Origin of the sequence: Nostoc sp. DedVER02 (assembly GCF_034530675.2) — a bacterium.
GTDB lineage: Bacteria > Cyanobacteriota > Cyanobacteriia > Cyanobacteriales > Nostocaceae > Nostoc.
The window spans coordinates 859,186-916,856 of the sequence record NZ_JAVRCP020000001.1 but is presented as its reverse complement, the minus strand read 5'-3'; the positions used below and the strand labels follow the sequence as shown (position 1 = coordinate 916,856).

The following is a 57,671-nucleotide window of genomic DNA, read 5'->3' as shown; positions in this document are numbered from 1 at the left end:
TGCGGTTTCTCGAAAATTTCCTTCTTCAACTAAGAGAAAATTATCAAAAAGAATTCCTTCTTCTTCTACTGTGATACTATGGGGAGGCATTGAACCGGGAGTAATTCCACCGATATCTGCTTGGTGTCCGCGAGAAGCGACAAAAAATAGGGGAGTCGGGAATGGGGAATAGGGAATAGGGAATGGAGTATTTTCACGATTTTCTAGAAAAACAGGAGTAATTGCAGTTACGTCGGGAAGGTGGGTTCCGCCGTTATAGGGATTATTAGATAAATAGACATTTCCTGGTTTTAGGGTGTCGCCTTTATCGTTAATTAAACTGCGAACACTTTCACTCATAGAACCTAAATGTACAGGAATATGGGGGGCATTTGCCACTAATAATCCCGATGAGTCAAAAATAGCACAGGAGAAATCTAGCCTTTCTTTAATATTCACAGATGTGGCTGTGTTCTGTAACACAATTCCCATTTGTTCAGCGATAAATTGATAGAGATTCTTGAAGATTTCTAAACGGACTGGATCTGGTTGAGATGTTGTGTACATTTTTTCTTATTTGTTTAACTTTGATAAATATTAGATAGATTTTATCTATAGTCTGTTGATAGACTTTGTAAAATTAGATGATTGCGTTCAGTTAATCTGGCATTCCAGCTAGGTTCAACTACAATTGTGCTAATTTTTTCAACAACGATCGCAGGCCCATTAATACTATCTTCTGGTTGTAAATCTTCCCGTCGGTAAACAGGGGTTTCATGCCATCTATCATTACTAAATATTCTTACTATTTCAACAGATATAGGAGTTTCATCTAAAGGGCGACTCCGAATAATTAAGGGTTCTTCAGGAGTATCCATTTTCTGAATTACTTCTACTGAGACTGATTCGACAATTAAAATTTTTTCTAATTGTATAAAACCATAACGGGATTTATGTTCATTTTCAAATTCTTGTCGCATAACTCCCACATCATCGGCAAAGCTAACGGTCAATGTAGAGTTAGTTCCTTCATATTTCAAGTTAACTTTTTTGACTATTTTTACTTCACTATGTAATTCATCTATTTCATTTATACCTTGAGTTTCTAAATCTTCCATTAACTGGTGTAATTTAGGAATTAATACTTGGGTTAAAGGCTGTTCCACTCCTCCTTCTCTAATGGCTCTAACATCAGCTAATCCCATTCCATAAGCGGAGAGAACACCAGCATAAGGGTGAAGAAATATTTTTTTCATTCCCAAGGTATCGGCAATTAAACAAGCAACTTGTCCGCCTGCGCCGCCAAAACAACAAAGTACATATTGACTGACATCATAACCCCGTTGCAGACTAATTTTTTTAATTGCGTTCGCCATGTTTTCTACTGCGATCGCAATAAATCCAGCCGCTACCTGTTCGGGAGTACAATTATTGAATGTCGCGGCTTGAATATCTTGGGCTAATTGGCTAAATTGTTGAATGACAGTATCTTTATCTAAAGGTAAATTACCATCAATTCCAAAAACCGATGGAAAATATTGTGGGTGAATTTTACCTAACATCACATTGGCATCAGTAACCGCTAATGGCCCACCACGTCGATAACAAGCAGGCCCAGGATTTGAGCCAGCAGATTGAGGCCCGACACGATAACTAGAACCATCAAAAAAGAGAATTGAACCGCCTCCAGCCGCAATGGTATTAATTGCTAATACGGGAACTCGCATCCGCGCCCCAGCAATTTCTGAATCTAGTTGTCGTTCATACTCTCCTTTAAAGTGGGCAATATCTGTACTTGTCCCTCCCATATCGAAGGTGATAACTGATTCAAAACCTGCTCTTTTACTAGTTTGAACTGCGCCGACAATACCACCAGCCGGGCCACTTAAAATACTATCTTTGCCTTGAAATTGTTGGGCTGCAACTAAACCGCCGTCAGATTTCATAAACATTAATTTTACTCCAGGTAGCTGACTCGCTACTTGGTTGACATAGCGACGGAGAATCGGAGTTAAATAAGCATCGACTACTGTTGTATCTCCCCGACTAACTAATTTCATTAACGGACTAACTTGATGAGATACAGATATTTGTGTAAAGCCAATTTCTTGGGCAATTTTAGTTATTTGCTTTTCGTGATTATGATAGCGATCGCTGTGCATAAAAACAATAGCACAACTCCGAATTCCTGTGTTGTACACTTCTTCTAAGTCATTCCTAGCTTGTTGAATATTTACAGCTATTAATTCATTTCCATGAGCATCATAACGTTCGTCAATCTCAATAACCTGCTCATAAAGCATGGTTGGTAAAACAATATGACGAGCAAAGATGTTAGGACGGTTTTGATAGCCAATTCTTAGCGCATCTTTAAACCCTTTAGTGATGAGAAGAACAACGCGATCGCCTTTCCTTTCTAATAGTGCATTTGTTGCTACTGTTGTCCCCATTTTTACTACTTCTATAGCTTCAGTAGGAATGGGTTGATTGCCGGAAATACCCATAATATCCTGTATACCTTGAATCGCTGTATCTTGATATTGTTCGGGATTTTCTGAAAGCAGTTTGTAGACTATAATCCATTGCTTTTTAGGTAGAGCCACAATTAAAAAACGTTCAGGATGTTTTGATAGTCTGTCTATAATTGCCTGATTATCAGTAACGGCAACAATATCTGTGAATGTACCACCGCGATCGGCAAAAACTTTTAACATAATTCTGTTTCCTCAACGCTATATCATTTTCTACAGCCTCTTCTAAAGCATCGATCGCATTTGCTAGAAGATTCATAAATATCTGATTCAGTTGTCCAGCATAACATTCGACTAATGGCAAATCGCCGTACTCTTTGATAACCTGAATTGTCAGAGAGTTAGATTTAGCCTTGAAGCGATGTTCCAGAATCATTAATGTATTATCTATACCCTCATGGATATTCACAGCTTTCATATCTGTTTCATCTAACCGGGAAAAGTTTCGCAGAGATAAAACAATTTCTGTGATTCTTTAAACACTGACTGTCATAGAAGTTAGCAAGTTAGGCAAGTCTGCTATCAGAAAACTCAAGTCGATCGCTTGTATTTCTTCTTTAATTTAAGTTACTGGATTAGGATAGTTTTTCTGGTATAATTCCAGTAGTTTTAGTAAATCTTCAATATACTGATTGGCATAAGTGATATTGCCATAGATAAAGTTGAGTAGCATTCCGAAAATCACCGCAGGTATCCAAACAAAAATAGCTTGGGAACCAAGGGCAGCGTGAATTGCTGGAACCAATGCTACCCAGGAAATATGAGCCGTTAAACCGAAGCCCCAACTTTCAACAGCACTCAGGCTTCTAGTCCAGCGAGGGTAAGAAGATTGGCCCAAAGTAGAATGAGCGGGATGGGGCATGATTGGCAGTGCTGGATGGGATACTGTAATTAAGCTTATTAGCTAGAGTTTCCATCTTCTAAATGTTCTGAACAGAGACTTTTTGCTCAGAACCATAACATATTCACAACGCCAGCATTTATTTAGCTATCTTTACTCCCACTCCATACTTTCAGGAAGCTTCTTATTGAGAAAGCGATCCATACACCGCTCTGCTAAAGCCGCGATGGTTAGGGATGGGTTAGTGCAGGCAGTCGAACCAGGAATCAAAGAACCATCAACAACAAATAAGTTAGAATAGCCGTGGACTTTACCGTAAGTGTTGCATACAGCACCCATCGTTGCACCACCAAGAGGATGCGCTGTAGCACTAAAGTCAAACGGTGCGCCAAAAGTAGTACCATTAGCTTGATTTAGTCGTTGGTAAGTATACTGATTAGCTTGGGTAATTTTCTGATTATTGGCTGAGTCTTTCGGCCAGAACAGATTAGCTGATTGCGTAGAAGTATTGTAAGTCAGATAGCCCTCTGGTTTGGCGATCGCTAGGCTAACAGGAGCTAACACCCCTTGCGGAACTATCGGAAAAGGAAGTTGCTCGCTCACCACTGGAGCAATTGGATTATCAAAGTCTTCAATTACTACCGATGCTGGCCCGCCTAGTGTGGCATTAGTTTGACCAGAGGTAACGATCGCACTCACCGCATCACCGTTAGTTCCCCACAATTTTCCAACTTGATTGTTCAGGCGGCGCAATGTGCCATTATTTTTGGCACGTAAAAGCAATTCAGTAGTGCCAATGGAACCGGCTGCTAAAAATAGATAGCGACAGATAAAGGATTTTTTAGACAGTACAACTCCCCGCTCATCGATTTGATTGCAGGTAACTCGGTAACGCCCAGCATGGTATTCTTCGATCGTGTCTACTACATGTAGGGGTCGAATTTCCACCTTTTTAGTAGCTTCTGCCATGCTGAGATAATTTCGATCTAAGCTGTTTTTCGCACCACTGTTAAGCCCATAGTAAACTTGACCTGCGATCGCCGAAGGAACCTTCTTACCCGCAATTTCTTGGCGAACGATATCCCAATCAACAGCGACATCAAGCTTTTTAGCTTTTAAACCAGCTTTAGCTGCTTGCTCTAATAAAATGCGACTGGCCAAATAGTAGTCTGTCTGTAAAATATCATCCGGTATGGGAGATGGTTTGAGGATGGAACGCACTCTTGGATAGTAAACTTTATCCAGTTCCTCATATTTGATGCTGCGTGGAAAAACTTGATAAAAAAGTTCTTTAGTTGGCTGATAACTGGCAGCATTGTAGACTAGCGAACCGCCTCCCACTCCTGCCCCACGATAAGCAATAATCCCATCGCCTACCTTAACATCAAGGACACCAGTATAAATATCAATTGGAACTTGATTGAATATAACTGTAGTCGGACTTAACCAAGTAGACCGACCATCTGGATTTTGATATGTGGAGAAAGTATTACCTGCGTCGGTTATCGGCCATCGTCGTCCCCGCTCCAATACTATGGTTTGAATTCCAGCTTCACCAAGGCGCAATGCTGCAACTGCTCCACCAAAACCGCTACCAATCACCAGCGCTTCTACACATTCTTCACCACGATAGGTTGCAGAAGCAATGTTAGGCACAGCTATACTTGCGGTTGCTGCCAGTGTTGCCTGAATAAATTGACGACGTTTAATTACGCCTGACATAGTTGATTTCCTGTACGAGTTGATTATGCACTGACATGTTGACATACCAGTTGAAATAACTAGCTGTAATTAATGTCTTTAAGGATTTACTGAAGTAACTTGAAAATCTCGACCACCTGGTTATGGCAACTTCTGTTACATTGGTTGCACAATCCCAAAAATATCAGTATCAAAAATAGTTGATCTGCCAAATTGCCAAAAATTTGTTTTTGTGTATTTGAAACTTCCAAATAAACAAATATTCAACTACTGATTGCAGGATAGATGTCTCGCCTGTAACACTTCACGGTATTCTTGATCAAGCGTCAGCGAACTTTAAAAAGTATGGGTGGCAAACTAATTGTATTTGAAGGGGTGGAAGGCTGCGGCAAAACCAGCCAAATGCAACTTTGTTCTCAGTGGTTGGAAAGTCTGGGTGTTTCTGTAATGGTAACTCGTGAACCAGGGGGAACAGAGTTAGGCTTACATCTTCGCCGCTTGCTACTAGAGAAGGCAGAGGATAAGCCAGTTGCTGAAGTGACAGAACTTTTATTGTATGCTGCTGACCGATCGCAACACGTTGAACAAGAACTTAAACCAAATCTGGCAGCAGGGAAATATATTTTATGCGATCGCTACACTGACTCTACCATTGCCTACCAAGGATATGGTCGCGGTTTGAATATGAGTTTAATCAATCAGCTTAACAATATTGCTACTGCTGGTTTAGAGAGTGACTTAACTATTTGGTTAGATGTCGATGTCGAAGTTGGACTTTCCCGCAAACGGGGAGATGGAATCGGATTAGATCGTATTGAACAAGAAGCGATCGCTTTTCATCGGCGCGTTCAGCAAGGATACGCAGAGTTAGCAGCATCCAATCCCTCAAGAATTGTGCGGGTAGATGGCAGTTTGAGTAAAGAAGCTGTACAACAAGTAATTCAAGAAATTTTGCGCGTACATCTGCACTTGGCGAAGTAGGCAGAAATAAACTTTCACTACTTGCCTTTTTTCTCATCCAGTGCTTTCTGAATAGCTTCTCTACAGAATTCAGGAGGGTCGTCTTGTTGCTGCACTTCCTCTTTCATTGTCTTAGTGATGCGTAAATTTAATCTTTCGGTTAATGGTTCTTCTCTGTCTGTAGTGAACGGTTTTAGATTCTCTGGCTTGCCCTTATTCTTGGTCATTTGTATAGAAATATAAATAATAGCGTTTTCCACATGCCTACCAGTGGAAAATGTTTAGTTGGTGGATGTTCACCCTGGTAAAGTTTGCATCCACCGATACCACTTTTACAAATGGGTAATTCTATTTTATGTTCACAAGGTCAGAACTCGAAATCAAAACCACTGCTGAGTTAAGAGACTTATGCAGGCGTTACGGATTAAAACCTACCGGGAATGGAGGGTATAAGACTAGTTGGATTGTCACGTTGATGGCATTCCCACAGATAGCACTCTCTCAATTAAGGCAAGGACGAGGGTTAAAATCACCAGGCTTCAGTGTTATTCAATTTCTCGAAGGGGTCGTAGATGAGATGAACTCCCCCACTGATGAACAAGCAGCACTAATTCGGATAACTTTAGAGCGCAAGGCTATGACCTACCCTGACCGATATGACCAAGAGAGTTTACTAAACTTGCACAAAGCTAAAATGCACCTTGAGATGGCTATCGGGCTGCTAAATCAGTAAATCAGTTGACGAACCGAAAGTACTTAGTCCCTAGCAACCTAAAGCTGGGGACTTTTTGCGATGTGCTACTTATTCATTGATTGAAATTCCAAAAGCTACACAACTTGTTCAGACTAGTAGTTCGCCAAGGAAACTTGGCGGGGTAAAGGGGAAGGGGGAAGGTGGGGCCCCCTCTGGGGATAAGGGGCGGGGGGAAAGGGTTTAAATCCCTTACCCTTTTCCCTTTCCCCTTTTCCCAGTCCTCACTTAGCATTTTTGGGTTGGCAGACTACTAGCTAGGAGTATGGATGATACCATGTTCGGGGAACTAATGGCGATCGCAGCCACTGCAAAAAATTATTGATTGACTATGCCAAAGATTCAGATTAACGGGATTGATTTGTTCTACGACATTAAGGGAACGGGTGAGCCTTTGCTATTAATAGCTGGCTTCCTTTGCGATCATGCCTATTGGTCACTGCTGATGCCATCGTTAGTTTCGCAATATCAAGTGATTCGCTTAGACAACCGAGGTATGGGGCGAAGTTCTGCCCCCGAAACCCCCTATAATTTGAAACAGATGGCTAATGACGTTGCGGCATTGCTCGATCATCTTGCGATCGATAAAGTGCATCTAGCAGGTCATTCAATGGGTGGTCAGATAGCGCAAGAGTTAGTGTTAGCACATCCTGAAAAGGTACAAAGTCTGATGCTACTTTCATCCTTGGCAAAGGGCGATCAATTATTTAACAGTATCATTGAGACTTGGGGCGATCTCTGCGGTAATATAGACTTGAAACTTTATGAAAAAGTCGTCTTACCCTGGATATTTACAGATACTTTCTACGCGATTCCTGGAATGATTGAAGGACTAATCGAATTTGCAATCAGATATCCTTTCCCGCCAGCAACTCATTCACTCCATCATCATAGTCGAGCCATGCTTGATTTTGATACAACAGACCGCCTCCAACAAATTCATTGTCCTACCCTAGTTTTAGTTGGGAAACAAGACATTCTTACCCCGCTAAAGTTTTCCCAGCAACTTGCTCAAGGCATTCCTAACGCTGAACTTGTAGTCCTCGACCGTGGTGGTCATGGCTTCTTAATTGAGTCGCCGGATATTGTGATTTCAGCTATACTTAACTTCCTGCGAAAATTGAAGCCAGCTTATACCGTTTCTTCGTGAAGCTGCGCTAAATCTCTTAATTTCTTATTTCTTCTCTTCGAGACGCTACGCGAAGGCGTACTTGGCGGTCTTGGCGGTTCGTTCTTTATTTCTTGCACTATTAGGCGCATCTTCATACAGAATTTGTATTACACTATGTAATCAATCAAACTGCCTCTCTAAAAGTCGATGATTCTTACCCATTTTTTATTACGAATTACGAATTACGAATTTAAATATTCAGCGACTTTCTAATTTAGCAACTCGCGCCTCTAATTTATTGACTTGTTGCTTCAATTCAACCACCAAAGTTGCCAACCGATCAAACATCGGATCTTGCTGTGATAAATTCCCTCTGGAACCACTTGACTGTCGTGGGGTAAGTGTTGTTCTTCGGGATGGAGACTGGCGACTTCGACCGAGTTGAGACTCTATCTGGTTTAATCGTGACTCGACACGATTCAAGTCCGCTTCCAGATTGTAGATGCGGGAGTTCACTTGCTGCGATGAAGCAGTATTTCCCAATAACCCACCCCAGATAATTGTTGCTAAAATCCCGGCAAATACTAGCACTTGGATTTTTTTCATAACAGTCTATTTAGACAGTATCTGTTAGTCTGGCTACAGAGTATAAGTCTATAGCCACTTCACTTATTTATCCTTTATCAAATTAGAAAATAGCTTCTGCCAATCGATATAGTTAACAGTATTATCTGCCTGTTTTACCTCAAAGGTGACATTACAAGCTTTTGCTAATTTTAACGCTTGCACACAAAGTTCTGCCACATCCTCACGGCTGACTTTGCCCTTAATATTATCACCTTGCTCGAATATTAATTCCTTGCCACCTGATTCTTCAGTTAAAGCACAAGGTCTAATAATCGTATAAGGAATTCCGCTTTCTCTTAAACTATCTTCTCCCTTCAACTTCCAAGTTAAAATTCCTCCCAATTGGTCATTTAATTTCACTGCTGGCGGTTCTTCATCTAAATTAATACCAGGGCGGCCGGGACGAGTCACGCCTGCTGAACTGACTAAAATAAATTGTGGTAAACTTGTCCCACCATAAGCTTTAATTGATTCCAACTCCAAAGTAAAACCACCGGGAGAAAATTTGGGATTCAAAGCCCCATCGTGTTCAAATTTGCTCAACATCAGTTGGAATGAACAAATTCTATTCTGCTCAAGTGGCGGCGCATCTTTGACAATTTTTGCCCGAAAGACGGGAATCAAATCTACAAAGGGAATATGAACATCGATCCAGGTATTAGCTACGGTATCGAAAGAATAGTTATATCCAATACCATCCCATTTTGTATCTGTCCGTAGGAATATTTTATAACGTTGACCGTCACCTTTGAGGCGCAATTTCACACCTTCATGACCGGATAAGTTGAAGGGTGGATCAAAATTTTTAGTTCTTACAGAAGCAAATCCGCCAGAGTTAGCGGTGGACACATTACCAGCAAACAAAGCTGTATTTTCTATTAATTGGATATTACTAGCACTCACGCCACCCATCACCACATCATCCAGTGCCCCCCAGTTATCTTTTAATTCTGCTGATGGCTTTGTGAAATCAAATATTAGTTTTTCGTTTGCTTGGGGTAAATATTTTGCAGCCGCTTGGACTAAATTTTTAACACCTTGATATTCGACATTTTCTGGAGTGTCGCCAACAATTTCTGGTTGGTAAAATTTAACACCTTGATAATATTTGGCTCTATCTGCTGTGTCTCCTTCAACTGGTTGCACGCGCACTGCTGTGCAACAAACTACAGCTTGAATATCAGCCATAACTAAAGGAGTTAAAGTTTCTGGTTGAGTGATATCCGCAACTACTAAATCTATATCATTACCAAGAATTGACCTAGCTTTGTCAATATCTCGAACTAGGGCGCGAACTTTATAACCCTGTTGGAGCGATCGCTGCACTACTCGTTTACCTACACCACCTGTTGCACCTGCTACTAATATTACACCCACGTTTTTCCCTCCATTGGGTCTATTTTGATTATCCTTGGGACGACCTTGGATTAACTGCTGTACCCAGTTAAGGAAAGGAATTACCTCAAAGTAAGTCAGGGTTTCGATAAACCTGCCTAAATCCCATTGAGAACGATTTTTGTCAGTCATATTTGCGTCCTCATAACTTTCTTTAGTCTAGCCCAATGAGCTAGTTATGTTGTCTTTAAGGCAGTATTGTAGCGTGTGTTAGAACGGAGTTCGTAACGCACTATTATCAGAGGTTTGATGGGTTTGCTTTGCTGTGGGCAAATCCCATACTGTGATAGTTTTATCCCGACTAGCACAAACCAAAGTTTGTCCGTCCAAGCTAATTGCAAGACAATAAATCTGGATCGAATTGAGAAAATGCGATCGCTCCGCGTGTAAGTAGCCATACAAGGTTGGCTCGGTTTTTTCCTGATTGTGCGTAAATTATGTTAAATCTTATTGACTTAAAATAGTACATTTGTTTTGATGTATTAGCGAAAACTCTTACGTATTTATTTGTACTAGTACAACACGGCGTAAATAAACCACCCATTCAAAATCAATGAAACGCTTACGCTGTATTAATTTTGAATTCCGCCTTGCGGTACTAGTGCCAGTGTTAATTGCCGTTGGCTAGAATTTGGTACAACATGATTAAAACCCTAAAAAATTAAAAGACTCTAACTATGGCTGAGTATCAAAAAATTGAGTATCGCATTGGTAAAGATGGGAAAATTACTGAAACAGTAATCAATGCTTCTGGTTCGAGTTGCACAAGTACAACATCGGGAATTGAAAAAGCTTTAGGAGAAGTTGAAAATCAAGAATTATTGCCTGAGTATTATGAAGGCGGTGAGGGCGAGACAGTGGAACAAAATCAGTCTCTCAAACAAATCTAAGAGCGATGCAGATAGGAATGTTTTCTCTTTTAAGCCTTTTGACAATGGCAATAGGGATTTGGACTCTGTTGTTGATTATTCCAGCAATTAGCACTGCGATCGCAACTCAAGCAGACTTGAAAACTAACAAGTTAGAATTGGCGCGATGTCTAACGACAAGCCGCTTCGCGTCTACGCAAATTGAATTGCTAAAAGATGAATTACAAACAACTCATCAAAAATACTTAGAGTTAGAGCAAAAGTTACACCAGCTTGTTTTGGAAAAAGCAGCACTGCATCAGGAAGGCTTGCGACTGCATGAGGAATTGCAGCAGCAACGTCTTGAACTGACAGATGAAATACGTTCTTCGACATTTGAGCAATTGCAGACATTGTTAACAAACTATCCCAGCATCCCTCAAATGGTGCGCGTTAAACCAGAATTGCCTGCGAAAAATCTGCTTTCAATGTTTACCTCTTTAGATAACCTCCTTTATAAATGGGGTTACGAACAGATAGGCAAACCTTGGGAACAAGTACCTTACAATCCGCAAATTCATCAACCAGACACAGCAGATATTGCTGAAGATGAATTAGTTTACATCCGATTTGTCGGTTATCAGCATCAAGGAAAAATTCTTGTCCCTGCGAAAGTTAGTCGCACTTTGCCCGGAGGAGGGAGATGAGGGGGACAAGGGGTACAAGGGAGACAAGGGGATGAAAAAAGAAAGTGTTTTCCCAATGCCCAATGCCCCATGCCCAATGCCCAATGACAAATGACAAATGACAAATGACTACAGTAATAATTGATTTTGGTACGAGCAACACTGTTGTTTGTACTACTGATTTGATTACGCAAAAACCACGGACGTTGAGATTTGATTCGATGTCGCGCCGCTTTGAGGTTGGGACAGAACAAGTTAGCGTTGTACCCAGTTTAGTATTTGTGGAAGGGCGCGATCGCATTTCTTTTGGTGAATCTGTACGCGCTAAACGCTTAGGGTTTGCCCAGCCTGAACGTTGTTTTCGCGCTTTCAAACGCGATTTGGCAGCAGATTTTGTCCCACCTCCCCGACAGTTGGATGGTAATAGTTACAGCGCTGAGGTGGTTTCGGAACTGTTTCTTAAGGAAATTTGGCAACAGGTTGAACAGCAATTACAACCCAGTAGCGTTATTTTCACAGTTCCCGTGGGTGCATTTGAGCGATATCTTGACTGGTTTCGCAACTTGGGCGACAAGTTAAATATTCCCGCAGTGCAAATTGTCGATGAATCTACCGCAGCAGCCCTTGGTTATGCTGTCAAGCATCCTGGTGCTGTAGTTCTGGTAGTTGATTTTGGCGGCGGTACTCTAGATTTAAGTTTAGTACGAACTGTCAGCGCTGAATCTGAACAGCAAGTAGTACGTGCCGAAGTTATCGCCAAATCTGATGCTTTTATTGGCGGCGTAGATATTGATACATGGATTGTCGAACATTATTTGCAAAAAATCGGTTCCTCCCGCGCTGAAGTTGGAGAAATCGGTTTTATGAATCTGCTGGAAGTTGCAGAAAGGGTAAAAATTCAACTTTCGATAATAGATGAAGCGAAAGAAGCTTGGTTTGATGATGAAAATTTTATGTCCCATGAATTGCAATTGCATCGGGACGAATTAGGCGAAATTTTAGAAAATCAACAATTATTAGAACAGCTAAGACAAACGCTAGATGAAATATTAGCGATCGCACTTGCTAAAGGTATCAGCAAATCTACAATTGAACAGGTTTTATTAGTGGGTGGTACTTGTCAAATTCCCGCCGTACAACAACTAGTAATTTCCTATTTTGGACGACAAAAGGTAAAGTTAGACAAACCCTTTGAAGCTGTGGCACATGGCGCATTAGCTTTAAGTGAAATGGCAGCAGTTGATGATTACCTGCGCCACAGTTATGCGATTCGTCTTTGGGAACCTCACAGCAAAACTTATTCTTATTTAACTTTGATTGAAAAAGGGGCAAAGTATCCAGGGGCGCGTTCTGAAGCTTTAACTTTACAAGTCGCCACCGAAGGACAGCGAGAAATTCGCCTTGATATTGGGGAAGTAGCAGAAGTTTCCCAAGCGGAAGTTTATTACGATACTCAAGGAAGGATGACGAGCAGCCAGTTAGTAAAACAAGATAGTTATCGCTCTTTGGAAACTCATCATCAACAAGTATGTGTCGCTCATATCGAACCGCCTGGACAAACAGGAATAGACCGAATACAGGCACAATTTGAAGTGAACGAACAACGGGTATTAGTAGTGACAGTAAAGGATTTATTGACGGGGAAGATATTAGTTGAGAGGGGTGCGATCGCTAAACTCAAATAATCTTACCTTGGCGCTCTTGGCGGTTCGTTTAAAAAATATGGGAATACTACTAATAGTAGACTGGTAAAAATGCAATGGCAGAGAATCAGAATCAACCTAAAGAATATGATGCTGTACTTGGTGGACAAATACCGCCACCTGTTAATGGTTTAGTTTTGGGTGGATTAGAAGGAGCTAAACTTCGTTTAAATAGTAATAATATAAAAGTCAAAATTGCAACTTTAAAAGAATTAATCAGCTATAAAGAGATAGGGTTAGATTTATTGCTAGATTTGTTTCAAAATGAGAAATCAGAAGAAGTCAAAAAATCAGCTTATTTGTTATTGCGTTATCGAACAGAAGCGAAAGTAAAAAATATTTTGCAAAACTATGACCATTGGCAACTGTTTGATGATATCGGTACGTTAGAAGGAGAATCACACTTAGCTCATTGTATGGTTATTAGCCCTGATAGTCAAACTCTTTTTACTGGAGGTCATAACGATACAATAAAAGCTTGGGACTTAAATCTAGGTAAACTAAAGTATACTCAATTAGTCAAGTCTGGTTCTATTATTTCCCTAGATATTAGCCTTGATGGAAAAACTTTAGTTGATGGAAGTAGATTTGTCAAAATAAAAGTTTGGGAAGTCAAGTCAGATAAGATTAAACGCAGACAGTTTCTTAAAAATCAAGGTGGAGTCAGCATAATTTTTGTTGCTTTAAGTGCTGATGGAGAAACTCTATTTAGTGGAACACTATATCATAGCACTAAGATATGGAATTTAAAGACCGGAAGCTGCGGAGGTTTTGAAGGAGATACATGGGCGGCACGATCTTATGCGATTAGTCAAAATAAACAAACTATTGTGACGGGCAAGCATATCATTAATCTTTGGGATGTAGAGACAAGAAGACTAAAAAAGACTTTACAATCTCGTTCGGAAGTTGACAGAATTGCTATTAGTCCTAATGAAAAAAATATTATCGGTGCTTTCATAGATAAAACTATCAAAATATGGAATGTAGATACAGGAAATATTGTACATACCCTCACAGGGCATTTAGACTACATTACATCTTTAGCTATCAGTTCCGATGGAAAAAACTTAGTTAGCGCCAGTCGTGACCAAACTATCAAAATATGGGATTTAAATACTGGGACTCTAAAAAAAACGCTTTATGGAGATTCAGGATGTGTTAACTGTATAGCCATTAGTCCTGATGGACAATTTATTACAAGTGGTAGTAATGATGGAACTATCAATATTTGGGGTGTACCATAAAGTAAAAAATAGATGCGATCGCACTTATATTATTGAAAATAATTACCCCAAATAAAGCGTATTTATCAAATTAGGTGATTATAGCGATCGCACTCAATAATTCCATCATATAAATAAAAAGTAAAAACACGATGTCAAAAAATTCCAATCGCCCAACAGTTTATGATGCTGTCCTTGGTGGTCAAGAAAAAGCGCCTCCTGGTGCTGTAGTTTTAGGAGGACTAGAAGGTGTTAAAAGACGGTTGGCAAATGCGGTAGTTGAACAAAGAATCGCTGCACTAGAAGAAGCACTCAAGTATGGCGAAGCAGGTTTGGAATTGGTAATCTGGGCGTTAGACGATAAATTATGGAAAGTACGCCAAGCAGCTTATTCACTACTAGCTTCTCGACCAGAACCTATAGTACAAGAAATACTTCAGGAGTATAGTCATAAAATCGACAGATATGATGCTTTCGTGGCGATGGCGCGTGCTGGCGGAGTGTCCGATGTCGATACGCTGATGGATAATCTAGAATATGACCGCAATAGCGCCACCTACAAGTTAGTTGACTTTACACTGGGCTTAGTTGATACTTCTCAAGGTCAAGACCGAATTCGACATTATCTTTTCAATGGCACCCAGCTACAACGTAATTATGCAGCACTTTACTTTAAGCGAAAAGGTGCAAAAGATATTTTAATTGAAGCAGTGCAGCAGGGCTGTATTGACAGAGTGCAAGCATTTTCTAAATAAAACAGCAATGTCAGAAAATCCCAATCAACCAAGAGAATATGATGCAGTACTTGGCGGACAAGTACCACCTCCAAAAGATGGTGTGGTTTTAGGAGGTATTGAAGGTGTTAAACGACGGTTGATCGGCGCTACATCCCTAGAACAACAAATTGTCGCCGTTGAAGAAGCCCTAAAGTATGGCCAAGCTGGTACAAAATTGGTGTTTCAGATTGTAAATACTGAATCGGAAAAGTTGGAATTTACAGTATCGTCACTGCTGGGAGAACAAGCATTAGCAAAAGTACAGTCCCATCTATACAGTGATATACCATTAATCTCTGCGGTTGATGTAAACTACAGTCGTTTGCAAAATTTGCTCGCTTCCGGAAAGTGGAAAGATGCAGACCAAGAGACTGCTAGTATAATGCTGCACGTATGCGATCGCCAACCACAAGGATTTTTAAACCCATCAGACGTTGAAAAATTCCCTTGTGAAGATTTAAACACGATTGAAACTCTCTGGCAAAAATATAGTAATGGACGCTTTGGCTTTGTTGTACAGACGCATATCTGGCAAATGGTTGGCTGTACATCCAATCCTGACTGGGAAGCCTGGTGTCGCTTTGGTAAAGGTGTGGGATGGTTTTCTCAAGGTGCTTGGCGGTATTGGAATGACTTGACATTCGATTTGAGTGCTAACGTAGGACACCTACCCCGTGGCGGTGCATTTATAGGTTGGGGGTTAGGTGACTTTTGGACAGGTTGCAGCACCCTGTCTGCGCTTGCAGAGAAATTAGCAAACTGCAAAATAGCCTAAATTTGGGAACACTGGTATTAGCCACAGGTAAAAAGCGATGCCCGATAATCCCAAGCAACCCGGAGAATATGATGCTGTGCTTGGCGGAAAAAATCCTCCGCCAGTCGATGGTGTAGTTTTAGGCGGATTGGAAGGCGCAAAACAACGTTTCGCTAGCAGTGATGAAAATTACCGCTTTTTAGCGCTTTCGCAACTCATTAACTATAGACAGGAAGGCTGGGATTTAATAATTCAGGCTTTAAAAGACCCATCAAAAAGGGTACAGCTAGCAGCATATAAATTATTGCGGGATATCTCAGAATTAAAAGTAAAACAGGCAATATTAGAATTTAATCCCTATCGTTTTTTTGAGTGTGTTTATACAATTGAGCTTAATAGGAATGATGCTGCGATCGCCATTCATCCCGACGGCAAAACCCTAGTATGTTGCGATGCTGGCGGTAGTTCTTTTGAAGAACCTCAAAGAGATGGCAGTATCGTTGGTGGGACTTATATAGACTTTAAAAAGTGGGATTTGAAGACAGGAAAAAGTCTTCGCACCATCACTAAAATATTTGGCACGAGAATAAAAGACCATCCAAAACATTTAACTTTCAGTTCCGATGCTCAAACTTTAGCAATAGGTGGTTCTCAGCATGACAGTACTATTAGAACTGAAATCTGGAATTTCAATACCGAGAAATTAAGTCATGTTATTAGCGGACAACCATTATGGGAGTCTAGACTCCGAAGGAGTAATACTCTTACAGCTATTGCTCTCAGTTCTGATGGTAAAATCTTAGCTAGCGGTAATGAAGCTGGTCATATTCTCGTCTGGGATTTAGAAACAAAACAAAATATTTATACTATCAAAGGACAACACTCAACAAATATCACTTCTCTTGCCATCGATGTAGATGCAAGAATGTTAGCAAGCGCTAGTTTAGATAAGACTGTTAAACTATGGAATCTAAGAAGGGGAAGTGAGATTTATACTTTAGTAGAGCGTAAGTCTATAAATATTGATTCTTGTACCATATCCCTAGCAATTAGTCCTAATGGACGAAAGTTAATCACTGGCGATAATAATTTGCCAACACGTATTAGAATATGGGATTTTTTAACTGGTAATGAAGTTCATACTTTATTTCCTAAAAGTGGTAAATTGAGCCTTTTAACTTTCAGTGCAGATGGAAAAATCTTTGTTAGTTGTGGCGGTGATATTAATATCTGGAATTTACAGACAAAAGAATTACTGGCTAAACTTCCTGATGCCACAAGTGTTGCTATTAGCCCAGATGGACAGACTATTGTCAGTTACATTGGGAAATTAATTCGAGTATGGCGAGTTCCGTAGAATCAAGGATAGGTGCGATTTCAAATAAGTGCGATCGCATTTCCTTAATTTACAAGAGGCTAAATATTTAGGCTGGGAAAGATGCCCAGCCCAGGCACTTATTTACACCCAACGTCCTACAACTACTCGCACAGTTCCATCTGCTAAAACTTCTTCATCCTCGACATTAAAGCCTTGTTCTTGCACTGTTGCCATTAAGGTTTTATGAGCATATTTTTGGCTGATGGAGTTAACAAACTGCTGTTGATTAATTTTTGCTCCCCAAAAGTCTGCAACTATTTCGTAATTTTCACCACTGCGGCGAAAACCTAAATCATAACCATTGTTCTGGCGAATCACATACTCGGCTTGAGTCGTATCGCCTCGATATCCGCGTACATTCGTGTTGCATTCAACTTGATAGTTTAATTCTTGCAAAACTTGATGCAGAATTTCACCGTGTTTGATTTGGACTTTGATAGTTGTGAAATGAGACATAATACCAATTTTTGATTTGAGATTTTGGATTAAAAAACGAATCAGAAACCTTTGCGCGAACTATTCCTATTTTAACCAATTATGAGGGGTGAAGTCCCCTACTTTAAAAAGCAGCAAGTTTTGTTTTGTGGCGGCATCTAAATCCCCGTTGCAAAACTAAATTACGAATTACGAATTACGAATTATTTTAATCGACTTCTAAAGGGCCTATTCCTTGTTCGGTTGAGTATTGTTTTAATTCTTCTACTAACAGCACATCATTGGAGGCGGTTCTTGCACCGGCTTGTGCTGCCCATTGCTTTAATGCTTCAATTTGTTCAGATGCGATCGCAGCTAGTGGCACTGTCTGCGCTACAGCCTGTAAAATATCTTCTGTATTAAAGTCTCGGCGCTGTCCCTCAATTCTTGTGGAAAATGCTTGGTGCATGGCATCAACGATTACCTGCTCAATTTCCGCACCGCTAAAATTGAGACTCTGTTTAGCTAACAAAGCTAAGTTAAATTCTCGCAGCCGATTCGGGCGTAACCGTTGCAAATGAACCTTAAAAATCTCTTGGCGTTCGGTTTCTGTAGGTAAATTCAAAAAGAAAATTTCATCAAATCTTCCTTTTCGCAACAACTCGGCTGGTAATATTTTGACATTATTTGCGGTGGCGACAATAAACACACTCGCGGTTTTCTCCTGCATCCAGGTAATCAAACTGCCGAACACCCGGCGCGATGTCCCCGAATCCCCATCAATGGTACTGGTAATATTGCCAAAGGCTTTATCGATTTCATCAATCCACAAAACGCACGGTGCCATTGCTTCAGTTAGCTGAATCATTTGGCGCACCCGACTTTCGCTTTCGCCGACAATCCCACCAAATAAACGCCCAGAATCTAATCTTAATAAAGGTAAGCGCCATTCATGGGCAATTGTCTTGGCTGAGAGGGATTTACCTGTCCCCTGAATACCCACAAGTAACATTCCTTTGGGGTTAGGAATACCGTAGCGTCTGGCTTCTTCGGTAAAAGCATCTTGGCGCATTAGTACCCATTGTTTGAGTTGATCTAATCCACCAACTCGTTTGAGTGATTCTTGAGGTGTGAAAAATTCTAAAATCCCAGTTTGGCGGATTGCTTGCTTTTTCTCTTCTAATACGCCGTCAATGTCAGACTCATTTACCTGCTGTTTGGCAGCTAAAGCTTTTGCCAACACTCTGGAAATCCGGGTGCGGCTTAAACCTTGACAGGCTTTAACTAACTGTTCTCGCGCCAAGCCAGAAACATTTAACTTATCTGGTACTACTAACTGTTGGATTAAATTATCTATTTCGCTAACGCTAGGTAAGGGAAAATCGACTACTGTCACTTCTTGCAGTAACTCGTCGGGAAGTTCTAAAGTATGGCTGGTGGTAACGATAATTTTACGCGATCGCTTTAACTCCCGCGTCAAGTTTCGCAACTCCCGCACAATTGGGGCATTCTTCTCAATAGTCGGATTTTTCACAAATGGGTGCAAATCCCGCAGTACAAACATTGCAGGTGTTTGGGCATCAGCTTTACCAATTCGCCCTAATGCAGCCATCACCGAACCTTTATCTGCACCATTGTCACTCCAACCCCGCACAATATCCCAAAATAAAAGCTGTCGTTTTGGTTGAGAACGCAATGCAACTTGCTGCAACACTTCTTCCACAGGTTCTTCTTCAACGGAAATCACATACAGTAAGGGATACCGTGCCCGAATCATCAAATCAAGTTGTTCTACTAAAGAGGCGTATTGCCGGTTCTCGCTGCTATGAGTTGCGTTTTCTTTTCCATGTCGATCAAAATTGCTCATAAATAGACTATTACAAATTAGTAATTAGTTAGTCTTAATTAATACTCTAATTTCTTAGATAATATACTAGTATAAATTTATCAGAAAAATATAAGGGCTTCCAGTAATCAAAGTCTGTACCAGGGTAAAAAGGCTAGCGATCGCTCACTGTATCATACTTGCATATTTACTAGAACTTCCCATAACAGCACAGATGGTAACTGAACTTATGGCGCTCTAATATTATGTCCGCATAATTAGTTATGATTTTCGCGTAGAAGAACCCCACCCCCAACCCCCTCTCCGCAAGCGATGAGCTTGCTCAGATGTACTTTGTATGATTAGGAAAGGCTATATAGTATTATAACAATTTTGATTAACCCAATTATCAGGAATTCTTTCTAAAATACCAGAACCAAAGACCTTATTCATTTCTAAATATTCCAGATGAACGTAACCAATATGACAGTGACAAGTTTGGTTGCTACAAGGTTGTTCAAACAAAGCTGCTTCCCAGTCAGAATCATAAATATTACCAATCGGTTCTTTAATAAAATGACAGCGGCGGATTGTACCGTCACCATCAACAGAAATCACTGATTTTCCAGCCCGACAAGAATGCCCAAAGCTAGGATAATGTTGAGTATTTAATTCATATAATGGGTCAATAGATTGAAAAAATTCTCGATTTTCTGGTGATAAATTAGGAAGTTCAGCCTTGACAGCATTAATCCATAAATAAACGTGGTTTGGTAACTCTTGACGTAAAGCTGCTATTTCCGCTTGAAACTTGGGAAAACCGACAACTCCAACGCTGAATTTGACATTTTTGTTGTCTAAATTGAGGCATTTTTTTAAGAAGCGATCGCGTGACACCCATTCGGAATGAAAAGTTGCCCAAAGCGCTAATTTCTCTTTATTACATTCCTCTACCCAATCTAGCTGACAAGAAAGATTAGTTTGAATTGCTGCTTTATTAACATTGGCCAACTGCGTTAATTTTATCAGTGCTTGCTGATACCAAGAATGAATTAAAGCTTCTCCCCAAGGAGTAAAAAGAATTGAAAATTGATGTTGGGTATGTTGGGAAATAAAATTGACAAATCGTTCTAAAGATTGTTTATCGATTGCTAATTCGGCGGCTGTTTGTTGGCGTTTAGCAAAGGGGCAATATTCACAGCCGTAGTTACAACTGATTAAAGAACCGCGATAGAGGATGATAAGGTGCATAGTAATTGAATATCCAAATTAATTTTTGTAAGTTTGATTATTCAGAAACAGAACAATAGCGATCGCCTGGCTCCTTTTCTGTATCTGCGATAACTTCTACATCTAACAGTTTCAACCTTTCAACCATTTCTTCAGTTAAACAGCTATTTGAAATATTAAGAATATCTAGCTGATTCACAGCAGGACAATTTAGCAAAACTTCAGCACCTTCATTTCCTAAATCTCCTAATGAAAGGTCTAAAACTTTGATTTTATTAATAATAGGAGAGTTAACGATAGCAGCAGCAATATTATTAGCATATTCACTATTACGCAGCCCCAGGTAAGTCAATTTGGGGAATAAATCACCTGATAAAATTGGCATTAAATCATCAATAGAAGAATTCCCACCATATTCATCAGTACCTAGCCATAATTCTAAATGCTCTAATGCTGGTAGTTCGAGAGAGAGAATTTGAGCAATTTTGTCACGCCCTAATCCTCCAGTTTCCACAATTAGCACTTTCAAATGTTCGTGACGTAAAGAAATAAATTTTTCCCAAGCCCCACTATATGTATGACGTTCGTCTCCACCACGAACTAGCAACATTTCTAGATTAGGAAACGCTTTTAAGATAAGACTAATATCCTGAATAGCTGTCCAAGATATCTGGTAATCTATGTCATAAGGCCCATAAAAAAGTGCTTTAATATTTTTTATAATCTCTGGCGATAAAATACGCCATAAATAATAGTAACCTCTAAATATCAAAGCTTCTACTTTATTGACTTTTGGTTCTCTTAAAAAGGTAGTAATATGATCGTCATCTATAACATAAGCTTTTTCAGCAGGATTTTGTAGACCTATGTTAGGGTCATAGCTTTCAACTTCCCGATAGTAGAATTCTGTGAAAGTATTATAGATATATCCCTCAATTAAGGTTTCATCTATTCGCTCAAATAAATCCCAATATTTATATTCTTGCAATACTTGTTTAACTTGAGGTTCAATGCGGTAGCATAATAAATTATAGGCTGCTTGACGGACTTTTCTTGAAGAATCTTGCAATGACTTAATTACCAAATTTAAACCTTCTGCTTGATAATTCAATGCATCTTGAACAGCCGCTACACGTATCTCAACATCAGGATTTACTAAACGTTTTCTAACACCTTCGATACCACCTAAAACAGCACCTCTTACTGGTGGCGGTGCTTCTCCTCCGAGTACTGCATCAAATTCTCCGGGTTGATTTTGATTGTTTGTCATATTTTCTCCAACGGTAGATGTCATGTAAATATCCGTAGAAACGTGATTAATTGCCTTTCTATAAATCTTTTTTAAACCTCACTATTTCAACTCATAATCCTGCATTAATTCCTGAACTTTCTCAGAAAATAACCACGCGCCAATAGTGTCAGAACGCTCAATACCAAATTCAGTTAACTGTAAAATATCCTCATCTTTTATCGCTAAATTCAAAGCAATCAGTTCTGAAAATTCTGGAAAATCAGCGTATACTTCACTACCAAATTGCTGACGGTAACTAGCACAATTCAATCCTTCGTCGGAAAGCAAAGATAACAAAATATACCGCCGACGTTGTTCTTCAGCATTGAGTTGAAAACCATAGTGCGCGTAGTCAAATGACTCATCTGCTGTTTGAATATATGCTTGTAAAATCTCGCTGATTCCCTTTGCTCCCACTGCATATTCGTTGGAGTAGTGCAAAGTATTAGTGTAGGAACGTGCGCCACAACCTAAACCAATCATCCCGTCGGCTTGACAGCAGTAGATGGGAGAGCGAGAAAGATTGCTACCTTGTCCCTCTTCCAAGCGTCGAAACATCCGCATGGAAACCTGCGTATATCCTTCTGACAATAATACCGATCGCCCTTCCCGATAACAAGCTAAACGAATATCGTCCCATTCTCGATCTGTGCGTCCCAAACCTGTGAGCGATCGCACGTACAATGGATATAGATAAATTTCTTCTGGTTGAAAGCGCAAAGTAGCTTGTATTGATTGCAACCAAGTATTTACAGTTTGTCCGGGTAAACCGTAAATCAAATCAATATTCAAAGTAGGAAATCCAATGTCTTTGATCCTTGTCAGCGTTGTTTCTACCTGAGTAGTAGATTGACGGCGCTGGGTGGCTAAAACTTCCGAATCGATGAAGCTTTGGACACCAATACTAACACGATCGACGGCGTGCGATCGCAACAGCTTTAACTTATCCTCAGTTGCGGTTTCTGGCGAAACTTCCACAGAAATGGGAATTTCCTGTAACTTTGCACCCATCGTATTTTTAGCAATATTGAGAATAGTTTCGAGATGCTGAATCGGTAATTGGGTGGGAGTTCCGCCACCAATAGCGAACCTAGCAAATGATGCATCAACCAACACCGCCTTCATCCGTTGCGCCTGTCGGTGTAATGTGCGGATATATTGACTCATAAAATCTTCATTGTGGCTGACTGTGGTAAACAGGTTGCAGAACCCACAACGCATTTCACAAAACGGTATATGTATGTAGAGAAATAGCGCTTGTCTATCTTGCTGCGCCCAAAGTTCTGGGAGATACACAGGTGGAGTGAGAGGACGATAAGCTGTTTTGTGGGGGTAAGAATAGACGTATGCTTGATAAGGAGACTGGGCAATTTTGGATTTAAGATTTTGAATTGTCAGCATAAAATTTAAAATAATTTAGAACTCTGCGTCTCTGCGTGAGTTTTCATAAAATAAACTCTGCATAGGGAACAGTCTAAACCACAGGATGGCTGAGTCGATGTCCAGTGTAACCATTCTCACCATAAGTTGTCCCGTGGTCAGAACACAGAATGCAAAAAGTAGAATGCCTTTGTCGTATAATATTCCAGAGTTTAGCTAATTGGCGATCGACATATTGCAAAGCTGCGGCGTGAGATTCAATGGTATCGATTTTATCTTTTGTATCGGGAAGATAGAAATAATTTGGTTGATGCAAAGCAGAAATATTTATAAATAAAAATATGCGTTGATTCTTTGGCGTTTTTTCTAAAATTTGTCGCGCCAGATTTACCTGATTTTCTGTAGATTCGGGATTAGTAACACCTAATTCTGAACTCCAATAACTTTCAGCAAACATTGAGGGAATTACATTACCTAAAGGGTTGCGTTTGTTGAAAAAACCAACTCCACCAATGCAAACTGTATGATATCCCTTTGCAGCTAATCCATGAACAATATTTGAGCTATCTAATACACAAGTTATATCAGTTGTAGTGGTACTTCCTTCAAATCCCAAAGCAAAAGGGCGGGGGTGAATTCCAGGCATTACAGGTGTGGGTAAAAAGCCTGCGAAAAATGCATGATGAGAAGCATAAGTGAAATTTCCGGGTGAATGACGTTCTTCCCAACCTGTGTTAGGGAGTACTTTTACTAAGTTTGGAGTGCGTTTTTGTGCGAGTAAATCTTTGGCTACGTCGTAACGTAATGTATCTATGGTGATAAATAAGATATCATGAGTTCCGACGATTTCATTCATATTAAACATAGGAGTAAAAATTATATTTGATAACTTTTAGCCACATAGATATTAGGTTCACGCAGAGGCTGAAAGACTAGCGAGAAACTTATCTGCTCATAAAAATATTTATTCTCTCTGTGTTCTCTGTGTCTATGTGGTTCATTCCAAAATCGCTTTAACTTCACTCATATAAGTATCCATTCCATTCCATAAAATACCAGGTAATAAATCACCAAAAGCATTAATCTCTAAAATCGCATGAGTTTTCCAATCGGGTAAAATCAGTAAATCAACTCCACAATATAAACTATTAGGAAATAACCCTGCTGCTTGTTCACAAGTTCGCTTCATTATCTCCCAATTTCCTACACCAACTTTTGCTAAAAATTCCTCAGTATTTCCCCGTTCATTCCCCAAATGCAAATTTGTCATCGGACTTTTACCAAGGCGAACAACGATATGCTGTGCTTCACCATTGATAACCACCACACGCACATCAAAACCACATTCTTGTAAATGTGCTTTGGGTAGCCATTCTTCAACTTGTACGCCTTCTGCTGTCAAGATGTTGATAATATCGGCGATTTCTTCGCGGTGAGTATAGTGCCTAATTTTCCGGGAGTTATAAAGCAGAGTTTGCCCATTTTCTCGCACTCGTTCAACAGTGGTAATGGCTGATTCAAAACGCGAATTTGCTCGGTAAGCAACAACTCCAGAAGCGGCGGAACCGTGGGAAAGTTTGACGAATACTCGTTCTATTCCCTGCATTTGCATTTGTTCGCGTAAATGATCGTAATTGTAAATTTTACCAAGCGATCGCGGAATGGGGATATTATGACGGCTGAATCTTTCGTGACAAGCTGGTTTGTCAAACATCACAGCGATATCTAGGGGATGGTTCATAAACTCGCCATTTGTGAGAAGGGGAGTAAGCTGTGTTTCCCATTTTTGCAACAGATACCGCCAGCCTAAATACCACTGTCGCGGATAGAGGATGAGTCCTTTATCAAATTCTAATTTTGTCGCGGCTTCTGCACTGATATGTTGATGACTGGAAGTAGAAAAAATTTCCCTACTCCCTTCTGCAATGATGGCTTTATCAACATCAAAGTTTTTTTCTGGAGAGTCGAAGCGGATAATAGTGTTGGGTGTGTTGAATTGTTCGAGAGTTTGTTTTCCTGCTATTAAGTCGGCGTAATCTACTACGGTGGCTGGTGGTAAGTTGAAATGGGCGATCGCTTCTTGGAAGAAACTGACACGGCGGTTTTCGGGGTTGGCGATGAGGATAAAATTAAAGTTTTTCATTCGTATAACGAAGAGTAGCGAGAAGCACTACATCCGTCATATATCTTTTCTTGAGAATGAGCAATCAATAAACAATCAATTAGGGATGATTCTTTAATCTCCTGAATAAATTCTTCTGATACATAATTGTGAGCGATATTGAGAGTATGTAAATTAATAATTGCTTGAGATTCAATTAAAGCGTTCAAACCTGTGTCAGTCAAGTTTCCCATTGATAAATCAAGTACTTCAAGATTCGCAATAATGGGAGATTCAGCCATGAAGGAAGATTGTGCGATCGCATCGGCTATTGCATCAGCATAATCGCTATGTAAACCTAAATAGCTTAAGTTCGGAAATGATTCACTAAAAAGAATTGGTTTGATGCTGTCAATAATCTCATTACAACCATGTTCATCAGGTTTACCCATCGATAATTTAAAATCCTCTAATGCAGGTAAATTGAGTGAGCAAAGGCGGTAAATTGCTACATTACTGATATGTGTTGTTTCAACAATTAAAGTTTTTAAATTATTATGTTGTAGTTTTTCACATTCCAGTTCATTACAAAAACCATAAAGCTGTAGTACTTCTAGGCTAGGATAAGCTGTCAATATTAAAGTTATGTCTCCTAAATCTATATAATCTTTTTCGTATCTATGCTCCCAATACTTCCCTAGAAATAAAGCCTTAAGATTAGTTAATTGATGACGCGCTTCAAACAAAAGCTCAACATAAATATCAAATTGTTCTCTAACTTTAACTTTGTAAAGATAGTCACATTCAGTTAAATGACAAATTAATGCTTTAATTTGATTAACTTGTGGGTCTTGCAATAGTAACTTCAATTGTTCAATATTTACTATATAGGCTGTTTTAGATGGATTGGTGATACCAGTATCAGGATTAAACTTTTCAGATTTCCAATCTTCTAAAGTTATAAAAAATAACCCAGGTTCACATCCTAAAAGTGCTTGCTTGCCTTTTCCTTCTGTTTCTTGCAATAGTTCAACTACAATTTTATGAATTTTATGTGAGGAATATTGCAAGGCATCAATCAGCAAATCTAAACCTGCATCTCCATAATTTAATGCATCAGCAAGTGCAGCAACCTGTACTTCAGAAATTCCACTTTCTAACCGATTCTTAACTCCTGCAATCCCTCCTAATACCACACGACTATCAGGTGCATCTCCCCCAACTACTGCATCAAATTCTCCGGGTTGATTTAGATTATTCATAGTTAAAAGTGAATTCATTAAGAGAAAGTTTTTTAACCTGATAGGCGCGTTTTGCTCGTGTAGCGGAGACTTTCACCCGCCTATCTAATACTAAATTTCACTCTGCAACGGAACAATAGCGACCGTGGATGTAGCTATCTTCATCTTCTTCCTTCTGATTACTTGCTAACACATGCACATCTAAGCTAGAAAATTTTTCAATTATTTCCTGAGATAAAAAGTTTTCTGAAACATTGAGAATATCCAGATAATTTATCGCCGGACAATTTAGTAATTCTTCCGCACCTGCATCACTTAGTGTTCCCATTGAAAGATCAAGTACGCTAATAGAATCAAGAGTTGCAGAACCTACAATAGCATTGACAATTTCATCGCTAAATTGGCTATTGCGTAATCCTAAATAATTTAAGTTTGGAAATTTCTCTTCAATAATAATTGGATTTAAATCTTCAATCCAACAGTTTCCACCGTAATCTTCACTGCCAAACCATAATTCCAAATGTTCCAATGCTGGCAGATTCATCTGACAAATTTGGGCAACAGTATCTCGGCTTAAACCCCCAGTTTCAACAATCAAGGCTTTGAGGTGATTATGTCGTATCGGCGGACTAAATTGTAAACGATCGCCTCCACGAACTTGCAAAATTTCCAGTTTAGGATAAGCTTGTAAAATGGGACTTATATCACTTTGTTGAATCCAAGAAATTTCGCATTCATCACCAATAATATCGCCAATGAAAACAGCTTTAAGATTAGTTAAATATTGTTTCGCCTCAACTAAAGCTTCGATAATGCCGCTTGAATTACTTTCATGTGCTTCTTCCTCCCACAAACCAAACACTAAAGCTTCCAATTTATCGACGTTGGGTTCTTGTAAAAGTCTACTAAATTTACTTGGCAAATCGTCCTCATTTTCATAAGGACAGTATCTCAAGGCGTAAGCTTTGTTAAGAGGTTCGGTAATACTTGTATTTGCATCGAACTCTACAACTTGTCGATTAGCAAATTGAGTAACGTTATAACCTTGATACTGGTTAAATCTCTCTTCCAAATACCAAGGTTTATATGTTTGCAAAGCTTGTTTAACTTGCGGTTCCATTTTTTGCCGCAACAATCGATAAGCAAAACGCTGTACTAATCTTGATTTATCTTGCAATGCTTGAATTAATAAATCCAACCCAGCATCACCATATTTCAAGGCTTCGCTAAGTGCAGCAACCCGCACCTCAGTAACAGGATTTGATAAATAACGTTTAACTCCCTCAATTCCTCCTAAAACAACTCCATCCACAGGAGGCGGAGATTGTCCTCCCAACACTGCATCATAATCTCTGGGTTGATTTTGGTTATCTGTCATGGTGTTTTACCTTCTGATTCTTTATTAGAATTCCCAAAAATGCGAAATACGCAACATCAATTTCTCAAGCAAAAGTAGGAGCGACGTAGACGAACTAAGGAATGAAGATGTTTTCTATAGAAAGGCTTTTGGGATTTCATGCGACGCTGAACGGCCCGTCGTAGATATCGCTCAAGCACGTTACAATAAAGGACTAATTGTTACTAATTAAACGGTAATTTACTTATGAGCAAACTTGAAGACATTCAAGCTGAGTATGAAAAATTCCCTGAAGAATTTGAGAGTGTAATTATTAGCACTGTGAGCGCTCAGGCAATACCCAATGCTAGCTATGCTCCTTTTGTAATAGATGATTCCAAAAATATCTATATTTACGTAAGTGGTCTTTCAACTCATACCAAAAATCTCTATGCTAATCCTCATGTAAGTGTCTTGTTTATTGAGGATGAAGCCAAGAGTAATCTAATTTTTGCCCGTCGTCGTTTGAGTTTTGATTGTACTGCAACTTTGATAGAGCGTGAAACCGACAAGTGGAATCAAATTGTTGAGCAATTTCAAGGGCGGTTTGGTCAAATTATTGAGGTTTTGCGCGGCTTGTCTGACTTTCGGATTTTCCAGCTAACTCCTAATGAAGGTCGTTTTGTAGTTGGTTTTGGGGGAGCATATCACATTAGTGGCGATAATCTCCATCAACTTGTTCAGATTGCAGGAGATGCTGACAAGAAGTAAGGATGAATTATTCTGGTAATTTTGGTAAGCGTTCAGGGAATACAAAGAACACAAAAAACAACCCCCAAATTAAGCAATAAATGCTTAAGGCTACAAACAGAAAAAATTTCAATAGTAGCAACGAACTGTGGTACTTAATTAATATTCAGTATTTTTCAGGTGAAAAGCCATTGAAAAACCTGCTAATCTTTTGAAAAAACTAGCAGGTATGGCTTATCATCAATCGGAGCGGCGGGATTCGAACCCACGACCTCCACTACCCCAAAGTGGCGCGCTACCAAGCTGCGCTACGCCCCGGTCAGAATTACTATTATATAGCAAAACTTTAATATAATCAAGAGGCAAATTTAAAAAACCTTAAGCATTCCAGCAGCTTGCAGTAAATCTGGAACAGCAGAAGCATCCCATTGACCCTCTACACATCGCCCTGTATTCAATATGAAACGGAGACTGAAGTCATGAGGATAACCTTCCACCTCCATCCATAATAAATTGCTTTCGGCTTCACAAGCAATTTTTTCCTCTTCCATTAATTCAGTTGCGAGTTGCTTCATGGTGTCTGCTAACTGTGCAAGCAGACGACAAAAATCATTCAACTCGGCTTCAGTTAACTCAATTGCCCAATTATCTGTACCGACTAAACCTTGAAATTCAGTTGCACCCGGATTCCAGCCAATACGCCAACCAGATCCGGTTTTTATAACACGTTCCATAACTTCTAATCCCACTATCTCAGTAGTTCAGCACCTCCTCGTTGGGGCGACTGTGGGGTAGTTGATGTACTAGGAGTAGGTGCAGTGTTAGGGTTGGGGGATAGGGTATTTTGGGAAGTAGGATTAAATATATTTACTAAGACTTGTACCAGAGCATCTCTCTGACTGCGAGTGAGACGTGCGATCGCAGCTTTATCACCATCAATAGGATTCTTCCGTAGTAAATCATTCCCCGGATAGGTAGTATCATACATAATTTCATTCGCACCCAGGTAATCAGCTAAAGTCAGCTTCCAATCCAAACGATAAATTGGGGCACGCCCTTTGGTATAAACGTGATATCTAATTAAACGATTTGCGAGGGTGTTATTTTCGTCAACTTTCCCTTTTTCTTTACTGATATACTTGTTTTCCCGTGGGAAATCCGGCAATTGCTGATAAACTAGCTGCCAAACATCGCCAGGAGTGATTCTCTGAGCATAAGCAGGTTGAATACTAAATAAATTTCTATCTAGTGATTTATCTGCCCCTAAACCCAAAACAATTAGACTCATTACCATTAAGGCAAGTAGTAATGATGTTAGCGGATAGCTATGATTTAGGCTGTGCAAAGTTACAAGTTTTGAGAGGATTGATCTAGGTAAAATTTTTCTCTTGCTCATAGAACGATATTTTGAAATGAGAGTGCTATCAAACTGTATTTTTATTCAGCCGGGGCTAAAGGCCCCGCTAACGCTAACAGCACTCTCAACTCAGTAGTGTTTTTATAGTTCGCCAATAATCTCTGGCTGAGTCAATTCATCGGACATTTCAATAATTGCCCTTAGCACAGGCTTCATCATCGCATCTTCGTTATTTTCAAAGTCTTCATAACGCCGACGTTTAGCACGATTTGCCACCTGAACTGTAATGCGGTAACGATTTGAGGCTGCACTAATCAGATCCTCAGCACGATGCATAATCTGAGACTGAGTTGTCTCGAACTTAGAACGCTTTAGCATAATTCAGTGGTTCTTGGGGTCATTCCCCAGTGTAGCAGTACTGATAAATCTGCTGCTTTTTATTTAATCGCCACTAACCCCTCTGTTGATAGAGGCTAAGAGTCTTCTAGTCAATTTATAAGTTACTTATAATACTACCTGACATATACCTTATGGCTGACCTTGTGGAAACTGCTATCAGCGCAGGAAACTTCAATACTCTGGTAAAGGCTGCTAAGGCTGCAAATCTTCTAGATATTCTTAAGAGTCCTGGTTCTTTCACAGTATTTGCACCAACTGACGAAGCCTTTGCCAATTTGCCAGAAGGAACTTTAGATTCCCTACTAAAAGATATCCCTAAGCTTCAGAAGGTTGTGGCATATCATGTTGCTAGTGGGGATGTTAGGTCTGATGATTTGGTACAGATTAATGAGGCAGAAACCCTTGAAGGGTCAATTGTAGCCATTGAATCTGCCGATAGCAAAATTAAGGTGAATAACGCCAATGTCCTCAAAACAGACATTTTGGCAGACAATGGCGTGATCCATGTTATTGATGCGGTGTTGATGCCCGCAATGGTAGCAGGAAGTTAAGGATAGGAGAGTAGGTTAGGGCTGACGCGAACAATAGCCGAAAACAAAGATTTTCTTGCTTGTTGGGGCAATTCATAAAATTGTCCCAAAAAAATACTGTTTTGCGTAAGTCCTAGTCTTATATGTGAGAAGTTGCAGTCAGTGTTTCCCCTTTATTACCTGCCATTCTCTGTGCCTCTTTCCTACTCCTGTCAGCATCTCAGGGACTTGCAGAAAATAAATTATCCCAAATTATTTGCATATTTTGTAGGGGCGCAAAGCCTTGCACTCTCACAAGGGGATATTTTTTAACTGGAAATTCCTCATGTCTCTTAACCAATAGTGATTTTTAAGAGACACTAGCCCTAAAAAATACAAGTAATTATTTTTTCTACATAAAACTTAATATTTCTCGATTTTAGCTAAATATCCTCTCAGCCATTGCTCTGGGAGGGTTTATGTTATTGTTTTAAAAATCTAATCGATAATCGATGCTTGATTATTATTAACAAAACCTATGAATAGCCTCTACCTTTTGGTAGATTTAACACCAAGAATAATTTTTTTATACAATACGTAGATTATACGGACAATGCCCCAGGTAGTTTTAGTTAACCCACAAATTCCTCCTAATACAGGTAATATTGCCCGAACTTGTGCAGCAACAGGTACGGAGTTGCATTTGGTAGGGCCTTTGGGGTTTGAAATTAGCGATCGCTACCTCAAAAGAGCCGGATTGGACTACTGGCCTTACGTCAAGCTCTATTATCATGAATCCCTAGAAGCCTTTAAAATCGTACATCAAGAGCGTGGTGGCAGATGCTTGGGTTATACCGTTCGTGGAAATTTTAGTTATGTCAGCTTTCAATATCAAGCCGATGATTGGCTACTTTTTGGTAGTGAAACTACGGGCTTGTCACCAACAATTTTGTCAGATTGCGATGCTACTCTGTATATTCCCATGAGCCAACCAGGAGTTCGCAGCTTGAATCTGTCAGTAAGTGTGGCAATTGGCTTATTTGAAACCCGTCGTCAGTTAGGCTATCTACAATAGTTGTTTACCTTCACAAGCCTAAGTATATTTACTTGCGATATCCACAAACATCTATCTAAACTGTAGAATTGTGGCAACAAAAATTTTTCTGTCCCGACAAAATATGTAAAAGAATATACCGGAAATTGACTTTATTCGCTAATTGTAGTGGAAGATACTTACAAAGAGAGGAAGGTTATTATAAGAAATTTATATATAAAACTTGAGATAATGCCAAATTTGAATGATAGATTTTGATGAATTAGAAGCATTTTCAACAAGGAACAAAAACGCTAAAGTCCAGTCATATACTGAGTTTTAAGTGTTTTAAATCGAGAGACGCTTGAAAGTAGCTAAAAAGTAGCCAATAGTTAATACGGTTGTTTTTTAGGGAATAATCAACGTAAAGTCTCGTGTTGAGAAGACTGATGGGGTAGAAATATCTTGAAGATATCTACAGCAGGGGGCATCACTTTTCCAGAAGTCGCAGCAATTGAATTCTCGGCAGCGACTATGGACTTGGCAAATAATTTGTCTAGTCCCCGCAATTGACGCAAGACAAGCGCGGATAATGGTAAAAAGTAAAACGTACTAAGTGGTGTTAGGAGTGGTTCGGACAAGTAGACACAGCAAACTTTAAGTTTTGCTAATCCATGTAAACTTGTCTAAATCAGAGAAGCGGGTTAATCTTGCGTAAGCATCTCTGGTGAATGTGATCTCGATCAATCATTTGTTGCGATCTAAATCATTGATTTAGTATCCAACTGAAAATATCGAGGTCAGTTAAGCGCTAGTGATCATAGGAGGTCGTCTTTGAAACGAGCATTAAAAAAGAGAGTAAAAGCTGTGTTGAACAATAACCCCAACAGCGATGATGCCCCGGTAGAACTGCTAAATGTGATGAATCCAAAGGTTAACCGCCGGGTGCGGACAAAAGCCGCCATGATTGGCTTGGCAATCTCTATGGGAGCAACCAGCCTTTTGGTGACTCGGCAAAGCGATCAAGCCCAAGCAGCAGTGCCAGTAGGCAGCCAAAAGGCAACTTCTACTATTCCTGCTGTTCCTGACACTGAGGTGAAATTCGCCTCCACAAAGCTGGAGTCCAAAGCAGTCTCATCAGCGAGCGTGCCGGAAAATCCTGTCATCGTGGAACCAATGGCAGTATCACAAGTGCCTGGGCTTGAAGCTAAATGGCAAGTCGCGGCAAATGGAATGTCTTTGCAACTTCCGGCATCAGAAACATTTTCCCCAGCAACAGCGAGTTATAAAAATTCCACCAACCCGAAGCCCCAAGTAGCACAGGGATTGAACAACAAATTAGCTGAGACTAGTTTCCCAACAGTCAATAATTTGTCTGACTATAGTGCAGATGGTGTTGGTAGTACAAATGTTTTATTGAATGCCCAGCCCCAAACAGTGGCAACGTCTGGTGCAGTCAACAGTGAAGTAAATGCACAACTGAAGGCGCAGCAAGAGTTTGCACTGAATCGCTTACAAGAAAAATCTAATCGGTTAAGAAAAAGTCTGGCACAGTTGCAGTCTGGGGAGACTGAGAACTTATCACAAGCTGATATTGGTTTAGCACAGCCAACAATTGAAGTTGAGAAAACTGCATTAGCCCAGCCGATTACTTCTGACGATGCAAGCAAAGCGAACTTGATATCGAAGTTAAAACAGAAGACACAAGCTAGTGCAATTGTACCAGTACCAGCAACACCAACAGTTATTGCGTCCTCGGCTCGAACCACTTACGAAGTTAAGCCTGGGGATACATTAGCAGCGATCGCCAGCAGATACAATACTTCAGTATCAGAACTAGTTAAGGCAAATAGGCTCAACAATCCCAATGAACTGAAAATTAGTCAACAACTAATTATTCCTGGTGGTCAAGTTGAGGTCACTGTAGCGAGTCAACCCACTGTAGCGAGTCAACCTACTTTTGTAGAATCCAGCAAAACTCCAAAAGTAGCTACCTCTCCTATGAACATTGGTAGTGCCAACTCATATCTACCTACTCCCCAATCATCTTCTATTGCTGATAACAGCAGTGTTGCCGTCCCAGTCCCAACACCGAGAATTGCGAACAAAGAGATTCAGGCAAATAGTAGCACCGAGTTAGAAGTAGCTCCTACCACTGCCAGGTCTTATGGTGTCGGTGGCGACATTCCAGTGCCACAAGCTTTTGCCCAGATGCAACAGCCTAAAACACCAGTAAATAGGATAGCAAGGGAAAACAACAACGACCGTTTGCGGGGCTTACAAGCGGAAATTCAGAAATTACAGCAGAAATATCGCGCTCAACAGTCTGGTAATTTAGTTGTGCCAGCAGCTAGCGAAGCTAATAATGCTGCAATGCTCACTTCTGTTTCTACGTCTAATAATTTCCCAGTACCTAACTCTGTGGCTCGTCCAAATAGTGTAGCGATACCAATTCCAGTTCCTACACCTATTAGAGCTACCTATAGCGCTCAACCAATTAAGACCCAATTCCGTACAACTGTACGCCCTAGCGAAGCAGTAAACCCAGAGTTCTTGCCCAATCTTGGTTCTGCTAGCCAGTGGACTCCTGCTCGTACTCAATCTGCGACAAGAGTTGCAACCCCTTCTGGAAGAGTAAATGCCTCTGACTCCTTAGGGAAGATGCGGGGAACCACAGTTACTCCACAGATAGTACCGCCTTTGGCAGCAGTGGATCAATATCTGCCTAGACCTATTGACGAACTGACACCTCCTCCATCTTCCTCAACCGTAGCTTACACATGGCCAGCAAAAGGTACTCTTACCTCTGGTTATGGCTGGCGCTGGGGTAGAATGCACAAAGGAATTGACGTTGCTAACTCCACTGGTACACCAGTTGTCGCCTCAGCTGAGGGTACGATCGAAAAAGCAGGCTGGAACAATGGTGGTTACGGCAACTTAGTCGAAATCCGCCATCCTGATGGCAGCACAACTCGTTATGCTCATAACAGCAAGATTTTAGTGCAACCTGGTCAGCAGGTACATCAAGGAGAAACAATTGCTTTAATGGGTAGCACAGGTCACAGTACTGGCCCACACACCCACTTTGAAATCCATCCATCAGGCAAGGGTGCTGTTAACCCAATTGCTATGTTACCGGATCGCATCTAATTTCTTGCCTTTCTGTAACTAAATCATTGTCTTGTTTTGCTGAGGGAGTTTACCTCCCTCATTTGCTTTTTATCAAGAATGAAAGCTACAAAAAAATTGCAAAAGGGGCTATCCTTAAGCAAATTTGTATGCTACATTAATAGATGATTTGAAGAAATATGGCTCAGTAGCTCAGTTGGTTAGAGCACGGGACTCATAAGCCTGGGGTCGTTGGTTCAACTCCGACCTGAGCCACTTTAAAAAAACGATTTGGTAAGGGTTTCAGCTTCTGTACATTTGTGGTCATGGAAGCTAAATCTTTGTTTTAACTCTCCTTTGACTATCCAATTACTATCCAAAATAGTCATTGGATTACCATTAAGGTTGGTATTGAAGTATCTAAAGGTTATCTTAGATTAAGATTTCCTAGACCTTTATTTAATGGCAATCAGAAATGCTTATCTCTGAATTTGGTTGACACTCCAGAGAACAGAGTGGCTGCTGAGATTCAGGCACGACGAATAGAGTTAGCTATCCTAGCTGGCTATTTCGACCCTACCCTTGCCATATACAAAGCTGACCACACCGCTACCCCTAAGAAACAAAAGGTATACAGCCTACTTGAGTTATGGGAAAAGTATACTCAGTTTAAAAGTGGTCAAGTACAGGAATCAACTCTTGTCCGTGACTACTCATTAATAAAGAAACGCATCAGAGCATTACCTACTGCTGATATTAATCAAGCAGTGATGGTAAGGGGTCATTTACTGAGTATTTATTCTGCTGAAACAGCCAAGCGCACTCTTAAACAAATTAATGCTTGTTGTAATTGGGCTGTCCTATCTAAGTTAATAGAAAGTAATCCCTTCAAAGATTTAGCTAAAAGTATTAAGACCAAAAGAAAAGATAGATAGCACTATATTCACTTTTAACAGAGAGGAAATAAATACTATTATTGCTGCTTTTATTATATTAATACTCAACACTATTTTTTAATGTGGCGGATTACTTCAGCGACAGACCAAGCTTGAGCGATCGCTCCTCTGGGTGTATGAGGTGCATCGCCATCAAATATCTCCGAAATAGAACCAAGACAACCGCCAGATAAGAAATGATCTAACAGAGGTTGCCAATCAAAAGGCAGCGATTGTTGGGGATAAAAACGTTGCCAAGCCCGAATATATGGCCCAATTAGCCAAGCCCAAACAGTGCCTTGGTGATAAGCGCGATCGCGTTGCTCTTGATTACCCTCATATCTCCCTTTGTATTCAGGATCTCCTGGATCGAGACTGCGAAGACCATAGGGGGTGAGTAAGCTGACAGTTGCCAAATCTAATACTTGACACCCTTGCTGCGCTGAAAATCCACAATGGTGCAGTGACAGCGCCAAAATAGCATTGGGACGAATTTGAAAATTTCGGCGATCGTCTGGTTCAATAGTATCGTACAAATAACCCAACTGAGGATTCCAGAACTTTTGCAGCGAGGTTTTAACCTTTTGTGCTTGCAGACCATAACGTTGTGCTTGCTTAGTGAGACGTACTGGATCGCCAAGCTTCAACTCGCTTAAGCGTTCTGCCCACAGACTTAGCCAACATAAAGCTGAATACCACAGCGCATTGATTTCTACTGGCTTACCGTAACGGGGAGTAACGGGGTGTGCCCCAATTACCACATCCATCCAGGTGAGAGCTATACCACGAGCATCCCAACTAATTAGCCCATCAATAGCATCAACCTGGATATTGTAGTGTGTACCACCAAAAAAGGCTTTGTGGATTTGTAAGACTATGGGGAATTGCTCTGCCAAAAACTCCCAGTCTTCGGTAGCTTCTAAATAAAGTCCTAAAGTTTCAATCCACCACAGCGCCGCATCAATACTGTTATAAAATGGTTCGCCATCAGCATCAGGAAAGGCATTAGGCATCAAACCGTGGCAACAGTAATGTCCAAAAGTCTGTAATACTGCTTTTGCCAGGTCAAATCGCTGTGGAACTAGTGCCAACCCAGGTAAAGCGATTAATATGTCACGTCCTCGCTCGTTAAACCAGTGATAACCAGCAATGATTGTGGGGGCTGCAATTGAGGCTCGATAGACGATAAACCGATCGCTTGCTTTAAGAAGTTGTTGCCAGATTGGGGATTGGGCATGGGGCATTGGGCATGGGACATTGGGCATGGGCAAGAGGACTTGGTGACAATGAGAATTGGGGACAAGGGGAAAGACTTGTTTCAAGTTCTCACCTCTTGTCTCCCCTGCCTCCCCTGCTCCCTGCTCCCCTCTGCCTCCTTGACTCCATCCAAAAATCTGCGAGAGTCGTTTTTGCTCTAACTCCACGGCTTCTGAAAAGGTGTCGGAGGTGAGAACACCTGCCATTGAGTCAGGAAACCCTACTCGTGCTTCTAAAGTAACCACATCTCCTGGTTGCAGTGTGACTATCAAGTAACCAGGACTGTAGAGGTCTTCCTTGTCACCTAATCCCCGTTTTGTCTCTTCAGACAATCCATAATTCCAATACCAAACTGCATCTGGTTGATATTTTCCTTGTGTCCAACGCAAATGCCAAGGTATACCGAAATTACCCGATTTTTTTGCTTGCAAACAGATTTGCTGTTGCCCAAGCAATTCTGAAAACTGTAATCCTGAACTAGCAGTTTGCTGGTTGTGAAAATCACGTTCTGCGATCAGCAGTCGCAGCCGTAAAATTGCTGTATCACTTCCGTCATAGCGATATTGGATCAAAATTCGATCGCAAAATTGGGATTCGGCAGAAGAGGCAGAGGGACAGGGGAAAGGGTGCAAAGGAGAGGAATTTTCCCCCTGCCCCCTGCTCCCTGCTCCCTGCTCCCTGCTCCCCACTCCATAAGGCATCACCAATTGTCTGGTTAATTGCCAGTTATCTCTACCCCAAATCCATTTCGGAACTGGGTTAATATCAAAACAGCGCAACAGTTCGTAGCCTGTCAGTTCAATCTCACCGTTACCCCAAACATTTGTCCCTAGTGCTACAACGTTCCCCGATACTTCTAAACTAGCGTCTAGGTGGGAAAACAGCAGAGTCCGTCCAGAAGGTGGGTTTGTAGCCGTAAATAGCCAACCGTGATAAGTGCGTGTGCGAACATCAGAAATCGTTCCACTGGCAAAACTTCCTAAGCCATTGGTAAGCAACCATTCTCTTGTATCTAAATCAGGCATTGGTTACTCAAAATCGTTATGAGTATGATATAGTCGTAACAGATCGTAATTAAACTGTGAAAGCGTGGATGGGCGAGTTTGACTTGACCCGAATTCCAACGCTAATAAACCGATAAAGGAGAATTAGGTTAATGTCCCTTACTTACGGAACCGAAGGAAGCCTCCGCGTTGGCCAACAAGCTCCCGATTTCTCAGCAACGGCTGTGGTAGATCAGGAATTTAAGACAATCAAACTTTCCGATTATCGCGGTAAGTATGTCGTCCTATTTTTCTACCCACTAGACTTTACCTTTGTTTGTCCTACTGAAATCACAGCATTTAGCGATCGCTACGAAGAATTTAAGAAAATCAACACTGAAGTCCTTGGGGCTTCCGTTGACAGTGAATTCTCCCACCTCGCTTGGATTCAAACAGATCGGAAGTCTGGTGGTGTTGGCGACTTAAATTATCCTCTAGTCTCAGACATCAAGAAAGAGATTAGCGCCGCTTACAACGTTCTTGATCCAGCAGCTGGCATTGCCTTGCGTGGTCTGTTCATCATCGATAAAGATGGTATTATACAGCACGCTACCATTAACAACCTAGCTTTTGGTCGCAGCGTTGATGAAACCCTGCGGACATTACAAGCAATTCAGTATGTTCAGTCTCACCCCGATGAAGTTTGCCCAGCTGGTTGGCAACCTGGTGATAAGACAATGAATCCCGATCCAGTGAAGTCTAAAGTTTACTTCTCTGCTGTCTAAATTTCGTTAGCAAACTCTAATCGAAGTTGTTGGAGTTGAGAGCAAAATCAATGAAAACCACAGATAAATAGAGATACACATGAAACCGTGTCAACCTCTGTATCTATCTGTGGTTTTTCCATAAAATAGTATTTAAATCATCAGGGTTAATAAATATGCTTACTTCAACTGATTTTAGGGGCTTATTAAATGAGCGCTTCTTCCGCAATTTTTTACCAGTTCCAGCTATAAATAAACTTAGGTTAGGAGTAGGAACGCCTGATTTTCAACTTCCAGATATTACCAACGGAACCTTAGTAAAATTATCTGATTATAAAGGCAAGCAACCAGTGTTACTCGCCTTTACTCGCATTTTTACAGAAAAACAATATTGTCCATTTTGTTTTCCTCATATCAAAGCCTTGAATGAGAACTATGAGCAATTTAAAAATCGCGGTATAGAAGTTTTAATGATTACTAGCACCGATGAACGGCAGAGTCAAATTGTTGTCAAAGATTTAAGCTTAAAAATGCCCTTATTGAGCGATCCTAGTTGTCGAGTTTTTCGTACCTATCAAGTAGGACAAGCACTAGGAGCGCCTTTACCAGCCCAGTTTGTATTAGATAAAGAAGGAAAACTTAGCTACTGGCATTTATTTTCTTTTCTGGATCGCAATGCTAGTATTGAGACTTTATTAGAACAATTTAATTGAGTATAAGGTGTAAAATTAGCAATGCCTACCCTACTGATAAAACTGTGAGGTTTTATGGTGTTGACCCTTTATCACTCACCGATTTCTCCTAATTCCCGCCGTGTTTGGATTACTCTGCTGGAAAAAGGACTTGAGTTTGAATTAGTAGATATCAAGCTGGATGGGGAACAGTTTATACCAGAGTTTTTGGCAATTAACCCCTTTCATCACATACCAGCTTTGGTGGACGACGGCTTTAATGTAGTGGAATCTTTAGCTATTCTGGACTATTTAGAGGCAAAATATCCTACGCCTGCGATGTTACCTAAAGATGCCAAGGATTTAGCGATCGCTCGTATGGTACAACTGGTAACTGTAAATGAGCTTTTGCCAGCAGCCACGACATTTTTACCTCAGATATTAGGTTTGCCTGGAGCAGATCCAGAAAAAATCGAGAAGGCACAGCGTAGAATTGCCAGAGTGCTGAAGTTTTTTGAAAATTTATTAGATGATCGCCCTTACTTTGCTAGTCACAACCTCACTCTCGCGGAAGTTGTGGCTGGGACTGTAGTAGATGTGCTGCCAAGTGTTGGCATTTCCTTAAGTGAATATCCAAAATTAAATGCTTGGCACGATCGCTTAATAGTACGTCCATCGTGGCAAGCTACCGAAGCTACACCAGAGGCAATGGAGGCGTTTAAGTCTGTCATTGTAGCGAGAAATACGCGACATCAGACCTAATCAATGTAGAAACGGTAAATTTTACCGTTTCTACAATCCGAAATCACAGCTTGACTTGTTGCAAATGACTGCGGGGATTATAAGTACGTATAGCTCGGATTTTTTCATAATATTCCCGCTCTTGTTGGCTGAGGTCTTTTGGTGGTGCGATCGCCACTTTCACCAACTGATCGCCACGTCCACCCTTGGCGAGAGGCCAACCTTTGCCACGTAAACGCAGCGATTGACCAGAACGCACTCCAGCCGGTAGCTTGACATTAACTGAACCATCGGGAGTGGGTACATCAATAGACGCTCCCAGAGTAGCTTCATCTGGTGTGATTGCCACTTCGCACACTAAGTTATCCCCTTCCATTTGGAAAAACGAGTGCGGCTGAAGTTCGACTTTTAAATATAAATCGCCTCGTTGTTGAGTCATCGGGTTGATTTGACCTTTGCCCCGTACACGCAGACGAGTACCAGGTTTAGCCCCAGATGGAATACGAACATCAATTGTTTCGTTACCTAAACTGAAGCGCTTTTGTACGCCGTTAAATGCTTCAGCAAATGTTAAGGTAATTACAGCTTCACTATCTTGGGAAGTACCCGCACCTGCATCACCAAACCCATAATCATTAAAACCGCCAAAACCACTTGTAGCACCTGTAGGAGGGCGGTAAGAAGAGTAACTTTGTGAGTAACTTTGTCGCCCACCCCCACCGCGAGGGGCAGCACCACCAAAGCGTCCTAGCAACTCATTAATGAACTCATCAAAATTGCCGTATTGACTGAAGTCAAAGCCACCCATATCAGCACCAACACCGCCGCCTGGGAAACCTTCACCAGCTTGCTTCCAATATTGACCGAATTGGTCGTATTTCTTGCGTTTATCTACATCTGACACAACTTCGTAGGCTTCGCTAACTTCTTTAAAGCGTGCCTCTGCCTGCTTGTTATTCGGGTTGACATCGGGGTGATATTTGCGGGCTAGTTTACGAAAGGCTTGTTTAATCTCGTCCTGAGTGGCAGTCTTACTAACTCCCAAAATTGCGTAATAGTCTTTGAAGTCGGTTGCAGCCATCTACTAGTCTCCTATAGAAATTACTGTTATGTTTTTTTTTAAGATCGCAGATAGATATTTAATTGCTAGGTATAGTGCCAAGCAAAAGAATCTGATTTTAAATTAACAAAGAATATAGAAAATCAAGTGTGGTTCTCGCTCAACGTGCGAGCGCAATTTCCGTACTCCGATTTTTCTGATAAGCGGATCAGCTTATCTAGTCCCTCTTCCAGGCTTGGAGGGGCATCCCGGAGTTGACGGTGCATCCGCAAAATAATTTCTTCAGGGACTTGGCGTGATCGCCTTTTATTACGTGCTAAACACAACCAGACTGGTGTATCCACCCAAATTGCCGTAATTTGGGTAAAACCCAATTCACGGGCGAAAGCAATGACTTTACGGCGATTGCGGCGCTGGGCGTTGGTAGCATCGAAAAGGGCTGCATTTGCTGTAGAAATAGCTTGCTGAAACTGCCGCTCTACTTCTCGCCAAATCAGCAGCCACGGCCCCTGAAGGGTTTGGGAACCGAACAATTGCCCCCGGATGACATCAGTAGAAATCAGCGACATCTGGGGGCATTCTGCCAGTAATTGTTTTGCAAAAGTTGACTTACCGCTACCTGGAAGACCAATTAGCAAAAAGAATTTAGTCATTTGTCCGTTGTCCTTTGTCATTTGTCTTTTGTTACTTGTAACTATTAACCAATGACTAATGACTAATGACTAATGACTAATGACTAATGACTAAATGATTGTTCCATCAGGAATTACAGCATTTTTCAGCACAACGACGATCCCACTGCGAATGTAGAAACCTTGACTTTCGCGGTCAGCTTCTTGCACGTTATCTTTATTGATAATTTTGACATCGTGACCGATACTAGCGTTTTTATCGATGATGGCACCACGAATAATCGAGTCAGTACCGATACCTACAGGTATATCACCTTTTTCTACATTACATTGGCGTTCTACAGAAGCTTGGTAAAAATCTGCACCCATGAGTAGGGACTCTTCGATGACACAGCCAGATTCAATCCGCGATCGCACCCCTAAAACTGAATGTTGAATGCGGCAATTTTTCAAAATACAACCTTCGCCGATAATTGATTCTGTGATCTGGCAATCTAAAAGTTTACTTGGAGGTAAGTAGCGAGCGCGGGTATAAATTGGTGCGTGTTCATCGTAAAAACTAAAGGGTGGTAGAGGCTGCTGAGTTAGGGCTAAATTCGCATGATAAAATGCTTCAATCGTTCCAATATCTTCCCAGTAGTCATCAAAAAGGTAAGCTTGAACGTTGTAATCTTTAGAGGCATCAGGAATAATTTCTTTGCCGAAATCAGTCCTTTCTACACCTTCTCTCAACAACTTGAACAAAACATCTTTTTTAAAGACATAAATCCCCATTGAGGCGATGTAAGGCTGTTGCTTAGCTTGTTCTTTTGATAATCCCAGTACGCTTGTATCAACTTGCATTTGGTGTAACGCTTCACCTTTGGGTTTTTCGCTAAAATCGATAACTCTACCAGAATCATCGATTTTCATCAAACCAAAATCTGAGGCGCGGCGCTCATCAATGGGGATGACTGAGAGAGTAATATCAGCCCCCGTTTCCCTATGGCGCTGAATAAAGTGGCGATAATCCATGCGGTAGAGGTGATCGCCTGAGAGGATGAGATATTCTTCTACATCCCATTCTTCCATTAACCACAGGTACTGACGTACAGCATCGGCTGTACCTTGGAACCAGTTAGGGTTTTCTGGTGTTTGTTGTGCCGCTAGCACTTCTACAAACCCTTCATTGAAGCCGGTAAAATTGTAGGTACGGGCGATGTGACGATTCAGGGAAGCTGAGTTGAATTGTGTCAGGACGTAGATTTTGAATATTTCGGAATTTATGCAGTTACTAACAGGGATATCGATTAAGCGATACTTCCCCGCTACTGGTACTGCTGGTTTAGCGCGGAGTTTGGTTAGGGGGTAAAGCCGAGTACCCGCGCCACCACCAAGAATGATTGATAATACTTTCTTCACAAAATTTCTCCCGACTGCCTTTCAACTCTCATTCTCAGTTTAGGACTGTCTGCCACCACACGTAAGGGGGATCATCTGATTCTTAGGGATGAATTTTACAGAATGCTACTGATGATAGATAGTGGGGCTGATAAGGAGAAAAGCTAGAACATTTGTATTAATTGGTATGAAGAATGGGGTGCGATCGCGCTTACTACACTCATGCTGAGAGACATAACTGAATTTCAGGTTATGGCAAAAAACATAAGTTTAAAGAAATTAGAACTCTTGCATAAATGCTTAAATTGTCATATTGAGCGGAGCTAAACAGAGTAGTAAGATTCTTCAGTCCACTGCGTTCCGCTCAGAATGACATTTTTAATTTTTTGACTTTTGCAATAGGTCTATTTGCTAATAACCCATTTGCTAGTTCTGGTTACAGATTCAGGCGATCGCTTGAAGTCAGTTAAGCAATAAAATCCTCTCGAAAGAGAATTGTACGAGAAGAATCTAAATTAATGAAATAATTGCCTTTTATGCGATCGTCAAATATATGCATTCAGCATTAAATTAGACAGTTTGGTAGCTATTCATTCTTCGATGGGGGAGGAGGGTTATGGGTTTCAGCGGTGCCAAGATCACGGGTTTTAGGAGCGCCAAGGTCATGGTTTTCATGGTCAACAGGGTCGTCGTTGGGCTTGGGTGGATGTTCGTTAGGTTTGTTAGAAAAAGAGGTTATATGTTTGTTAGAGAGAAGACTTGTAGCTGGTGGGTTATTAGCTGGGCCAGGGTTACGGGTGTTTGGATCTTCCACTGGAACTTTTTTTGTGCCAGAGTTACGGGTGCGTGGATCTTCCTTGACATCATGGGTTTTAGAGTGGGTGGATTCTGAATGAGCTTCTAAATTTTTCATCTTTTTTATAGTGCCAATACTGTTATAGTCTTATACATTCTTACATATATAAATTCCTGAATATTATTTAGTTTAACTATTGTTGCCCTTTAGTATTTTGACAAATCTGACGAACATCGATATATTTATTGGTACTAGTATTATTATTTAAATAGTCTGATAGCAAATCACAAGCTTTTTTTAACAAACTAACATTACTTGCCTGTGAAGCATTTTCAGCCTGAGAATCTAAATTCCATACCCTAATAGTTTTGTCACGACTGGCAGTAACAAGCACTTTACCATCATGGCTAAAGCTCAAATCAATTATTTTGTCTTTATGTCGTCCTATAAAATATTGTTTAGTAAGTTTATTATCTTTCCATAGTTGGATGGTTCCATCAATACTGGTGGCTGCAATAGTTTCGTCGTTCGGACTAAATTTTACTTTGTAAGGAGTGTTGGCACTTCTTGTTATGGAGTTTGACCAGTTATCTTTGTCCTTTTCCTTTTGCCAAACTCTAATTGTATTATCATAACTAGCTGAAATAATAGTATTATCATCCCGACCAAAAGCTGCATAAATGACTGCGGCATTAAGTGCTGGGAAAGTAGTAATAACCTTGCCATCTTTTGTCAATATTTTAATATGCCCATCATCATTAGTAGTGACAATCATTTGACCATTATGACTAAATTCTGCACTCCAAACTGCATTAATTCGATTTTTTGGACTAAGGATGCGGGATGGTTTTAATAATTTTGACGAAATATTATCTATTCGCCATAATCTTACAGTTCCATCGTAACTAGTAGAAATAATAGTTTTATTGTCAGGGCTAAAATTTGCGAAAAGGATAATATTCTCATCTTCTGTAGCAGAATCAAGAAAAGTACCATCTTTTTTCCATAGTTTGACTGTTTTATCGTCACCACCAGAGACAATATATTCACCATTAGGGCTAAAATTCACACTTCGGACAGCACCATCATGTGTCATTGGGACACGGGTTTTAACTGGAGTACCGTCTAGTTTCCAAAGTCTCACAGTATTATCTTTACTTCCAGAAACAATAAGTGGATCTTTTGGACTTACACTTACACTGCTAACAGAATCTGTATGTCCCTCTAAGCGATTGTGTTCCTGTACGCCATCAATTACTGATTTAAATTTATTGATTGTATTAGTGTTTTCAACACTTATATTTTGTAACTGCTTGAGTGATCTCACGCTTTCTATCACTGCTTCAAGTTGAGAACCTGCATCTAAAAGTAGCTCAGGTGTTGAAGTTAAAGCAGTAGAAGTGATCGCATCCTTGACTGTATTCTCCGTTCTTAATCGCCATACAAAAAATCCCAATCCTAGAGATAAGACTATAAGTGTTGCAGAGGCGATCGCAAATCGAGTTCTTTGTGATTCAGCTTTGGCTTTGGCTTCTGCTTGCTGCTGGAGTTTTTTTGCTTGCTCTAATTCTGCTCGATTTTGGCGATCGCGTCTCTCCAAACTTTTATGCAAAAATTCTGATTCCAATGGCGTAAGTCTCGGCTGAGTCTTACTCACCCACTCAGAAATTACAGCCAAGTTTGCACCCGCCAACAGCGCATCATCCGATTTATTAAATCTTTGCACCCATTCCTGGCAATCTTCCTCTAAAGAACGACTGAGACGAATATTCTCCAGATTTTCAGCAATCCAAGTATTTAATAATTTCCACTCAGATAAAAGTGCTTCATGAGCAACTTCTACAGTATTTTGATCGGTAATAATTAAGCGTTGTTGCGAACCAGCCAATAATCCGACAACCCTTTGCAATTGTTGTGGAGAATCTGCAACTACTTCTAATCTTTCCCAGCTAGCACGCCGCCGCGTCACTTCTCCAGCTTCACCTAACTGTACTAATTCCATAAATAAGCAACGCGCAAAGGCTTGATCTACAGTTGTTAAACTTTGATACAAAATTGTCGCTCGTTTGTCTAAAGCTCCTTTAACTCCACCAATTTCCTCATAGCCTTCATGAGTTAAAAGTGGTTTTGGCGATTCAGGTTCTTCAATGCAAACTCGCCACAATTCCTTAAGCGCATATTGCAGTATGGGTAATACACCCGGACGGTTAACTACATCAGCGAAAATTTGTGAAACTAAACCATCCTCAAATGTTACACCATGCAATTTTGCTGGTTTTTCAATTGCTTCTTCTAACTCAGCAAAAGACATTATTGGCACGATGAATGATGTCGGAGGGAAACTATTAATGAGAGTAATAATTTCTACATAGTCAGCGCATTTATTTAAAAAATCACCGCGAATAGTCAAAATTATGCGTGTTTGTCTCTCAGCCGTCTTGACTTCTTCTACTATTAAGCGGATAAAAGCCTTGCGTTCCTCATCGTCTTGGCAAAGGGTAAATATTTCTTCAAATTGATCGATAAACAATAATTGGGGTTGATTTTGCTGCTGTTGTTGAGCTAAAATATCAACCAATTTACCTAAAGGGTGTTCTCCTGGGGTAAAAGATGCGATCGCCCATTGACTACTTCCAGGGAGGCGATCGCCTTTTAGTTGCGGTAACAAACCGGCTTTTACTAAGGAAGATTTACCACTACCCGAATAGCCAATTACAGCCAAAAATCGACTCTCTGCTAAACGCAAAATTAGTGTGCGAACGGCTTCATTTCGTCCACAAAAATATTGTGCTTGCTCTGATTCAAAAGCATAAAGTCCCCGGTATGGATTTTCTTGATTGAAAGTAACTTTTTCGGCTGTAGGAATATCTAATTGGGGATAAGTAACTAGAGTAATCGAACGTCCCCAACCCATACGAATCGGCTCCTGTACGGAACCTTTCAATTCGTTGCTGACAAAATCAAACAAGCGATCGCCACTAATTCGCCTACTGCTACCTACATTTTCAGCCGCCAATCCTTTAACAACTGCGCCTGTGAAAATGCTGTATTCTTCACTCTTAATTACTCCGGCGCGTTCAAAGCCACGACAAGCTGTAATTAAGTAATAATCCTTTTGTGAACTGAAGGCATTAAGAGTTCTTTCTATTAATTGTCTTTCTAAGAAATAGCCGCTATGACAGCAATCGAGTAGCATCACTAAACTACTCAATTGCGACTCTCGAATTAAATCATTGAGGCTATCCAGAGGAATACCATATTTTTGTTCAACATTTTCGTTTTCTTTAAATTCAATTTGACAATCGGAACTTGCTAAATATCCCTTTTGTTGTCCCAAATTGTCAGAAATGGTAAAACCATGTCCGCTAAAATAAATCAGCGCTTCATTATTAGCAGCTTGCTCTAGTAAAAATGTTCTCAAATCTTGCCCAAGTTGAGCGCCAGTAACTTTTTGCGCTGCCATTTCATAGCCGTTTTTATCTTTATTCCAGCGCTGTGGTAGTCTTTTCACAGACTGGAAATCACCATATTGCTCTAAGAGTTGCGCGATCGCTTCAGCATCATTTGTAGTCTTCGATAAACGCGGTAATGATGGGCTGATATACTCGGCGATGCCAATAACAAGCGCATATCGTGCCATTTAACACACCTTGGGTTGGTAAATGCGGGATAATCTTGACAGACACAATGATGGCTGTGTTGCTAACAACAACACCATCTGTTATTTTTCTGCAAGCAAGCTGAAATTTATTCAGATACGTTACAAAACTTTAATCGAGGTAGCTTATGTCAGAAGTGCAGCAAATATTTTTCCAAGCAGATGGAGAGATTGAGCAGATTGAGATTAACGTCACAGCCACCGAAATAACTTCGGAAATTGAGGAGGACGATGATGGCATAGAATACAAAGATTTGCGAACAGATGCGATCGCTCGGATGCAACAAGCTCGGCAAATGATTCGCTCTTATACTATCTATGCTCTTAGTGCTTTTAAAGACTTCAATACTGCTGAGATTGAGGAGGTGAAACTTACATTTGGCATTAAGTTGGGTGGAAAAGCTGGCATTCCTTACATTACCGAAGGTTCAGCCGAAAGTAATCTACAAATTGAGGTGAAGTGTAAGTTTGCAGAAAAACAACAACCCGATCCAGAGTAACTGCAAAAAATTATCTGCGTAGCTTAGAGGTAAGCTATACCCATTAAACACCCAACTTCTTTATATTTATTTTCCTATTAACCAAATGTAATTGCTGCGATCGCTTCAAATACTTTACCCAAGATTGCTCTGATAACTGAGAAATGGCACTTGGTGACAATGTTGCCGTAAAAATGTCTTTGCCACTGGTGACACCACTAACGCCTAAACTTTCTAAAACAGCAGTTGCAGCAGAGTCTAAAATTGGTTCAGTATGAATGAAAATCCCCAAATGTTCTTCTGAATTTTGAAGATCATTCAGTGCTGTAGCAAGAGCGGCATCTAGTTTTTGATAATTCATCAGCAACACCTTGGTAAAAAGGGTAGGCAAAAATTGTCTACCCTAAACTATCAAATTTATAGATTTTTATCGCCTATCTTTGTGCAGAAATAATATCTACCTTTCTCAGTCTAATTACAGATTTAAGGTGTTAATTACTCCATAGCCCCATTTCTCATCAAATGTGCCTGCGGGTTTTCCAGGAATAGCGCTATTTTTACGTAGCAAGTCTTTCACAGCAGCCGGATCGAGTTTCGGATCGCGCTGCAACAGTAGTGCCACTAACCCAGTGACGAAAGGTGCCGCCATACTTGTACCAGCCATAACCACAAACTTGGAATTAATCATCGATGAGCGGTCAAAACTGGCATCGGCGGAAAGGGTGGAAATAATCATTGCTCCTGGTGCTGCGATATCAGGCTTGTGTCCATCATTTCGCAGTGGGCCTTCACTACTAAATTCTGAAATAGTATGCAATTCTAGGCCCATTTCTCGCACTTGGTTATCAATATCTGTGTACTTGGTTTTAGTAGTATAGGCTGCAACTGTAATTGCACTGCTAGCTGCTCCTGGCGAACCAATTTTTAGCGTATCTTTCACACTTTTACCTGTGAAAAAGACTGATGAAGTGTCATCTAATGTCCACACATTTAAACATGTGTCAGTTGAAGAAGTGTTGCGGACTCGCAGTTGCCAAATACCTCCCATGACTTGCGAGGGGCCAATACCCCGGATTTGCACAAAGAAATTATGATCGCCATTAGCTTTATCTGGTGCTGGTGTCGCTAATTGTACCCGTGCATCTGGTAACTGGTAATCTTGTGCGGCATTGTCATCAGCAATTATTTTTTGGAAGGGAGTGACAAAACCGTTAGGACTCCGCACGGATACTTCCAATTCACTATCTTTGGAATACCAAGCGTTTAACCAAACTATGCCTATTTGATTCAAAGGAACATTAAAGCGCATACCACGAGTGCGTCCACTTGGTATTTTCGCTTGGCCATGAATGTTGTCGTTTCCTTCGTTACCCGCAGCACAGCAAACTATTCTTCCAGGGCCAGTTTCCGCATCAATGACTTTGGATAAGGAATCACTACCATCATGGGCATCAGCATGTCCGCCTAAGCTGAGATTTACCACCGCTGCGCGTCCTAATTCTCTAGCAATTCGGAAAATATAACGCACACCATCGGCAATATGGGCATCTTGTAAATCTGACCTGACGATAACTAATTCCGCTTCTGGTGCGACACCGCTATAGTTAGTATCAGCGCCGGCGGCAATGCCCGCAACATGAGTACCATGACCGCCAGTATCCTGAGAAATTGTCAGTTGCGCTCCCGTCAATTCAGCCCCATAGCCGCCCTCTGTGACTCCTGGTCCTGGCAGTGTTTGATCCCAAATATGTAAAATTCGCCCAGCAAAGGCGGGGTGTTTTGGATCGATGCCACTGTCTATAATGCCGATGATTACCCCTTTACCTGTCAGCCCGGTTTTGTTTTTAAACTCCGGCAATTTGACTGCTCCCATTGCACTGTCCATCCTCAAATGAAGTTTGCGTGATGGCTTGATGCGTTGGATAACATCTTGTTCTGATAAGGCATCTAAACTCTCTATGGGTAAGAAAGCCGTCCGCACACTCCCAGAGTTTTGATTGACTTCAATGTTATATTGTGATAAATAACTTAAGTCTGCATCAGGTTCGCAGTAGATAAAAACGACGCTCTTGGTAGGCTTGACTGGGCTTTTGTGGGCAATAATGCCAAGCGATCGCTTGTGTGTAACTAAAGCTTGATCTCCCTCATTTTGATAGTCCTGAAATGCCAAAAGTAATCCTGGAGAAAGTTTTTCGTGTCTCATTTTTACCTCAAATTCAATTTATTGCGTGCAAGCAAAGTAGTTTATCAGGATAAGCTGCTCTAGCATTAGTGCAGACTATCTAGGTTTTTCACCTTAATTATTTGATGCGATTATAGTTATCTATTTTTTTCATAGATAACATCAAATAAGCTTAGGATGTGGGAAGTTATTCCTAAGACAATTACTAATTCATAACTCATATTCCCGATCTGTAGTCATCAGACTTCTTTGAGCAGCCGCATCTTATAATTACCCAAAGCTGGGGTAAGAAGTAATTTGTATGAAGCTATTCAACTAATCCATTGTCTGCTTAAATGATTACGGACAAAGTAAAGAAAATAAAATTAAGAATAATTAAGTAATAAATAACTACTGGTAAATAATAAATTCTCTATCATAAGTAGGAGCCATAAAGAAGCTAATATTTGCAACGATCGCTTCTGAACGTACCAAGAGTTATTCATGCAAATTCAAACACCAGACTGGGTAAAACACGCTGTTTTCTACCAAATCTTTCCAGATCGTTTTGCCAGAAGCAAACAGCCACGCAAACGGCTGTTGCACCAAGCCCGATGGGAAGATTGGGATGCTATGCCAACTCTCCAGGGTTATAAAGGCGGGGATTTATGGGGCATCATGGAGGGTTTAGATTACATCCAAGATTTGGGGATTAACGCGATTTATTTCACACCCATTTTTCAATCCGCCAGCAATCACCGCTATCATACCCACGATTATTACCAAGTTGACCCGATGTTAGGGGGCAACGAAGCTTTTAAAGAATTGCTTGATGCAGCCCATGAACGGAATATCAAAGTTGTTCTAGATGGCGTGTTTAACCATTCTAGTCGGGGCTTTTTCTTCTTCCACGACGTTTTAGAAAATGGCCCGCATTCGCCTTGGGTAAATTGGTTCAAAATTGAAGGCTGGCCGCTTTCAGCATACAATGGCGATTTCCCTGCAAACTATGTGGGTTGGGCGGGAAATCGTGCCTTGCCAGAATTTAACCACGATAACCCAGAAGTGCGGGAATACATTATGGAAATTGCCGAATATTGGATTAAATTCGGCATCGACGGTTGGCGATTAGATGTACCATTTGAAATCAAAACTCCTGGTTTTTGGCAAGAATTCCGTGATCGCGTCAAAGCCATCAATTCTGAAGCTTATATTGTGGGCGAAGTGTGGGGAGATTCCCGCGAGTGGTTGGATGGGACGCAATTTGACGGCGTAATGAATTATCTATTTACTGGGCCAACAATTGCATTTACAGCAGGCGATCGCGTAGTCTTAGAACAAGTCCAAAGCCGCGATTATCAACCCTACCCGCCCTTATTTGCTGCTGAGTACGCCACCAAAATCCAAGAGGTACTGCAACTTTATCCTTGGGAAATTCAGCTAACTCAACTCAATTTACTAGCAAGTCACGATACAGCCCGATTGATGACCATTGCAGGTGGTGATATAGCGAGTATAGAATTGTCAACTCTACTCCTCCTCACCTTCCCCGGTGCGCCTAGCATCTATTATGGTGATGAAGTTGGTTTACCTGGTGCAATAGATCCCGATTCACGGCGCGGTTTTCCTTTAGAGGCAAAGTGGGATCGAGAAATTTTTAATACTCACCGTCAATTAATTGCCCTACGCCACACTTACCCAGCATTGCGTACAGGCGATTATCAAGTCCTCCATGCTCAAGCACAACTTTATATTTTTGCGCGAACTTTAGGAACAGAGGAATTGATCATTGCCGTCAACGCTGGTACAAGTTCAGCAACAACGAATGCAGATGTGGTTGGTTTGCATAGTCAACCCAATAAGCTGTTATATGGTACTGCTGAAGTTGAGTGGAATAGTGAAGGGGAAACCCAGCAGTTGTCATTAACTCTTCCCGCACGCAGTGGCTGCATTTTAGCGGTAGGGAATAGGAATTAAAAAAGAGGCAGAGGTGCAGACGTGATAGATACAGCAGGCTGCAAGTAAGTGAGATATCAAAATGCAGGACTCAGGCATCATTTCTGCCCCCTGCCCCCTGCCCCCTGCTCTCTGCCTTTTAAATTAAGCCAGCAGGGACGAACACAATTTGTCTTCGAGTTCGATTTCGCGCTCTTGGGTGGCGAGAATAGCCTGGGTGAGGACGCACTGGGTGTCAAAACCAACTGTGTGTAACTGTAACCACTGTTGAGCTTCATTGCCTTCGCGGAGGATTTTGTGCAATGGAGAAAGGAAACAGCTAAAGCCTTGTTGTTTTGCGATCGCCCAAACATCTTGGTACATTTCTGAAATCCAATCTCTGGCTAGGATGGTTCTACCATCTTGCCAATGTCTCAAAGGAGCATCAAGACTAGTACACGCCGCCGCCGCTTCGTTTTCAGCAGTTAGGGTAATGAGTTCTTCCCCAGAAAAGGTACTTTGGGTTAATGGATCGATGGTGGGATTTTCGATTATTTGCAACAAACGCGCTTCTAATAAGGCAGTAATGGCTAGCAAGGCAATGGGATCTGTGACTAAATCGCAAATTCGCAATTCTAGCCGATTTAGATCGTAAGGACGGCGATCGCCATTTGGCCGCACTGATGTCCACAAATGCCGCACGTTTTGCATGGTTCCGGCAACAAGTTGGTCTTCCACCCACTGAATATGATCGGCGTGGCTGGCAAATAACGGCACGTGGCTAGGCGTTTGCGGAAATAAGCCCCAGCGAGTGGAGTGATAACCAGTAGTTTTGCTATCTAGGAATGGAGATGAGGCGCTGAGGGCAAGAAATAGAGGTGCTTCCATCCGAATTACTCGACATGCCCGCATCAATACTTCTGGATCGCTGATGCCTATATTGATGTGGACGCTGGCGGTGACTACTTTCGTCCCGTAGGTGTTCTCAATATAATCATGATAAGGATTTGCTGGATCGGAACGCCGAAAGCGATCGCTACCACCTAAAGATAAAGTACTCCCCGGTATCAAGGTGTAATCACCCAAGCGATTCAGGTAGTTTCGCAACACCCGCCGGGGATGCAGCAGGGCACACAATAAATTCTCATAATTATGGGATGGTTGAGTTATGTATTCGACGTTGCGGCTATCTGGCTCCCGCATAAACCCATCCAAAGCTGAAACAATTTTGTCGGAGAGACCGACGATTTCACCTTGAGGCGTGCCAGTATACATCTCAATCTCAAAGCCTTTTAATAAGACCACCTTGTTCTCCTTCGGCTCTCTCTGCTTATAAATTGTATCCAATTAGACGTATTTCTGGATCTATCTTGAAGCCAATCAAAGGTTAAGAATCATTTTATTGCCAATTCACCCGAAATCAGGATGACAGATTGCTTATCTCTTCTGCGGAAAATTATCAAACCTTTGAGGGTGCGTTCGACTCAAGAGAATACGCAAAATGAAGGTTAACAGCAGGAAAAGGTTACAAAAGCTGGTTTTGTTTTGGGCGAACGTTTAGAAGACCATTGAAAAGAAGCAATTAATCATGCAACAGAACAGTTGAGATTAACAGAAACTTGCGAAATTCATCTGAAAAAACCATTTAACTGTTTAATAACAGCTTTCTTAAAAGTCTCACTCATTATTTATGAAACATGCTTGAGATTCCTTGGATTGGCAAATGTAGCACTAAATACATTTTTAATGCTACATTTAGTTTTTAATACATATACAAGCCCAAAATACATGTATCTTTAGTTTGATAAAGTATCTATCTTAAAATGTAGATATTTAATGGAGACTTCCTAAAGAGACACCAATAGCAATGGATAGCCACACGATTTTTAGGCTATCGATATTGTTTGTCTAGCTAAGTGGATTTATACCGTAATCCCTAGATATTTAAAGGGCTTGCAGACGAAAAATTAATTCCCATTTTTTCCTCAATACGAGAACTGCTTCAGGTGGAAAGCCAAAGGATGAAATACTGGATCGGGAAATTAGCAATATTTATAATATTACTGTATAGTTTGTTTCTACCAATTGATTACGCAGGAGCAAATCAACTTTCAAATATTGATGTTAATGTTAATGTGCAGCAAGTAAATGTATTTCCGGTGGCAGGAAATTTAGTAAATACTAATAACGATCTTGCTAATAGTGCAAATAAAAATTTTTGCCGATTGAATGAGATTGTTAAAGAGATAGAAAAAATAGAGGGACTCTTCAGAGTTTATTGCACTAATGATTCGGGAAAAATTTACTTAGAAATTAAGCCAGAGCAGCTAAATAAAGACTATCTAGCTATAGTGACATTAGAATCGGGTATTGGGGAAAGTGGCATTTATAGTGGATTACCTCTTTCTGATTTTATCTTTTACTTCCAACGAGTAAATAATAGATTAAACTTTGTTATACGTAATGTAAAATTCCGTACAGAAAGTAAACCGGAACAGCGATCGCTTGCTCGTTCATTTAGCGACTCTGTTCTTTATTCTCTCGAAATGGTCAATATCGATCCAGAGAATGGAAACATTCTGATCGCCCTCAACGAACTACTAATGCAGGATTTTCCTGGATTAACTACTATATTGAAATATTCTTTGCAGGCTGATTACCGCTTAGATACACGTAAGTCATATTTTGGTGATGTTAACAGCTTCCCAGAAAATATAGAAATTGATTCTATTTACGGTTTTTCAGCATTAGAAGGAGCAAATTTAGTCACCGTACCCGATAGTAGGGCACTTAGTCTAAAGGTACACTACAGTTTTTCTCAGCTTAGAGAAAACAATGGTTATATTCCCCGGCTTGCCGATGACAGAGTGGGATATTTTATCACTGCTTTTCAAGATTTATCTAATAATAATCCTCACGAATCATTTGTCCGTTACATCAATCGTTGGCATCTAGAACCATCCGATCCTAATGCAGCTTTATCTCCACCCAAAAAGCCCATTGTGTATTGGATTGAAAATGCTGTACCACTAGAGTACCGGGATGCAATTCGTGAAGGCGTTTTGATGTGGAATAAAGCATTTGAAAAAGCCGGATTTCAAAATGCTATTGAAGTGCAGCAAATGCCAGATGATGCTGATTGGCAACCCGCAGATGTACATTACAATACTATTCGCTGGTTCAATTCTTTGGATGCAGGTTTTGCCAGAGGCCCGATGCGCGTCAACCCATTCACAGGCGAAATATTGGATGCAGACATTATTGTAGATGCCAATATGGTGCGTTCAATTCAGCAAGAGTATCACGCATTGATGGAAGCAAATTCATCTTTAGGGGGCAAAAAACCATGTCAAGCCCTTTGGGGAAGTCAAAAACCAGGAGCTAATAATTATCTGCCCTCAGACTCAGAGTTCTGCTATGGTATGGAGTCTTCAAATCAAGCTGCGATGGGGGCGCTGGCGTTGTCAATTTTGCCAAATACTACACCTAGTAGTGAAACGATGAAAGAGTACGTGCATCAATATTTGCGTTCTCTCATCGCTCATGAAGTTGGACACACTTTCGGTTTGCGCCACAACTTTCATGGCAGTACTATGTTAGCGCCTGAAGAATTAAATAATACTGAAATTACTCACACCAAAGGTTTAGTTGGTTCGGTGATGGACTATTTGCCTGTAAATATAGCACCACAGGGAGTACAGCAAGGTGATTATTTTCCAGGAATTGTTGGGCCTTATGACGAATGGGCAATTGAATATGGTTATAAAATAAGTCCATCAGCAGCAATTGAAGGAATCATTCCAGAATCTGAAAAAAGCTTTTTAGAGCAGATTGCACTAGCATCACCTCAACCAGAATTATCTTATGCAACTGATGAGGATATCTGGGATATTAATCCTTTAGCAAATATCTGGGATATGAGTAGTGATGTGCTACTTTATTCGCAGTGGCAAATGGATAATGCCCGCGTTATGTGGCAACGTCTTGATAAGGGTTATCTATCGAAAGGAGAAAGCTATAGTAACCTGCGCGTCTCATTCAATAGAGTGTTTAAATATTATTTTCGGAACGCCACTTTGCTTTCTAAATACATTGGTGGACAATCGTTTCTGCGTCTCCACTCTAGTGATAACGCTTCTTGGACATTTGTACCAGTTTCACTTTTAAAACAACGTCAGGCATTGACAAATCTGCAAAAATATGTATTTGCTGAGGATGCTTTTAGTTTTTCCCCACAATTGCTGAATCAATTAGCGCCATCACGCTGGGAACATTGGGGTAGTTCTATACCTAACAACCGTCTCGATTATCCAATTCACGCAAATATTTTGAACCTTCAAAGTGCAGTGCTGCGATCGCTATTACACACCGAACGCCTGAATCGTTTACAAGACATAGAATTAAAAACTCTCCCTGGGGAAGCACTTTCTATCCCAGAACTGTTTGAAACCCTGCAAACAGGCATCTGGACAGAAGTTTTAACCCCAGGAGAACCAAAGCCAATTTCTAGTATCCGCCGTTCACTGCAACGGGAATATTTGAATATTTTGCTAGAGATGGTGTTGGGTAATACTGATACACCTGAAGATGGGCGGACATTGGCTTGGTATGAATTGCGTCAACTGCAAAAAGCCATTGATGTTAGAGTCAAACAACTTAGTGAAAGCCTTGATATTTACACCCTAGCCCACTTAGAAGCTTCTGGCGATCGCATTAATAAAGCATTAAACGCGCAGTTACTTTCTAAGTAAATATTGGGAATTGAGAATTGGGAATTGGGCATTGGGCATTGGGAATTGAGTATAGTTATTCTCCTTGTCCCCCCCCCCCCCCCCCCCCCCCCCCCCCCCCCCCCCCCCCCCCCCCCCCCCCCCCCCCCCCCCCCCCCCCCCCCCCTCCCCCCCCCCCCCCCCCCCTTTTTTTTTTTTCATGTGGTAAAGAAAGGAGGAAAAAAAAAGAAAACGGGAAAAAAAAAAGT

General features: G+C 40.8%; 49 protein-coding genes, 2 tRNA genes and 1 pseudogene (1 of these 52 running past the window's edge). 23 read left to right on the top strand and 29 right to left on the bottom strand.

Going from position 1 to position 57,671, the window contains the following annotated elements; genetic code table 11:
• The 4 genes and pseudogenes from RMZ41_RS04095 to RMZ41_RS04080 form a co-directional block, all read right to left on the bottom strand.
• Positions 1 to 546, bottom strand: partial view of a hydantoinase B/oxoprolinase family protein gene (locus RMZ41_RS04095; protein WP_322644134.1) — the 5' end (the start) only. It extends 1,032 nt beyond the left edge of the window; only the first 546 of its 1,578 coding nucleotides appear in the window; it begins with the start codon at positions 544 to 546; its stop codon lies beyond the left edge, outside the window.
• Between the two features lie 41 nt (positions 547 to 587).
• On the bottom strand, positions 588 to 2,693 hold the full coding sequence (locus RMZ41_RS04090) for a hydantoinase/oxoprolinase family protein (protein ID WP_322644135.1): 2,106 nt from the start codon (positions 2,691 to 2,693) through the stop codon (positions 588 to 590).
• Positions 2,694 to 2,721: 28 nt separating this feature from the next.
• A pseudogene (locus RMZ41_RS04085) lies at positions 2,722 to 3,177 on the bottom strand (sensor histidine kinase); the annotation flags it as partial.
• 327 nt (positions 3,178 to 3,504) lie between these two features.
• A complete protein-coding gene (locus RMZ41_RS04080; protein WP_322644136.1) occupies positions 3,505 to 5,073 on the bottom strand; it encodes a GMC oxidoreductase in 1,569 nt (522 codons plus the stop codon).
• Positions 5,074 to 5,397: 324 nt separating this feature from the next.
• Here RMZ41_RS04080 and tmk point away from each other — a divergent pair, with 324 nt between their 5' ends.
• A complete protein-coding gene (tmk, locus tag RMZ41_RS04075) occupies positions 5,398 to 6,033 on the top strand; it encodes a dTMP kinase (RefSeq protein ID WP_322644137.1) in 636 nt (211 codons plus the stop codon).
• Between the two features lie 17 nt (positions 6,034 to 6,050).
• On the opposite strand, the gene RMZ41_RS04070 is transcribed toward tmk, so the two are convergent.
• Positions 6,051 to 6,239, bottom strand: coding sequence for a hypothetical protein (locus RMZ41_RS04070; RefSeq protein WP_292750468.1), 189 nt, complete (start codon positions 6,237 to 6,239; stop codon positions 6,051 to 6,053).
• Positions 6,240 to 6,367: 128 nt separating this feature from the next.
• On the opposite strand from RMZ41_RS04070, the gene RMZ41_RS04065 reads away from it, so the two are divergent.
• Positions 6,368 to 6,745, top strand: a complete 378-nt coding sequence (locus RMZ41_RS04065) for a hypothetical protein (RefSeq protein ID WP_322644138.1) — start codon at positions 6,368 to 6,370, stop codon at positions 6,743 to 6,745.
• 349 nt (positions 6,746 to 7,094) lie between these two features.
• Positions 7,095 to 7,913, top strand: coding sequence for an alpha/beta hydrolase (locus RMZ41_RS04060; RefSeq protein ID WP_322644139.1), 819 nt, complete (start codon positions 7,095 to 7,097; stop codon positions 7,911 to 7,913).
• A gap of 219 nt (positions 7,914 to 8,132) precedes the next feature.
• On the opposite strand, the gene RMZ41_RS04055 is transcribed toward RMZ41_RS04060, so the two are convergent.
• From RMZ41_RS04055 to RMZ41_RS04045, 3 genes are all read right to left on the bottom strand, one after another.
• Entirely contained in the window at positions 8,133 to 8,480 is a 348-nt protein-coding gene (locus RMZ41_RS04055) for a hypothetical protein (protein WP_322644140.1), read from the bottom strand.
• 63 nt (positions 8,481 to 8,543) lie between these two features.
• Entirely contained in the window at positions 8,544 to 10,028 is a 1,485-nt protein-coding gene (locus tag RMZ41_RS04050; RefSeq protein ID WP_322644141.1) for a CIA30 family protein, read from the bottom strand.
• 78 nt (positions 10,029 to 10,106) lie between these two features.
• A complete protein-coding gene (locus tag RMZ41_RS04045) occupies positions 10,107 to 10,226 on the bottom strand; it encodes a hypothetical protein (protein ID WP_409874705.1) in 120 nt (39 codons plus the stop codon).
• Positions 10,227 to 10,573: 347 nt separating this feature from the next.
• On the opposite strand from RMZ41_RS04045, the gene RMZ41_RS04040 reads away from it, so the two are divergent.
• The 7 genes from RMZ41_RS04040 (at position 10,574) to RMZ41_RS04010 (ending at position 17,246) form a co-directional block, all read left to right on the top strand.
• Positions 10,574 to 10,786 carry a DUF2997 domain-containing protein gene (locus RMZ41_RS04040; RefSeq protein WP_094333335.1) on the top strand — a complete coding sequence of 71 codons (213 nt, stop codon included), beginning with the start codon at positions 10,574 to 10,576 and terminating at the stop codon, positions 10,784 to 10,786.
• Between the two features lie 17 nt (positions 10,787 to 10,803).
• Complete coding sequence (locus RMZ41_RS04035) at positions 10,804 to 11,451, top strand: hypothetical protein (protein ID WP_322644143.1); 648 nt, start codon at positions 10,804 to 10,806, stop codon at positions 11,449 to 11,451.
• 104 nt (positions 11,452 to 11,555) lie between these two features.
• Positions 11,556 to 13,115, top strand: coding sequence for an Hsp70 family protein (locus RMZ41_RS04030; protein ID WP_322644144.1), 1,560 nt, complete (start codon positions 11,556 to 11,558; stop codon positions 13,113 to 13,115).
• A gap of 74 nt (positions 13,116 to 13,189) precedes the next feature.
• Positions 13,190 to 14,380 (top strand): WD40 repeat domain-containing protein, encoded by a 1,191-nt coding sequence (locus RMZ41_RS04025; protein WP_322644145.1) that lies wholly within the window; start codon positions 13,190 to 13,192, stop codon positions 14,378 to 14,380.
• Positions 14,381 to 14,511: 131 nt separating this feature from the next.
• Positions 14,512 to 15,114 (top strand): hypothetical protein, encoded by a 603-nt coding sequence (locus RMZ41_RS04020; protein ID WP_322644146.1) that lies wholly within the window; start codon positions 14,512 to 14,514, stop codon positions 15,112 to 15,114.
• Positions 15,115 to 15,121: 7 nt separating this feature from the next.
• Positions 15,122 to 15,910, top strand: coding sequence for a GUN4 domain-containing protein (locus RMZ41_RS04015; RefSeq protein WP_322644147.1), 789 nt, complete (start codon positions 15,122 to 15,124; stop codon positions 15,908 to 15,910).
• A 37-nt stretch (positions 15,911 to 15,947) separates the two neighbouring features.
• Entirely contained in the window at positions 15,948 to 17,246 is a 1,299-nt protein-coding gene (locus RMZ41_RS04010; RefSeq protein WP_322644148.1) for a WD40 repeat domain-containing protein, read from the top strand.
• A gap of 102 nt (positions 17,247 to 17,348) precedes the next feature.
• Here RMZ41_RS04010 and RMZ41_RS04005 read toward each other — a convergent pair whose 3' ends face one another.
• The 9 genes from RMZ41_RS04005 to RMZ41_RS03965 all read right to left on the bottom strand — a co-directional run bounded on the left by RMZ41_RS04005 (position 17,349) and on the right by RMZ41_RS03965 (position 28,127).
• Entirely contained in the window at positions 17,349 to 17,723 is a 375-nt protein-coding gene (locus RMZ41_RS04005; RefSeq protein ID WP_322644149.1) for a DUF1257 domain-containing protein, read from the bottom strand.
• Between the two features lie 187 nt (positions 17,724 to 17,910).
• The gene (locus RMZ41_RS04000) at positions 17,911 to 19,458 is read right to left on the bottom strand and encodes an AAA family ATPase (protein WP_322644378.1); all 1,548 of its coding nucleotides are present in this window, start codon (positions 19,456 to 19,458) and stop codon (positions 17,911 to 17,913) included.
• A gap of 420 nt (positions 19,459 to 19,878) precedes the next feature.
• Complete coding sequence (locus RMZ41_RS03995) at positions 19,879 to 20,757, bottom strand: STM4011 family radical SAM protein (protein ID WP_322644150.1); 879 nt, start codon at positions 20,755 to 20,757, stop codon at positions 19,879 to 19,881.
• A gap of 37 nt (positions 20,758 to 20,794) precedes the next feature.
• Positions 20,795 to 22,030 (bottom strand): HEAT repeat domain-containing protein, encoded by a 1,236-nt coding sequence (locus RMZ41_RS03990; protein ID WP_322644151.1) that lies wholly within the window; start codon positions 22,028 to 22,030, stop codon positions 20,795 to 20,797.
• A 57-nt stretch (positions 22,031 to 22,087) separates the two neighbouring features.
• Entirely contained in the window at positions 22,088 to 23,428 is a 1,341-nt protein-coding gene (locus RMZ41_RS03985; RefSeq protein WP_322644152.1) for an STM4012 family radical SAM protein, read from the bottom strand.
• Between the two features lie 73 nt (positions 23,429 to 23,501).
• Positions 23,502 to 24,263: an STM4013/SEN3800 family hydrolase gene (locus RMZ41_RS03980; protein ID WP_322644153.1), complete on the bottom strand. Its 762-nt coding sequence runs from the start codon at positions 24,261 to 24,263 to the stop codon at positions 23,502 to 23,504.
• Positions 24,264 to 24,404: 141 nt separating this feature from the next.
• A complete protein-coding gene (locus RMZ41_RS03975; protein WP_322644154.1) occupies positions 24,405 to 25,550 on the bottom strand; it encodes an STM4014 family protein in 1,146 nt (381 codons plus the stop codon).
• Positions 25,547 to 26,770 (bottom strand): hypothetical protein, encoded by a 1,224-nt coding sequence (locus RMZ41_RS03970; RefSeq protein ID WP_322644155.1) that lies wholly within the window; start codon positions 26,768 to 26,770, stop codon positions 25,547 to 25,549. The genes RMZ41_RS03975 and RMZ41_RS03970 overlap by 4 nt, the downstream gene beginning before the upstream one ends.
• Positions 26,771 to 26,867: 97 nt before the next feature.
• Positions 26,868 to 28,127, bottom strand: coding sequence for an STM4015 family protein (locus RMZ41_RS03965; protein ID WP_322644156.1), 1,260 nt, complete (start codon positions 28,125 to 28,127; stop codon positions 26,868 to 26,870).
• A gap of 225 nt (positions 28,128 to 28,352) precedes the next feature.
• On the opposite strand from RMZ41_RS03965, the gene RMZ41_RS03960 reads away from it, so the two are divergent.
• Positions 28,353 to 28,856 carry a HugZ family protein gene (locus tag RMZ41_RS03960; RefSeq protein ID WP_322644157.1) on the top strand — a complete coding sequence of 168 codons (504 nt, stop codon included), beginning with the start codon at positions 28,353 to 28,355 and terminating at the stop codon, positions 28,854 to 28,856.
• Positions 28,857 to 29,079: 223 nt separating this feature from the next.
• Here the strand turns inward: RMZ41_RS03960 and RMZ41_RS03955 are convergent.
• From RMZ41_RS03955 to RMZ41_RS03940, 4 genes are all read right to left on the bottom strand, one after another.
• Positions 29,080 to 29,153, bottom strand: a tRNA-Pro gene (locus tag RMZ41_RS03955).
• A 50-nt stretch (positions 29,154 to 29,203) separates the two neighbouring features.
• Entirely contained in the window at positions 29,204 to 29,569 is a 366-nt protein-coding gene (locus tag RMZ41_RS03950) for a DUF1818 family protein (RefSeq protein WP_322644158.1), read from the bottom strand.
• A gap of 14 nt (positions 29,570 to 29,583) precedes the next feature.
• On the bottom strand, positions 29,584 to 30,129 hold the full coding sequence (locus tag RMZ41_RS03945; RefSeq protein WP_409874717.1) for a hypothetical protein: 546 nt from the start codon (positions 30,127 to 30,129) through the stop codon (positions 29,584 to 29,586).
• A 204-nt stretch (positions 30,130 to 30,333) separates the two neighbouring features.
• Positions 30,334 to 30,570 carry a DNA-directed RNA polymerase subunit omega gene (locus tag RMZ41_RS03940; RefSeq protein WP_073645038.1) on the bottom strand — a complete coding sequence of 79 codons (237 nt, stop codon included), beginning with the start codon at positions 30,568 to 30,570 and terminating at the stop codon, positions 30,334 to 30,336.
• Positions 30,571 to 30,722: 152 nt separating this feature from the next.
• On the opposite strand from RMZ41_RS03940, the gene RMZ41_RS03935 reads away from it, so the two are divergent.
• The 5 genes from RMZ41_RS03935 to RMZ41_RS03915 all read left to right on the top strand — a co-directional run bounded on the left by RMZ41_RS03935 (position 30,723) and on the right by RMZ41_RS03915 (position 36,176).
• The gene (locus tag RMZ41_RS03935) at positions 30,723 to 31,142 is read left to right on the top strand and encodes a fasciclin domain-containing protein (protein ID WP_322644160.1); all 420 of its coding nucleotides are present in this window, start codon (positions 30,723 to 30,725) and stop codon (positions 31,140 to 31,142) included.
• A 571-nt stretch (positions 31,143 to 31,713) separates the two neighbouring features.
• Positions 31,714 to 32,175, top strand: a complete 462-nt coding sequence (locus tag RMZ41_RS03930; RefSeq protein WP_322644161.1) for a tRNA (cytidine(34)-2'-O)-methyltransferase — start codon at positions 31,714 to 31,716, stop codon at positions 32,173 to 32,175.
• 792 nt (positions 32,176 to 32,967) lie between these two features.
• Entirely contained in the window at positions 32,968 to 35,283 is a 2,316-nt protein-coding gene (locus RMZ41_RS03925) for a peptidoglycan DD-metalloendopeptidase family protein (RefSeq protein WP_322644162.1), read from the top strand.
• A gap of 160 nt (positions 35,284 to 35,443) precedes the next feature.
• Positions 35,444 to 35,517: transfer RNA gene (locus tag RMZ41_RS03920), tRNA-Met, on the top strand.
• A gap of 92 nt (positions 35,518 to 35,609) precedes the next feature.
• Positions 35,610 to 36,176, top strand: a complete 567-nt coding sequence (locus RMZ41_RS03915; RefSeq protein ID WP_322734325.1) for an Arm DNA-binding domain-containing protein — start codon at positions 35,610 to 35,612, stop codon at positions 36,174 to 36,176.
• Between the two features lie 71 nt (positions 36,177 to 36,247).
• Here RMZ41_RS03915 and RMZ41_RS03910 read toward each other — a convergent pair whose 3' ends face one another.
• Entirely contained in the window at positions 36,248 to 38,458 is a 2,211-nt protein-coding gene (locus tag RMZ41_RS03910) for an amylo-alpha-1,6-glucosidase (protein ID WP_322644163.1), read from the bottom strand.
• 131 nt (positions 38,459 to 38,589) lie between these two features.
• On the opposite strand from RMZ41_RS03910, the gene RMZ41_RS03905 reads away from it, so the two are divergent.
• From RMZ41_RS03905 to RMZ41_RS03895, 3 genes are all read left to right on the top strand, one after another.
• Positions 38,590 to 39,201 (top strand): peroxiredoxin, encoded by a 612-nt coding sequence (locus RMZ41_RS03905; protein ID WP_174708670.1) that lies wholly within the window; start codon positions 38,590 to 38,592, stop codon positions 39,199 to 39,201.
• A 155-nt stretch (positions 39,202 to 39,356) separates the two neighbouring features.
• On the top strand, positions 39,357 to 39,893 hold the full coding sequence (locus tag RMZ41_RS03900; protein ID WP_322644164.1) for a peroxiredoxin family protein: 537 nt from the start codon (positions 39,357 to 39,359) through the stop codon (positions 39,891 to 39,893).
• 57 nt (positions 39,894 to 39,950) lie between these two features.
• Positions 39,951 to 40,613, top strand: coding sequence for a glutathione S-transferase family protein (locus tag RMZ41_RS03895; RefSeq protein WP_322644380.1), 663 nt, complete (start codon positions 39,951 to 39,953; stop codon positions 40,611 to 40,613).
• Positions 40,614 to 40,656: 43 nt separating this feature from the next.
• Here the strand turns inward: RMZ41_RS03895 and RMZ41_RS03890 are convergent, their stop codons facing one another.
• The 3 genes from RMZ41_RS03890 to RMZ41_RS03880 form a co-directional block, all read right to left on the bottom strand.
• Entirely contained in the window at positions 40,657 to 41,673 is a 1,017-nt protein-coding gene (locus tag RMZ41_RS03890; RefSeq protein WP_322644165.1) for a DnaJ C-terminal domain-containing protein, read from the bottom strand.
• Positions 41,674 to 41,795: 122 nt separating this feature from the next.
• Positions 41,796 to 42,305, bottom strand: a complete 510-nt coding sequence (locus RMZ41_RS03885; protein ID WP_322644381.1) for an AAA family ATPase — start codon at positions 42,303 to 42,305, stop codon at positions 41,796 to 41,798.
• Between the two features lie 90 nt (positions 42,306 to 42,395).
• Complete coding sequence (locus RMZ41_RS03880) at positions 42,396 to 43,685, bottom strand: glucose-1-phosphate adenylyltransferase (protein WP_322644166.1); 1,290 nt, start codon at positions 43,683 to 43,685, stop codon at positions 42,396 to 42,398.
• A 608-nt stretch (positions 43,686 to 44,293) separates the two neighbouring features.
• Between RMZ41_RS03880 and RMZ41_RS03875 the strand changes: the two genes are divergently transcribed.
• On the top strand, positions 44,294 to 44,560 hold the full coding sequence (locus tag RMZ41_RS03875; RefSeq protein ID WP_322644167.1) for a hypothetical protein: 267 nt from the start codon (positions 44,294 to 44,296) through the stop codon (positions 44,558 to 44,560).
• A gap of 93 nt (positions 44,561 to 44,653) precedes the next feature.
• Here RMZ41_RS03875 and RMZ41_RS03870 read toward each other — a convergent pair whose 3' ends face one another.
• Positions 44,654 to 48,100 carry a caspase family protein gene (locus RMZ41_RS03870; protein WP_322644168.1) on the bottom strand — a complete coding sequence of 1,149 codons (3,447 nt, stop codon included), beginning with the start codon at positions 48,098 to 48,100 and terminating at the stop codon, positions 44,654 to 44,656.
• 146 nt (positions 48,101 to 48,246) lie between these two features.
• Between RMZ41_RS03870 and RMZ41_RS03865 the strand changes: the two genes are divergently transcribed.
• Entirely contained in the window at positions 48,247 to 48,618 is a 372-nt protein-coding gene (locus RMZ41_RS03865) for a CU044_2847 family protein (RefSeq protein ID WP_322644169.1), read from the top strand.
• A gap of 43 nt (positions 48,619 to 48,661) precedes the next feature.
• Here the strand turns inward: RMZ41_RS03865 and RMZ41_RS03860 are convergent, their stop codons facing one another.
• Together RMZ41_RS03860 and RMZ41_RS03855 are read right to left on the bottom strand one after the other, a co-directional pair.
• Entirely contained in the window at positions 48,662 to 48,958 is a 297-nt protein-coding gene (locus tag RMZ41_RS03860) for a hypothetical protein (protein ID WP_322644170.1), read from the bottom strand.
• Between the two features lie 114 nt (positions 48,959 to 49,072).
• Positions 49,073 to 50,800: a S8 family peptidase gene (locus RMZ41_RS03855; protein ID WP_322644171.1), complete on the bottom strand. Its 1,728-nt coding sequence runs from the start codon at positions 50,798 to 50,800 to the stop codon at positions 49,073 to 49,075.
• A gap of 462 nt (positions 50,801 to 51,262) precedes the next feature.
• Between RMZ41_RS03855 and RMZ41_RS03850 the strand changes: the two genes are divergently transcribed.
• The gene (locus tag RMZ41_RS03850; protein WP_322644172.1) at positions 51,263 to 52,735 is read left to right on the top strand and encodes a glycoside hydrolase family 13 protein; all 1,473 of its coding nucleotides are present in this window, start codon (positions 51,263 to 51,265) and stop codon (positions 52,733 to 52,735) included.
• Between the two features lie 123 nt (positions 52,736 to 52,858).
• On the opposite strand, the gene gshA is transcribed toward RMZ41_RS03850, so the two are convergent.
• Complete coding sequence (gshA, locus tag RMZ41_RS03845; RefSeq protein ID WP_322644173.1) at positions 52,859 to 53,998, bottom strand: glutamate--cysteine ligase; 1,140 nt, start codon at positions 53,996 to 53,998, stop codon at positions 52,859 to 52,861.
• Positions 53,999 to 54,714: 716 nt separating this feature from the next.
• Here gshA and RMZ41_RS03840 point away from each other — a divergent pair.
• The gene (locus RMZ41_RS03840; RefSeq protein ID WP_322644174.1) at positions 54,715 to 57,444 is read left to right on the top strand and encodes a zinc-dependent metalloprotease; all 2,730 of its coding nucleotides are present in this window, start codon (positions 54,715 to 54,717) and stop codon (positions 57,442 to 57,444) included.
• Positions 57,445 to 57,671: the final 227 nt, after the last annotated feature.

Excerpts from the sequence above, each read along its gene's own strand:
- RMZ41_RS04090 (WP_322644135.1), bottom strand. The coding sequence starts at position 2,693 with ATGTTAAAAGTTTTTGCCGATCGCGGTGGTACATTCACAGATATTGTT.
- RMZ41_RS04080 (WP_322644136.1), bottom strand. The coding sequence starts at position 5,073 with ATGTCAGGCGTAATTAAACGTCGTCAATTTATTCAGGCAACACTGGCA.
- tmk (WP_322644137.1), top strand. The coding sequence starts at position 5,398 with ATGGGTGGCAAACTAATTGTATTTGAAGGGGTGGAAGGCTGCGGCAAA.
- RMZ41_RS04070 (WP_292750468.1), bottom strand. The coding sequence starts at position 6,239 with ATGACCAAGAATAAGGGCAAGCCAGAGAATCTAAAACCGTTCACTACA.
- RMZ41_RS04065 (WP_322644138.1), top strand. The coding sequence starts at position 6,368 with ATGTTCACAAGGTCAGAACTCGAAATCAAAACCACTGCTGAGTTAAGA.
- RMZ41_RS04060 (WP_322644139.1), top strand. The coding sequence starts at position 7,095 with ATGCCAAAGATTCAGATTAACGGGATTGATTTGTTCTACGACATTAAG.
- RMZ41_RS04055 (WP_322644140.1), bottom strand. The coding sequence starts at position 8,480 with ATGAAAAAAATCCAAGTGCTAGTATTTGCCGGGATTTTAGCAACAATT.
- RMZ41_RS04050 (WP_322644141.1), bottom strand. The coding sequence starts at position 10,028 with ATGACTGACAAAAATCGTTCTCAATGGGATTTAGGCAGGTTTATCGAA.
- RMZ41_RS04040 (WP_094333335.1), top strand. The coding sequence starts at position 10,574 with ATGGCTGAGTATCAAAAAATTGAGTATCGCATTGGTAAAGATGGGAAA.
- RMZ41_RS04035 (WP_322644143.1), top strand. The coding sequence starts at position 10,804 with ATGTTTTCTCTTTTAAGCCTTTTGACAATGGCAATAGGGATTTGGACT.
- RMZ41_RS04030 (WP_322644144.1), top strand. The coding sequence starts at position 11,556 with ATGACTACAGTAATAATTGATTTTGGTACGAGCAACACTGTTGTTTGT.
- RMZ41_RS04025 (WP_322644145.1), top strand. The coding sequence starts at position 13,190 with ATGGCAGAGAATCAGAATCAACCTAAAGAATATGATGCTGTACTTGGT.
- RMZ41_RS04020 (WP_322644146.1), top strand. The coding sequence starts at position 14,512 with ATGTCAAAAAATTCCAATCGCCCAACAGTTTATGATGCTGTCCTTGGT.
- RMZ41_RS04015 (WP_322644147.1), top strand. The coding sequence starts at position 15,122 with ATGTCAGAAAATCCCAATCAACCAAGAGAATATGATGCAGTACTTGGC.
- RMZ41_RS04010 (WP_322644148.1), top strand. The coding sequence starts at position 15,948 with ATGCCCGATAATCCCAAGCAACCCGGAGAATATGATGCTGTGCTTGGC.
- RMZ41_RS04005 (WP_322644149.1), bottom strand. The coding sequence starts at position 17,723 with ATGTCTCATTTCACAACTATCAAAGTCCAAATCAAACACGGTGAAATT.
- RMZ41_RS04000 (WP_322644378.1), bottom strand. The coding sequence starts at position 19,458 with ATGATTCGGGCACGGTATCCCTTACTGTATGTGATTTCCGTTGAAGAA.
- RMZ41_RS03995 (WP_322644150.1), bottom strand. The coding sequence starts at position 20,757 with ATGCACCTTATCATCCTCTATCGCGGTTCTTTAATCAGTTGTAACTAC.
- RMZ41_RS03990 (WP_322644151.1), bottom strand. The coding sequence starts at position 22,030 with ATGACATCTACCGTTGGAGAAAATATGACAAACAATCAAAATCAACCC.
- RMZ41_RS03985 (WP_322644152.1), bottom strand. The coding sequence starts at position 23,428 with ATGCTGACAATTCAAAATCTTAAATCCAAAATTGCCCAGTCTCCTTAT.
- RMZ41_RS03980 (WP_322644153.1), bottom strand. The coding sequence starts at position 24,263 with ATGAATGAAATCGTCGGAACTCATGATATCTTATTTATCACCATAGAT.
- RMZ41_RS03975 (WP_322644154.1), bottom strand. The coding sequence starts at position 25,550 with ATGAAAAACTTTAATTTTATCCTCATCGCCAACCCCGAAAACCGCCGT.
- RMZ41_RS03970 (WP_322644155.1), bottom strand. The coding sequence starts at position 26,770 with ATGAATAATCTAAATCAACCCGGAGAATTTGATGCAGTAGTTGGGGGA.
- RMZ41_RS03965 (WP_322644156.1), bottom strand. The coding sequence starts at position 28,127 with ATGACAGATAACCAAAATCAACCCAGAGATTATGATGCAGTGTTGGGA.
- RMZ41_RS03960 (WP_322644157.1), top strand. The coding sequence starts at position 28,353 with ATGAGCAAACTTGAAGACATTCAAGCTGAGTATGAAAAATTCCCTGAA.
- RMZ41_RS03950 (WP_322644158.1), bottom strand. The coding sequence starts at position 29,569 with ATGGAACGTGTTATAAAAACCGGATCTGGTTGGCGTATTGGCTGGAAT.
- RMZ41_RS03945 (WP_409874717.1), bottom strand. The coding sequence starts at position 30,129 with ATGGTAATGAGTCTAATTGTTTTGGGTTTAGGGGCAGATAAATCACTA.
- RMZ41_RS03940 (WP_073645038.1), bottom strand. The coding sequence starts at position 30,570 with ATGCTAAAGCGTTCTAAGTTCGAGACAACTCAGTCTCAGATTATGCAT.
- RMZ41_RS03935 (WP_322644160.1), top strand. The coding sequence starts at position 30,723 with ATGGCTGACCTTGTGGAAACTGCTATCAGCGCAGGAAACTTCAATACT.
- RMZ41_RS03930 (WP_322644161.1), top strand. The coding sequence starts at position 31,714 with ATGCCCCAGGTAGTTTTAGTTAACCCACAAATTCCTCCTAATACAGGT.
- RMZ41_RS03910 (WP_322644163.1), bottom strand. The coding sequence starts at position 38,458 with ATGCCTGATTTAGATACAAGAGAATGGTTGCTTACCAATGGCTTAGGA.
- RMZ41_RS03905 (WP_174708670.1), top strand. The coding sequence starts at position 38,590 with ATGTCCCTTACTTACGGAACCGAAGGAAGCCTCCGCGTTGGCCAACAA.
- RMZ41_RS03900 (WP_322644164.1), top strand. The coding sequence starts at position 39,357 with ATGCTTACTTCAACTGATTTTAGGGGCTTATTAAATGAGCGCTTCTTC.
- RMZ41_RS03890 (WP_322644165.1), bottom strand. The coding sequence starts at position 41,673 with ATGGCTGCAACCGACTTCAAAGACTATTACGCAATTTTGGGAGTTAGT.
- RMZ41_RS03885 (WP_322644381.1), bottom strand. The coding sequence starts at position 42,305 with ATGACTAAATTCTTTTTGCTAATTGGTCTTCCAGGTAGCGGTAAGTCA.
- RMZ41_RS03870 (WP_322644168.1), bottom strand. The coding sequence starts at position 48,100 with ATGGCACGATATGCGCTTGTTATTGGCATCGCCGAGTATATCAGCCCA.
- RMZ41_RS03865 (WP_322644169.1), top strand. The coding sequence starts at position 48,247 with ATGTCAGAAGTGCAGCAAATATTTTTCCAAGCAGATGGAGAGATTGAG.
- RMZ41_RS03860 (WP_322644170.1), bottom strand. The coding sequence starts at position 48,958 with ATGAATTATCAAAAACTAGATGCCGCTCTTGCTACAGCACTGAATGAT.
- RMZ41_RS03855 (WP_322644171.1), bottom strand. The coding sequence starts at position 50,800 with ATGAGACACGAAAAACTTTCTCCAGGATTACTTTTGGCATTTCAGGAC.
- RMZ41_RS03850 (WP_322644172.1), top strand. The coding sequence starts at position 51,263 with ATGCAAATTCAAACACCAGACTGGGTAAAACACGCTGTTTTCTACCAA.
- RMZ41_RS03840 (WP_322644174.1), top strand. The coding sequence starts at position 54,715 with ATGAAATACTGGATCGGGAAATTAGCAATATTTATAATATTACTGTAT.